Origin of the sequence: Streptomyces misionensis (assembly GCF_900104815.1) — a bacterium.
In the GTDB taxonomy this organism is placed as follows: domain Bacteria; phylum Actinomycetota; class Actinomycetes; order Streptomycetales; family Streptomycetaceae; genus Streptomyces; species Streptomyces misionensis.
The window spans coordinates 4,905,671-4,961,347 of sequence record NZ_FNTD01000004.1 but is presented as its reverse complement, the minus strand read 5'-3'; the positions used below and the strand labels follow the sequence as shown (position 1 = coordinate 4,961,347).

Annotated in this window: 53 protein-coding genes and 2 pseudogenes (2 of these 55 only partly in view); 30 read left to right on the top strand and 25 right to left on the bottom strand. The window is 72.6% G+C overall.

Features of this window, described 5'->3' with window-relative positions:
• A protein-coding gene (locus BLW85_RS24320) for an enoyl-CoA hydratase/isomerase family protein (protein WP_074993100.1) crosses the window boundary here: on the bottom strand, window positions 1-656 show its 5' portion. It extends 139 nt beyond the left edge of the window; only the first 656 of its 795 coding nucleotides appear in the window; its start codon is at window positions 654-656; the stop codon falls past the left edge of the window.
• Window positions 657-836: 180 nt separating this feature from the next.
• Between BLW85_RS24320 and BLW85_RS24315 the strand changes: the two genes are divergently transcribed.
• A complete protein-coding gene (locus BLW85_RS24315; RefSeq protein WP_244174908.1) occupies window positions 837-1,463 on the top strand; it encodes a hypothetical protein in 627 nt (208 codons plus the stop codon).
• 3 nt (window positions 1,464-1,466) lie between these two features.
• On the opposite strand, the gene BLW85_RS24310 is transcribed toward BLW85_RS24315, so the two are convergent.
• Both BLW85_RS24310 and BLW85_RS24305 read right to left on the bottom strand, forming a co-directional pair.
• Window positions 1,467-2,588 carry an adenylate/guanylate cyclase domain-containing protein gene (locus BLW85_RS24310; protein WP_070026148.1) on the bottom strand — a complete coding sequence of 374 codons (1,122 nt, stop codon included), beginning with the start codon at window positions 2,586-2,588 and terminating at the stop codon, window positions 1,467-1,469.
• A 285-nt stretch (window positions 2,589-2,873) separates the two neighbouring features.
• Window positions 2,874-3,740, bottom strand: coding sequence for a biotin--[acetyl-CoA-carboxylase] ligase (locus BLW85_RS24305; RefSeq protein WP_070026149.1), 867 nt, complete (start codon window positions 3,738-3,740; stop codon window positions 2,874-2,876).
• Window positions 3,741-3,850: 110 nt separating this feature from the next.
• Between BLW85_RS24305 and BLW85_RS24300 the strand changes: the two genes are divergently transcribed.
• The 4 genes from BLW85_RS24300 (at window position 3,851) to BLW85_RS24290 (ending at window position 6,663) form a co-directional block, all read left to right on the top strand.
• Window positions 3,851-5,464, top strand: a complete 1,614-nt coding sequence (locus BLW85_RS24300) for an acyl-CoA carboxylase subunit beta (protein WP_070026150.1) — start codon at window positions 3,851-3,853, stop codon at window positions 5,462-5,464.
• A gap of 24 nt (window positions 5,465-5,488) precedes the next feature.
• Entirely contained in the window at window positions 5,489-5,698 is a 210-nt protein-coding gene (locus BLW85_RS24295; RefSeq protein ID WP_070026151.1) for an acyl-CoA carboxylase epsilon subunit, read from the top strand.
• Between the two features lie 150 nt (window positions 5,699-5,848).
• Window positions 5,849-5,977 (top strand): morphogenic membrane protein MmpB, encoded by a 129-nt coding sequence (mmpB, locus tag BLW85_RS40625; protein WP_257585489.1) that lies wholly within the window; start codon window positions 5,849-5,851, stop codon window positions 5,975-5,977.
• Between the two features lie 68 nt (window positions 5,978-6,045).
• Window positions 6,046-6,663: a Maf family protein gene (locus tag BLW85_RS24290; protein WP_107409171.1), complete on the top strand. Its 618-nt coding sequence runs from the start codon at window positions 6,046-6,048 to the stop codon at window positions 6,661-6,663.
• Here BLW85_RS24290 and BLW85_RS24285 read toward each other — a convergent pair.
• Window positions 6,635-7,222, bottom strand: a complete 588-nt coding sequence (locus tag BLW85_RS24285) for a hypothetical protein (RefSeq protein ID WP_239697779.1) — start codon at window positions 7,220-7,222, stop codon at window positions 6,635-6,637. The two genes, BLW85_RS24290 and BLW85_RS24285, sit on opposite strands and share 29 nt — an antisense overlap.
• A 362-nt stretch (window positions 7,223-7,584) precedes the next feature.
• On the opposite strand from BLW85_RS24285, the gene BLW85_RS24280 reads away from it, so the two are divergent.
• On the top strand, window positions 7,585-9,357 hold the full coding sequence (locus tag BLW85_RS24280; protein WP_070026153.1) for an acetyl/propionyl/methylcrotonyl-CoA carboxylase subunit alpha: 1,773 nt from the start codon (window positions 7,585-7,587) through the stop codon (window positions 9,355-9,357).
• Window positions 9,358-9,626: 269 nt separating this feature from the next.
• On the opposite strand, the gene BLW85_RS24275 is transcribed toward BLW85_RS24280, so the two are convergent.
• Window positions 9,627-10,571, bottom strand: a complete 945-nt coding sequence (locus tag BLW85_RS24275) for a DeoR/GlpR family DNA-binding transcription regulator (RefSeq protein ID WP_071828695.1) — start codon at window positions 10,569-10,571, stop codon at window positions 9,627-9,629.
• Between the two features lie 165 nt (window positions 10,572-10,736).
• A complete protein-coding gene (locus BLW85_RS24270) occupies window positions 10,737-12,185 on the bottom strand; it encodes an NAD(P)H-quinone dehydrogenase (protein ID WP_071828694.1) in 1,449 nt (482 codons plus the stop codon).
• Between the two features lie 133 nt (window positions 12,186-12,318).
• Between BLW85_RS24270 and BLW85_RS24265 the strand changes: the two genes are divergently transcribed.
• From BLW85_RS24265 to BLW85_RS24245, 5 genes are all read left to right on the top strand, one after another.
• Window positions 12,319-12,756, top strand: a complete 438-nt coding sequence (locus BLW85_RS24265; protein WP_070026156.1) for a gamma-glutamylcyclotransferase family protein — start codon at window positions 12,319-12,321, stop codon at window positions 12,754-12,756.
• Window positions 12,757-12,882: 126 nt separating this feature from the next.
• Window positions 12,883-13,707 (top strand): purine-nucleoside phosphorylase, encoded by an 825-nt coding sequence (locus tag BLW85_RS24260; protein ID WP_070026157.1) that lies wholly within the window; start codon window positions 12,883-12,885, stop codon window positions 13,705-13,707.
• Between the two features lie 327 nt (window positions 13,708-14,034).
• Complete coding sequence (locus BLW85_RS24255) at window positions 14,035-15,681, top strand: phospho-sugar mutase (RefSeq protein ID WP_070026158.1); 1,647 nt, start codon at window positions 14,035-14,037, stop codon at window positions 15,679-15,681.
• Between the two features lie 175 nt (window positions 15,682-15,856).
• Window positions 15,857-17,446, top strand: a complete 1,590-nt coding sequence (locus tag BLW85_RS24250; RefSeq protein WP_208624890.1) for a zinc ribbon domain-containing protein — start codon at window positions 15,857-15,859, stop codon at window positions 17,444-17,446.
• Window positions 17,447-17,492: 46 nt separating this feature from the next.
• Window positions 17,493-17,864, top strand: coding sequence for a hypothetical protein (locus BLW85_RS24245; protein WP_070026159.1), 372 nt, complete (start codon window positions 17,493-17,495; stop codon window positions 17,862-17,864).
• A 56-nt stretch (window positions 17,865-17,920) separates the two neighbouring features.
• On the opposite strand, the gene BLW85_RS24240 is transcribed toward BLW85_RS24245, so the two are convergent.
• The 3 genes from BLW85_RS24240 to BLW85_RS24230 are packed head-to-tail and all read right to left on the bottom strand — an operon-like array spanning window position 17,921 to window position 21,332.
• Entirely contained in the window at window positions 17,921-19,708 is a 1,788-nt protein-coding gene (locus tag BLW85_RS24240) for a serine/threonine-protein kinase (protein WP_143060460.1), read from the bottom strand.
• Complete coding sequence (locus tag BLW85_RS24235) at window positions 19,705-20,652, bottom strand: protein phosphatase 2C domain-containing protein (RefSeq protein ID WP_079172407.1); 948 nt, start codon at window positions 20,650-20,652, stop codon at window positions 19,705-19,707. The genes BLW85_RS24240 and BLW85_RS24235 overlap by 4 nt, the downstream gene beginning before the upstream one ends.
• On the bottom strand, window positions 20,649-21,332 hold the full coding sequence (locus BLW85_RS24230; RefSeq protein WP_070026162.1) for a vWA domain-containing protein: 684 nt from the start codon (window positions 21,330-21,332) through the stop codon (window positions 20,649-20,651). Before BLW85_RS24230 ends, BLW85_RS24235 begins: the two co-directional genes overlap by 4 nt.
• A gap of 533 nt (window positions 21,333-21,865) precedes the next feature.
• Between BLW85_RS24230 and BLW85_RS40620 the strand changes: the two genes are divergently transcribed.
• Window positions 21,866-23,704, top strand: coding sequence for a DNA/RNA non-specific endonuclease (locus tag BLW85_RS40620; RefSeq protein WP_279628614.1), 1,839 nt, complete (start codon window positions 21,866-21,868; stop codon window positions 23,702-23,704).
• A 282-nt stretch (window positions 23,705-23,986) separates the two neighbouring features.
• On the opposite strand, the gene BLW85_RS24220 is transcribed toward BLW85_RS40620, so the two are convergent.
• A complete protein-coding gene (locus BLW85_RS24220) occupies window positions 23,987-24,673 on the bottom strand; it encodes a PH domain-containing protein (protein ID WP_074996189.1) in 687 nt (228 codons plus the stop codon).
• 168 nt (window positions 24,674-24,841) lie between these two features.
• On the opposite strand from BLW85_RS24220, the gene deoC reads away from it, so the two are divergent.
• The 3 genes from deoC to BLW85_RS24205 are packed head-to-tail and all read left to right on the top strand — an operon-like array spanning window position 24,842 to window position 28,139.
• Window positions 24,842-25,801 carry a deoxyribose-phosphate aldolase gene (deoC, locus tag BLW85_RS24215; protein WP_074993096.1) on the top strand — a complete coding sequence of 320 codons (960 nt, stop codon included), beginning with the start codon at window positions 24,842-24,844 and terminating at the stop codon, window positions 25,799-25,801.
• A gap of 21 nt (window positions 25,802-25,822) precedes the next feature.
• Complete coding sequence (locus BLW85_RS24210) at window positions 25,823-27,259, top strand: aldehyde dehydrogenase family protein (RefSeq protein WP_074996188.1); 1,437 nt, start codon at window positions 25,823-25,825, stop codon at window positions 27,257-27,259.
• Window positions 27,252-28,139 carry an aldehyde dehydrogenase family protein gene (locus BLW85_RS24205; RefSeq protein WP_074993095.1) on the top strand — a complete coding sequence of 296 codons (888 nt, stop codon included), beginning with the start codon at window positions 27,252-27,254 and terminating at the stop codon, window positions 28,137-28,139. Before BLW85_RS24210 ends, BLW85_RS24205 begins: the two co-directional genes overlap by 8 nt.
• A gap of 53 nt (window positions 28,140-28,192) precedes the next feature.
• Here the strand turns inward: BLW85_RS24205 and BLW85_RS24200 are convergent, their stop codons facing one another.
• Both BLW85_RS24200 and BLW85_RS24195 read right to left on the bottom strand, forming a co-directional pair.
• On the bottom strand, window positions 28,193-28,804 hold the full coding sequence (locus BLW85_RS24200; RefSeq protein ID WP_074993094.1) for a DUF6879 family protein: 612 nt from the start codon (window positions 28,802-28,804) through the stop codon (window positions 28,193-28,195).
• Entirely contained in the window at window positions 28,797-29,069 is a 273-nt protein-coding gene (locus tag BLW85_RS24195) for a hypothetical protein (protein ID WP_074993093.1), read from the bottom strand. The genes BLW85_RS24200 and BLW85_RS24195 overlap by 8 nt, the downstream gene beginning before the upstream one ends.
• Window positions 29,070-29,185: 116 nt before the next feature.
• Here BLW85_RS24195 and BLW85_RS24190 point away from each other — a divergent pair, with 116 nt between their 5' ends.
• The gene (locus tag BLW85_RS24190) at window positions 29,186-31,318 is read left to right on the top strand and encodes a tetratricopeptide repeat protein (protein WP_074993092.1); all 2,133 of its coding nucleotides are present in this window, start codon (window positions 29,186-29,188) and stop codon (window positions 31,316-31,318) included.
• A 29-nt stretch (window positions 31,319-31,347) separates the two neighbouring features.
• Here the strand turns inward: BLW85_RS24190 and BLW85_RS24185 are convergent, their stop codons facing one another.
• Window positions 31,348-31,761, bottom strand: a complete 414-nt coding sequence (locus tag BLW85_RS24185; protein WP_074993091.1) for a hypothetical protein — start codon at window positions 31,759-31,761, stop codon at window positions 31,348-31,350.
• A 160-nt stretch (window positions 31,762-31,921) separates the two neighbouring features.
• On the opposite strand from BLW85_RS24185, the gene BLW85_RS24180 reads away from it, so the two are divergent.
• The gene (locus BLW85_RS24180; RefSeq protein WP_070026166.1) at window positions 31,922-32,524 is read left to right on the top strand and encodes a uridine kinase family protein; all 603 of its coding nucleotides are present in this window, start codon (window positions 31,922-31,924) and stop codon (window positions 32,522-32,524) included.
• A gap of 219 nt (window positions 32,525-32,743) precedes the next feature.
• On the opposite strand, the gene BLW85_RS24175 is transcribed toward BLW85_RS24180, so the two are convergent.
• Window positions 32,744-33,529, bottom strand: a complete 786-nt coding sequence (locus BLW85_RS24175) for a SigE family RNA polymerase sigma factor (protein WP_070026167.1) — start codon at window positions 33,527-33,529, stop codon at window positions 32,744-32,746.
• Window positions 33,530-33,834: 305 nt separating this feature from the next.
• Here BLW85_RS24175 and afsQ1 point away from each other — a divergent pair, with 305 nt between their 5' ends.
• The 8 genes and pseudogenes from afsQ1 (at window position 33,835) to BLW85_RS24140 (ending at window position 38,633) form a co-directional block, all read left to right on the top strand.
• Window positions 33,835-34,512: a two-component system response regulator AfsQ1 gene (gene afsQ1 / locus BLW85_RS24170; RefSeq protein ID WP_106980762.1), complete on the top strand. Its 678-nt coding sequence runs from the start codon at window positions 33,835-33,837 to the stop codon at window positions 34,510-34,512.
• Window positions 34,509-36,092, top strand: coding sequence for a sensor histidine kinase (locus tag BLW85_RS24165; protein WP_074993090.1), 1,584 nt, complete (start codon window positions 34,509-34,511; stop codon window positions 36,090-36,092). The genes afsQ1 and BLW85_RS24165 overlap by 4 nt, the downstream gene beginning before the upstream one ends.
• The gene (locus BLW85_RS24160; RefSeq protein WP_074993089.1) at window positions 36,089-36,703 is read left to right on the top strand and encodes a hypothetical protein; all 615 of its coding nucleotides are present in this window, start codon (window positions 36,089-36,091) and stop codon (window positions 36,701-36,703) included. The genes BLW85_RS24165 and BLW85_RS24160 overlap by 4 nt, the downstream gene beginning before the upstream one ends.
• An 83-nt stretch (window positions 36,704-36,786) precedes the next feature.
• A pseudogene (locus BLW85_RS40260) lies at window positions 36,787-37,316 on the top strand (DUF5753 domain-containing protein); the annotation flags it as partial.
• Window positions 37,298-37,378, top strand: a pseudogene (locus BLW85_RS40935) (DUF397 domain-containing protein); the annotation flags it as partial. The pseudogenes BLW85_RS40260 and BLW85_RS40935, both read left to right, overlap by 19 nt.
• Complete coding sequence (locus tag BLW85_RS24150; protein ID WP_425275369.1) at window positions 37,370-37,657, top strand: DUF397 domain-containing protein; 288 nt, start codon at window positions 37,370-37,372, stop codon at window positions 37,655-37,657. The pseudogene BLW85_RS40935 and the gene BLW85_RS24150, both read left to right, overlap by 9 nt.
• A gap of 129 nt (window positions 37,658-37,786) precedes the next feature.
• Window positions 37,787-38,350, top strand: a complete 564-nt coding sequence (locus BLW85_RS24145) for a VanZ family protein (RefSeq protein ID WP_070026172.1) — start codon at window positions 37,787-37,789, stop codon at window positions 38,348-38,350.
• A 79-nt stretch (window positions 38,351-38,429) separates the two neighbouring features.
• A complete protein-coding gene (locus tag BLW85_RS24140) occupies window positions 38,430-38,633 on the top strand; it encodes a PspC domain-containing protein (protein ID WP_074993087.1) in 204 nt (67 codons plus the stop codon).
• Between the two features lie 77 nt (window positions 38,634-38,710).
• Here the strand turns inward: BLW85_RS24140 and BLW85_RS24135 are convergent, their stop codons facing one another.
• Both BLW85_RS24135 and BLW85_RS24130 read right to left on the bottom strand, forming a co-directional pair.
• Window positions 38,711-39,061, bottom strand: a complete 351-nt coding sequence (locus BLW85_RS24135) for an ATP-binding protein (protein ID WP_070026174.1) — start codon at window positions 39,059-39,061, stop codon at window positions 38,711-38,713.
• A gap of 155 nt (window positions 39,062-39,216) precedes the next feature.
• On the bottom strand, window positions 39,217-40,404 hold the full coding sequence (locus BLW85_RS24130) for an adenosine deaminase (protein WP_074993086.1): 1,188 nt from the start codon (window positions 40,402-40,404) through the stop codon (window positions 39,217-39,219).
• A gap of 145 nt (window positions 40,405-40,549) precedes the next feature.
• On the opposite strand from BLW85_RS24130, the gene BLW85_RS24125 reads away from it, so the two are divergent.
• Window positions 40,550-41,311: an alpha/beta fold hydrolase gene (locus BLW85_RS24125; RefSeq protein WP_074993085.1), complete on the top strand. Its 762-nt coding sequence runs from the start codon at window positions 40,550-40,552 to the stop codon at window positions 41,309-41,311.
• Between the two features lie 14 nt (window positions 41,312-41,325).
• Here the strand turns inward: BLW85_RS24125 and BLW85_RS24120 are convergent, their stop codons facing one another.
• The gene (locus BLW85_RS24120; protein WP_070026177.1) at window positions 41,326-42,276 is read right to left on the bottom strand and encodes a LysR family transcriptional regulator; all 951 of its coding nucleotides are present in this window, start codon (window positions 42,274-42,276) and stop codon (window positions 41,326-41,328) included.
• Between the two features lie 62 nt (window positions 42,277-42,338).
• Between BLW85_RS24120 and BLW85_RS24115 the strand changes: the two genes are divergently transcribed.
• The 3 genes from BLW85_RS24115 (at window position 42,339) to BLW85_RS24105 (ending at window position 45,970) form a co-directional block, all read left to right on the top strand.
• Entirely contained in the window at window positions 42,339-43,628 is a 1,290-nt protein-coding gene (locus BLW85_RS24115) for an MFS transporter (RefSeq protein WP_107409169.1), read from the top strand.
• A gap of 99 nt (window positions 43,629-43,727) precedes the next feature.
• A complete protein-coding gene (gene dnaN, locus BLW85_RS24110; RefSeq protein WP_074993084.1) occupies window positions 43,728-44,852 on the top strand; it encodes a DNA polymerase III subunit beta in 1,125 nt (374 codons plus the stop codon).
• 104 nt (window positions 44,853-44,956) lie between these two features.
• Window positions 44,957-45,970, top strand: a complete 1,014-nt coding sequence (locus BLW85_RS24105; RefSeq protein WP_074993083.1) for a sigma-70 family RNA polymerase sigma factor — start codon at window positions 44,957-44,959, stop codon at window positions 45,968-45,970.
• Here the strand turns inward: BLW85_RS24105 and BLW85_RS24100 are convergent.
• Complete coding sequence (locus BLW85_RS24100; RefSeq protein ID WP_074993082.1) at window positions 45,854-46,207, bottom strand: STAS domain-containing protein; 354 nt, start codon at window positions 46,205-46,207, stop codon at window positions 45,854-45,856. The genes BLW85_RS24105 and BLW85_RS24100 overlap by 117 nt on opposite strands.
• A 99-nt stretch (window positions 46,208-46,306) precedes the next feature.
• Between BLW85_RS24100 and BLW85_RS24095 the strand changes: the two genes are divergently transcribed.
• Window positions 46,307-47,227: an AEC family transporter gene (locus BLW85_RS24095; RefSeq protein ID WP_070026180.1), complete on the top strand. Its 921-nt coding sequence runs from the start codon at window positions 46,307-46,309 to the stop codon at window positions 47,225-47,227.
• A 103-nt stretch (window positions 47,228-47,330) separates the two neighbouring features.
• Here the strand turns inward: BLW85_RS24095 and BLW85_RS24090 are convergent, their stop codons facing one another.
• The 7 genes from BLW85_RS24090 to BLW85_RS24060 form a co-directional block, all read right to left on the bottom strand.
• Window positions 47,331-48,608, bottom strand: coding sequence for a thymidine phosphorylase (locus BLW85_RS24090; RefSeq protein WP_208624977.1), 1,278 nt, complete (start codon window positions 48,606-48,608; stop codon window positions 47,331-47,333).
• A gap of 79 nt (window positions 48,609-48,687) precedes the next feature.
• A complete protein-coding gene (locus BLW85_RS40255; protein ID WP_275657248.1) occupies window positions 48,688-49,092 on the bottom strand; it encodes a cytidine deaminase in 405 nt (134 codons plus the stop codon).
• Window positions 49,089-50,378, bottom strand: a complete 1,290-nt coding sequence (locus tag BLW85_RS40250; protein WP_074993079.1) for an ABC transporter permease — start codon at window positions 50,376-50,378, stop codon at window positions 49,089-49,091. The genes BLW85_RS40255 and BLW85_RS40250 overlap by 4 nt, the downstream gene beginning before the upstream one ends.
• On the bottom strand, window positions 50,378-51,508 hold the full coding sequence (locus tag BLW85_RS24075) for an ABC transporter permease (protein WP_070026183.1): 1,131 nt from the start codon (window positions 51,506-51,508) through the stop codon (window positions 50,378-50,380). The genes BLW85_RS40250 and BLW85_RS24075 overlap by 1 nt, the downstream gene beginning before the upstream one ends.
• Complete coding sequence (locus BLW85_RS24070; protein WP_107409168.1) at window positions 51,505-53,031, bottom strand: ABC transporter ATP-binding protein; 1,527 nt, start codon at window positions 53,029-53,031, stop codon at window positions 51,505-51,507. Before BLW85_RS24070 ends, BLW85_RS24075 begins: the two co-directional genes overlap by 4 nt.
• Before the next feature lie 263 nt (window positions 53,032-53,294).
• Window positions 53,295-54,350 carry a BMP family lipoprotein gene (locus tag BLW85_RS24065; protein WP_074993077.1) on the bottom strand — a complete coding sequence of 352 codons (1,056 nt, stop codon included), beginning with the start codon at window positions 54,348-54,350 and terminating at the stop codon, window positions 53,295-53,297.
• A gap of 276 nt (window positions 54,351-54,626) precedes the next feature.
• Window positions 54,627-55,677, bottom strand: the 3' portion of a protein-coding gene (locus tag BLW85_RS24060) for an amidohydrolase (protein WP_177330032.1). The gene runs 188 nt beyond the window's last position; only the last 1,051 of its 1,239 coding nucleotides appear in the window; its start codon lies off the right edge, out of view; the stop codon is at window positions 54,627-54,629.

Here is a 55,677-nt window from a genome sequence, read left to right as displayed (position 1 = left end):
CGCAGCGCCCGCTTCGCCGCCCGCAGCCCCACCGGGGAGTTCGCCGCGATCCGCGCGCCGAGCGCCAGCGCCTCGTCCCGGTCCCGTCCCTCCTCGACGACCTGGTCCACCAGTCCCAGCTCACCGGCCTCCGCGGCCTCCAGCCGCCGCGCCGAGAAGATCAGCTCGGCCGCCCTGGCCGCCCCGACCCGCCGCGGCAGCAGCTGCGTACCCCCACCGCCGGGGATCACGCCCACGGACACCTCCGGCAGCCCGACCACGGCCGTGCGGTCGGCCACGATCAGGTCGCAGGAGAGCGCCAGCTCGAACCCGCCGCCCAGCGCGAACCCGTGCACCGCCGCGATCGTCGGCATCGGCAGCTCCAGCACCCCGGTGTACGCGCCCCGCGCCACCGGCCGCTGCCGCATCAGGTCGGCGTCGGTGAAGGAGTTCCGTTCCTTGAGGTCCGCGCCGACGCAGAAGGCCCGCTCGTGCGACGAGGTCAGGACGACCACGCGCGCGTCCCGGTCCGCCCCCAGCGCCGTGCACGCGGCCGCGATCGAGCGGGCCATCTCCGTGGAGACGGCGTTCATCGCCTTGGGCCGGTCCAGCACCAGCTCCGCGACGTACCCGTGCCGCCGTACCAGCACGAACTCCCCGAACCGCGCCTCGCTCATCGCATCCTCCGGTACACCTGTTAACGCGGGTTAACCCACTGTCGGCCCGATCATCGCAGCCGCACCCGATCACAGGAAACCCCACACCGCTACGCCCGTTCGAGTGACATCACGGCCGTCTCCCCCCACATCACCCACAGGAGCGCATAGCGTGCGCTGCGCGGTGGGGGGAGAGAGCACATGCGAGCGACGCGTACTCCGATACGGACGACGACGGCACCGGCGGAGCCGGGCGGCCGGTTCAGCGGCTTCCGGCGCGGCCGGCACCGCAGGCCGCGCCGCCGCAAGGCCCTGCTCGCCGTCGGCGGCCTCGTCCTCGCGGCGGCGGTCCTGAGCCTGGTCCGCATGTCCCCGGAGTCCGGCGTCGGCGCCCCGGGCACCGCGGCGGCCGAACCCCGGCTCGGCCCGGGCGTCACCCCCGGCACCACTGCGGGCCCCACCCTCAGGGGTGGTTCCACCGCCACCACCGCGACCCGCACCGCAGGCCCCGACGCACTCGCCCCTGCGGCCTCCGTCCCGCGCGGACCGGGCACCGCACCGGCCCCCGCCGGCTCCACGCGGGCGCCCGCCGCGCCGGGCCGTTCGGCGGCGCCGCCCCGGACGGTCACCACCGCGCCGAGCGCCCCGGCCCGGCCGACGGCCCCGGCCTCCACCGCCTCCGCCCCGCCCGCCTCGCACCCCGCTCCGCCGCCGAAGCCCACGCCCACGCCCGACCCCGGGCAGAGCGCACCGGCGCCGGGCCCCGGCGGGCTGTGCCTGCCGGTGATCGGCCTCTGCGTGGACGTGACGGGGCCCCACTGGGGCTGACGGCTACGGCTGCCGGCCGTCCCGGCGGGCGAGCAGCCACGGCTCGACCACGCCGAGCCCGCGCACGGGCCGCTGCCACATCGGCTGGAGCGCGAAGCGGTACGACGGCGGTTCCTCGCCCTCCTTCTCGGCGGCCGCCGCGGCCTCGGCCGCCTCCGCCTCCGAGGCGGGTGCCTCGCGGGTGCGGATCAGCTCCTCGGCGAACGCGCTGTCCACCAGCACGGCGTCCCGCGGGGCGATCGAGGTCAGCCGGGAGGCGAGGTTCACCGTCGTGCCGAAGACATCGCCCATCCGGGTGGTCACGGTGCCGAAGGCCATGCCGACGCGCAGCTCGGGCATGGTCTCGTCGTTGGCCAGCGTCTCCACCAGACGCAGCGCGATGTCCGCGGCCGTGCCCGCGTCGTCCGCCGCGTAGAGCACCTCGTCGCCGAGGGTCTTGATGAGCCGGCCGCCGCGCGCGGCCACCAGGTCGGCGGCGGTGGTCTCGAAGGCCTCGACGAGTTCGCCGAGTTCCTCCTCCTCCATGCGCCGGGTCAGCCGGGTGAACCCGACGAGGTCGGCGAAGCCGACGGCCAGGCGCCGGTCGACCATCTCCTCGTCGTCGGCGGCCTGGACGACCCGGCCGGTGGCGGCGGCGAGCTGCCGACGCCAGACGTAGACCAGGAACTCCTCCAGCTCCGGCAGCAGCAGCTCGACCAGGGGGTACGTCACCTCGGTGCGGGTCATGCCGGGCTCGGGGGGCTCGGTCAGGCCCTCCAGGAAGGAATCGATCTGCCACTCCGCCAACCGGGCGGTGGTCTGGCCGGTCGAGCGGGCCACCTGCACCGCCATGGCCTCGCTGAGCAGGCCCGCCTCCACCAGACCGGCGAGCCGGCGCAGGGCGAGCACGTCCGCCTCGGTGAGGGCCTTGGCCTGGCCTATGTCCGCGAAGCCCATCGCCCGCCAGAACCGGGACGCCAGCTCCATGGAGACGCCTGCGCTGCGGGCGGCCTGGAAAGGGGTGTAGCGGCGCTCGGCGCCCAGGATGAGCTGTTCGAGACGGAGCGCGAGCGGATCCTCGCCGGAGTCGGCGGCGCTGGGGTCCGTCCGGCCTTGCTCGCCGGGGCCCGTGTCGTCGACGGTCACGCCTGCTGCCCTTCCGATCTGCCGCGGTCAGGTATCGACCGGCCTCAACTCTACGGCAGGTGTGCGCCAGCTCACTCCGTTGGGTTCGGCCGACGTCCACTCGCCCCGCACCGGCAGGTCCCCGCGCCCGAGTCCCCCGGAGGCCCGCCCTCAGCTTGCGGCCCCCGGCCGCCGCACGCACCCGCGGGCCGCGCCCGCCCGGCCCGGCCACGTGCCTCCGCGCCCCTTACGGGACGCCGGGGCCCGTGGTCCCGGCGAGGTGCGGTGGCCGTCCCCCGCCAGTGGTCACGCCGGGCGCAGATGGACGATGTCTCCCGCGCCCACCGGTTCCTGGACGCCCTCCGCCGTGGCGATGACCAGGCGGCCGTCGCCGTCCACGGCCACCGCCTCGCCGACGAGGTCGCGGTCGCCCGGCAGCTGTGCCCGCACGGTGCGGCCCAGCGTCGCGCAGCCCGCCGCGTAGGCCTCCTGGAGGCCGCACGCGGCGGGGTCGCCGTCCGCCGCGCGCCAGCGGCCGTACCAGGTCTCCAGGGAGCGCAGCACGGCCCGCAGCAGCGGGTCGCGGTCCGTGTTCACGGCGCCCGCCAGCAGCAGCGAACCCGCGGCCGGGACCGGCAGTTCGTCCGCCCGCAGCGAGACGTTGAGGCCGAAGCCGATCACCACGCCGTCGTCGCCGGCCCGTTCGAGGAGGATGCCCCCGGCCTTGCGCTCCTCGCCGTCCACGGTCACCAGCAGGTCGTTCGGCCACTTCAGCGCCGTGTCCACGCCCGCCGCCCGCGCCAGCCCCGTGGCCACCGCGACCCCGGTGAGCAGCGGCAGCCAGCCCCAGCGCGCGACCGGCACCCCGGCGGGCCGCAGCAGCACGGAGACGAAGAGGCCGGAGCGCGGCGGCGCCGACCACCGGCGGTCCAGGCGGCCCTTGCCGGTCGTCTGCTCCTCCGCCACCAGCACCGCGCCCTCCGGCACCGGTCCGGCCGCGACCCGGGCCACCAGGTCGTCGTTGGTGGAACCGGTGCGCTGCACCACGTCGAGCCCGGACCACAGGCCGCCCTCGCGCACCAGGGCCCGGCGCAGGGCGGTCGCGTTCAGCGGGGGGCGGTCCAGATCGGACCAGCGGCCGCGGTTGTCGTCTGCTGCATCTCGGGGCGTCATGCAAGCCACCCTAGGTGTGGCAAACGACGCAGTGCTGATCGGTAGGCCCAGCACTACTCTACGAACGAGTAACCGTCCCCCCTTTTGAGCAGGCAGGGAGCCGCATCCCGATGTCCGAGCCGGAAGAGCGTCAAGAGATCCAAGGGATCGACATTCACACGACCGCGGGCAAGCTCGCGGATCTCCAGCGGCGCATCCACGAGGCGACGCACGCCGGTTCGGAGCGCGCCGTCGAGAAGCAGCACGCCAAGGGCAAGCTGACGGCCCGTGAGCGCATCGAACTGCTCCTGGACGAGGGGTCCTTCGTCGAGCTGGACGAGTTCGCCCAGCACCGCTCCACCAACTTCGGGCTGGAGCGGAACCGGCCGTACGGAGACGGCGTCGTCACCGGCTACGGCACCGTCGACGGCCGTCCGGTCGCCGTCTTCTCCCAGGACTTCACCGTCTTCGGCGGTGCCCTCGGCGAGGTCTACGGCCAGAAGATCGCCAAGGTGATGGACTTCGCCCTGAAGACCGGCTGCCCGGTCATCGGGATCAACGACTCCGGCGGCGCCCGGATCCAGGAGGGCGTCGCCTCGCTCGGCGCGTACGGCGAGATCTTCCGCCGCAACACCCACGCCTCCGGCGTCATCCCGCAGATCAGCCTGGTCGTCGGCCCGTGCGCGGGCGGCGCGGTGTACTCGCCTGCCATCACCGACTTCACGGTGATGGTCGACCAGACCTCGCACATGTTCATCACCGGCCCGGACGTCATCAAGACCGTCACCGGCGAGGACGTCGGCTTCGAGGAGCTGGGCGGCGCCCGCACCCACAACGCCGTCTCCGGCGTGGCCCACCACATGGCCGGGGACGAGAAGGACGCCGTCGAGTACATCAAGCAGCTGCTGTCCTACCTGCCGTCCAACAACCTCTCCGAGCCCCCGGTGTTCCCGGAGGAGGCGGACCTCTCCCTCAGCGACGAGGACCGCGAGCTGGACACCCTCGTCCCGGACAGCGCCAACCAGCCGTACGACATCCGCACGGTGGTCGAACACGTCGTGGACGACGGCGAGTTCTTCGAGACGCAGGCCCTGTTCGCGCCGAACATCGTCACCGGCTTCGGCCGGGTCGAGGGCCACCCGGTGGGCGTCGTCGCCAACCAGCCGATGCAGTTCGCGGGCTGCCTCGACATCGACGCCTCCGAGAAGGCCGCCCGCTTCGTGCGCACCTGCGACGCCTTCAACGTCCCCGTGCTGACCTTCGTGGACGTGCCCGGCTTCCTGCCCGGCGTCGGCCAGGAGCACGAGGGCATCATCCGGCGCGGCGCCAAGCTGATCTACGCCTACGCCGAGGCCACCGTCCCGCTGATCACCGTGATCACCCGCAAGGCCTTCGGCGGCGCCTACGACGTCATGGGCTCCAAGCACCTGGGCGCCGACCTCAACCTGGCCTGGCCGACCGCCCAGATCGCCGTCATGGGCGCCCAGGGCGCGGTCAACATCCTGCACCGGCGCACCCTCGCCGAGGCGGCCGCGAGCGGCGAGGACGTGGAGGCCGTACGGGCCCGGCTGATCCAGGAGTACGAGGACACCCTCCTCAACCCCTACGTGGCGGCCGAGCGCGGTTACGTCGACGCGGTGATCATGCCGTCCGACACCCGCGCCCACATCGTCAGGGGCCTGCGTCAGCTGCGCACCAAGCGGGAATCACTGCCCCCGAAGAAGCACGGCAACATCCCCCTCTAGGCCCGCCGACCGACAGGAGCCGACATGACGATCAAGGTCGTACGAGGCAATCCGACCCCCGAGGAGCTGGCCGCCGCCCTGGCGGTGGTCCGGGCCCGCGCCGCGGCGGCAGCGGTGGCGCCGTCCGGCGCGCCGGGGCCGCGGGACGCGTGGGCGGACCCGTCGCGGATCGCCGCCGCGCGGGTGCCCCGGCCGGGCCCGGCGTCCTGGACCCGCACCTACTGGCCCGGCTAGGGAGATCCCCCAGGGGGTCCACCCAGGGGATTCACCAGGGGGACCCCCAAGGGGCGCGCGTACGGGACCGCGCGCCGGGGCGCGACGGCGGGGCCGACTTGAGTACCGGTACTCAGGCGGCCCCCGCCGGCCGGGCCGCACGCTAGGGACATGTTGTGGTCAGACCCGGACGACGAGCCTCCGAAAGAGCTGCGCGACGCGCAGGACATGCTGCGGCGGCTCGGAGTCCTGATGGCCGTCGTCGTCATCCTGGCGATGGCCGTGGCCGGTCTGCGTTAGTCGTGGGCGGCCCGCGCCGTCTCGTCGCCGGGTGAGCCCCGGCGCAACCGGGTGACTAACCTGGCCGCATGACCGCAACGCGCCGCAGGCGACTCGTGCTCGCCTCCCAGTCCCCCGCCCGCCTCGGCCTGCTCCGGCAGGCGGGCTTCGCTCCCGAGGTCGTGGTCAGCGGGGTCGACGAGGACGCCGTCACCGCTCCCACCCCGGCCGAACTGGCCCTCGCCCTGGCCGAGGCGAAGGCCTCCGTCGTGGCGGCGCTGCCCGAGGTGCAGGGCGCCCTCGTGATCGGCTGCGACTCGGTGCTGGAGCTGGACGGGCACGCGCTCGGCAAGCCCGCCGACGCCGAAGAGGCCACCGCCCGCTGGAAGTCGATGCGCGGCCGGGCCGGTGTGCTCCAGACGGGTCACTGCGTCTGGGACACGGAGGCCAAGCGGTACGTGTCGGCGACCGCCTCCACCGTCGTGCGGTTCGGCGAGCCCAGCGACGAGGAGGTCGCCGCGTACGTGGCCACCGGCGAGCCCCTCCACGTCGCCGGGGCGTTCACCCTGGACGGCCGCTCCGCCCCGTTCATCGAGGGCATCGACGGCGACCACGGCAATGTGATCGGCCTCAGCCTGCCCCTGGTGCGCAAGCTCCTCGCCGAACTGGGCGTCGGCATCACGGAGTTGTGGGAACCGGCGAGCTGAACCGGGCGGGGACGGAGTCCTGCGGCTCCTCCCCGTCCCCGTCCTGGGGCTCCTCCGTACGGCCCGCGACGGGTTCCCACGCGGGGGCGGCGGCCGGCCCGTGCCCGGCCCTCGGCTCGCCGCCCGTCCCGCCGTCCCCGCCGGGCACGGACCGCGGCCCGGGGCCGCCGTCGCGGTCGTAGGACACCAGCAGCAGCACGAGGAGCGCGAGCACCACCACCATGACCAGGAAGGCCGTCCAGCCGACCAGGCCCCAGGCGAAGGCGCCCAGCAGACCGTGCACGACGGCCGCGCTGACCAGCACGACCCGGCCGAACCCGGCGGGGGCGCGGTCGCGGACCGCCACCAGCAGGGCGACCAGCGCGCACAGCGCGAAGTAGAGGCCGAAGACGACGCCGCCGATCTTCGAGGACGTCGACATCAGATGCGGGTCCAGGCCGGCCATGGACATCTTCTGCCGCTCCACGACCACGCCGAGGAACCAGTTCAGCGCCGCGACACCGAGCGCCTCCACCAGGAGGACGACGGTCACCACCCACGCCACCGGCCTGCGCACCACCGATCCCCACCCACTCTCGAACCGTTCGGCGTTACCCGCAGTAGTGCGGGACGTCGTGAACGCTACTAACGGGTAAACCAGGGGACAAGGGTTCGCGCGGCAGCAAAGAATCGTTGGGCCATTCGTAGGGACTCGACAAAGAAACCGAGTGGGGCGCGGCACGCCCTTACAGAGACCTTGGCCACATGGGCGGGCTAGGGTTTTCCGAAGGAGTCCTGCGTAGCAAGGTGCGACCGGGACTTTCGCGGGTCGGGCGAGCCCCGCATCACGCTCCGTGTGGGCAAGCTCACCATTGGGGACGGGTCGAAGTGCCGTGTCGGCAGTCCCTAAACTCGGCTTGTTTCAAGGAGGGAGCCTCAATCGTGCGCAAGGTGCTCATCGCCAACCGTGGCGAAATCGCTGTCCGCGTGGCCCGGGCCTGCCGGGACGCCGGGATCGCGAGCGTGGCCGTCTACGCGGACCCGGACCGGGACGCTCTGCATGTCCGCGCCGCGGATGAGGCGTTCGCCCTGGGCGGTGACACTCCGGCGACCAGTTACCTGGACATCGACAAGGTCCTGAACGCCGCCCGCGAATCCGGCGCGGACGCCATCCATCCGGGTTACGGCTTCCTCTCGGAGAACGCCGAGTTCGCGCAGGCCGTGATCGACGCCGGCCTGAACTGGATCGGCCCGCCGCCGCAGGCCATCCGCGACCTGGGCGACAAGGTGGCGGCCCGGCACATCGCCCAGCGCGCCGGCGCCCCGCTGGTGGCCGGCACGCCCGACCCGGTCAGCGGCGCCGACGAGGTCGTGGCCTTCGCCGAGGAGCACGGCCTGCCGATCGCCATCAAGGCCGCCTTCGGTGGCGGTGGCCGCGGTCTGAAGGTCGCCCGCACCCTCGAAGAGGTGCCCGAGCTGTACGACTCGGCGGTGCGCGAGGCGGTCGCCGCCTTCGGCCGCGGCGAGTGCTTCGTGGAGCGCTACCTGGACCGTCCGCGGCACGTGGAGACCCAGTGCCTGGCCGACAAGCACGGCAACGTGGTCGTCGTCTCCACCCGTGACTGCTCCCTCCAGCGCCGCCACCAGAAGCTCGTGGAGGAGGCCCCGGCGCCGTTCCTGTCCGACGAGCAGCTCGCCGAGCTGTACCGCGCCTCCAAGGCCATCCTCAAGGAGGCCCGCTACGAGGGCGCGGGCACCTGTGAGTTCCTGGTCGGCCAGGACGGCACGATCTCCTTCCTGGAGGTCAACACCCGGCTCCAGGTCGAGCACCCGGTGACCGAGGAGGTCGCCGGCATCGACCTGGTCCGCGAGATGTTCCGCATCGCCGACGGCGAGGAACTGGGCTACGGCGACCCGGAGCTGCGCGGCCACTCCTTCGAGTTCCGCATCAACGGCGAGGACCCGGGCCGCAACTTCCTGCCCGCCCCCGGTACGGTCACCACGTTCGCCCCGCCGTCCGGTCCCGGTGTCCGCCTGGACGCCGGTGTCGAGTCCGGCTCGGTCATCGGCCCGGCGTGGGACTCGCTGCTGGCCAAGCTGGTCGTCACCGGCCGCACCCGCAAGGAGGCCCTGGAGCGGGCCGCGCGGGCGCTGGACGAGTTCCAGGTCGAGGGCATGGCGACCGCGATCCCCTTCCACCGCGTCGTGGTCAGGGACCCGGCCTTCGCCCCCGAACTGACCGGTTCCACCGAGCCGTTCAAGGTCCACACCCGCTGGATCGAGACCGAGTTCGTCAACGAGATCAAGCCCTTCGCCGCGCCGGCCGACGCCGAGGCGGAGGAGGACGCGGGCCGCGAGACCGTCGTCGTCGAGGTCGGCGGCAAGCGCCTGGAGGTCTCCCTCCCGTCGTCGCTGGGCATGTCCCTGGCCCGCACCGGCCTCGCCGCCGGTGCCAAGCCGAAGCGCCGCGCCGCCAAGAAGTCCGGCCCCGTGGCCTCCGGTGACACCCTCGCCTCCCCGATGCAGGGCACCATCGTCAAGATCGCCGTGGAGGAGGGCCAGGAGGTCAAGGAGGGCGACCTGGTCGTCGTCCTGGAGGCCATGAAGATGGAGCAGCCGCTCAACGCCCACAAGGCCGGCACCATCAAGGGCCTCACCGCGGAGGTGGGCGCGTCCATCACCTCGGGCGCGGCGATCTGCGAGATCAAGGACTGATCCCGGCTTCCGTCGCAACGCACCGGCCCCCGGCTCTTCGCCGGGGGCCGGTGGTGTTTTGGGGGCGCGTCGCGGGGGCTGGGTGGGTGCGGGGGGCTGGGCGCGATTCCGAGGGCCTTGGGCGGGTGGCACGGCGCTGGGAAGCACCGGGGCGTGCCGACGCCGTGCCGGCGCACCATGGGCCGCCGGCACGGCGTCGGCGGTACCGGTCCCCGGGGCCCGCGCCCCCAGCCACCCCGGCCAGAACCTCCGTCAGGGCCCCGCGGCGTTCAGCGGCGGCGCAGGTCCGCGACCCTCGGCCGGTCCGCGGGGGACGGCTGGTCGTTCAGGGGTGGGGCGGAGCGGAGGGTGCCGCCGGGGAGCTGGCCCCTGCGTGGCCCCGGCAGCTGGGCGCGGCGGGTTGCCGGGACCTGGTCACCCCCCGGGTTCCCGCTCGCCCCGGCCACGGCGATCTGCACCCCCTGATCGGCGAGGGCCTGCAGTTCGGTGGCGGCACGGTCGTCGTGGGCGGGCGGTTCGTCGGTGACCAGACGGGTGATGAGATCGGTCGGCACGGTCTGAAACATCGTGTCCGTGCCCAGCTTGGTGTGGTCCGCGAGGACCACGACCTCGGCCGCGGCCTGCACCAGCGCCCGGTCGACGGAGGCGGACAGCATGTTGGAGGTGGACAGGCCCCGCTCGGCGGTCAGACCGCTCCCCGAGAGGAAGGCCTTCGACACCCGCAGCCCCTGGAGCGACTGCTCGGCCCCGGAGCCGACGAGGGCGTAGTTGGACCCGCGCAGGGTGCCCCCGGTCATCACCACCTCCACCCGGTTCGCGTGGGCCAGTGCCTGTGCGACCAGGAGGGAGTTGGTGACCACCGTGAGACCGGGCACGCGGGCGAGCCGGCGGGCCAGCTCCTGCGTGGTCGTACCGGCTCCGACCACGATCGCCTCGCCCTCTTCGACGAGGCCGGCGGCGAGATCGGCGATCGCCGTCTTCTCGGCGGTCGCGAGATGGGACTTCTGCGGGAAGCCGGACTCCCGCGTGAAGCCACCCGGCAGTACGGCACCGCCGTGCCGGCGGTCGAGGAGTCCTTCTGCCTCCAGTGCCCGCACGTCCCGCCGTACGGTCACTTCGGAGGTCTGGACGACGCGGGCGAGTTCACGGAGCGACACCGCACCGTTCGCTCGCACCATTTCGAGGATCAATTGGCGACGTTCAGCAGCGAACACGAAACTGACAGTAACCCCAGCGACCGTCTGCTTTCAGCAGTTTGCGCCGAATAACAGAAGTTGTTCGCATGGCGGTAGGCGAAGTGGTATAGGACCTACCCACCACGACTATGCCGGACGCATACCCGGCAACTCCCCGTGACCAGCGGGGAGTTGCCGAGGCCGTCAGCCTTCCGCGCTCGCCTTGCGGGTGTGCAGCTGCCGGGCGACCTCCGCGATCGACCCCGAAAGGGAGGGGTAGACCGTGAACGCGTTCGCGATCTGTTCGACCGTCAGGTTGTTGTCCACGGCGATCGAGATGGGGTGGATGAGTTCCGAGGCGCGCGGAGCGACGACCACACCGCCCACGACGATCCCCGTGCCCGGCCGGCAGAAGATCTTGACGAAGCCGTCCCGGATGCCCTGCATCTTGGCGCGCGGGTTGCGCAGCAGCGGCAGTTTGACGACCCGGGCGTCGATCTTGCCCGCGTCCACGTCCGCCTGCGTGTAGCCGACGGTGGCGATCTCGGGGTCGGTGAAGACGTTGGAGGAGACCGTCTTGAGGTTCAGCGGGGCCACCGCGTCGCCCAGGAAGTGGTACATGGCGATCCGGCCCTGCATGGCGGCGACGGACGCGAGCGCGAAGACACCGGTCACGTCACCGGCGGCGTAGACGCCCGGCGCGGTGGTGCGGGAGACCTTGTCGGTCCAGATGTGCCCGGAGTCGCGCAGCTTGACGCCGGCCTCCTCCAGGCCGAGGTTCGCGCTGTTCGGGATGGCGCCGACGGCCATGAGGCAGTGGCTGCCGGTGATGACCCGGCCGTCGGCGAGGGTGACCTCGACGCGGTCGCCGACGCGCTTGGCGGACTGCGCGCGCGACCGGGCCATGACGTTCATGCCGCGGCGGCGGAAGACGTCCTCCAGGACGGCGGCGGCGTCCGGGTCCTCGCCGGGCAGCACCCGGTCGCGGGACGACACGAGGGTGACCTTGGAGCCGAGGGCCTGGTAGGCGCCCGCGAACTCGGCACCGGTGACACCGGAGCCGACCACGATCAGCTCTTCCGGCAGCTCGGTGAGGTCGTAGACCTGGGTCCAGTTGAGGATGCGCTCGCCGTCGGGCTGGGCGTCGGGCAGCTCGCGGGGGTGGCCGCCGGTGGCGATGAGCACGGCGTCGGCGGTGAGGGTCTCCTCGGTGCCGTCGGCGACGGTGACGACGACCTTCCTCGACCCGTCGAGCGCCTGCATCCCCTCCAGGCGTCCGCGACCGCGCATGACCCGGGCGCCGGCGCGCGTCACGGAGGCGGTGATGTCGTGCGACTGCGCCAGCGCGAGCCGCTTGACCCGTCGGTTGACCTTGCCCAGGTCCACGCCGACGACGCGGGCCGCCTGCTCCAGCGGCGGGGTGTCGTCGGCGACGATGATGCCGAGTTCCTCGTACGACGAGTCGAAGGTCGTCATGACCTCGGCCGTAGCGATAAGGGTCTTCGACGGCACGCAGTCGGTCAGCACCGACGCTCCGCCCAGACCGTCGCAGTCGACGACGGTCACCTCCGCCCCGAGCTGCGCGGCCACCAGCGCCGCTTCATATCCGCCGGGTCCGCCACCGATGATCACGATCCGAGTCACGTACTCCATTGTCCCGCACCCTTCAAGGTGCTACTGCCTGGGGGCGGCGGTGACCCTGTTCACGGGACAAACCGCTCCACCCCGCAGGGGCACCACCGGCTCCCCCACGGGGCGCGTTCCGGCGCTGCCGTACCCTCTCCCCATGTCGCTCTATGCCGCGTACGCCGGCAACCTCGACGCCCGGCTGATGGCCCGCCGCGCCCCCCACTCCCCGCTGCGCGCCACCGGCTGGCTGAACGACTGGCGGCTGACCTTCGGCGGCGAGCAGCTCGGCTGGGAGGGCGCGCTGGCCACGATCGTCGAGGCGCCGCCTGCCCAGGTCTTCGTCGGCCTGTACGACATCGCCCCCATGGACGAGGAGTCCCTCGACCGCTGGGAGGGCGTCGGCCTCGGCATCTACCGGCGCGTCCGGGTCCGCGTCCACACCCTGGACGGCGAGCGGCCGGCCTGGACCTACGTCCTCAACGACTACGAGGGCGGACTCCCCTCGGCCCGGTATCTCGGCGAGGTCGCCGACGCGGCCGAATCCGCCGGCGCACCCCACGACTACGTGATGGAGCTGCGCAAGCGCCCCTGCTGAGCCGCACCGGCGGCCATCTCGCGGTTACTTCGGGTAACAGTTCGTCGGAAACGACAAGACAACGATCGCGATCCGGTGAGGTCTGTCATCTACGCGCGTAGGCGAAGAGCGGCTACCCTCGTGCACGTGAACGCATCTCTTCTTCCGGACGACATCCAGGGCGATCCCTACGCCGCCGCCGACGCCGCCGCCGCGCGCCTGCGCGAACTGACCGGCGCCGAGACCCACGACGTCGCCCTCGTGATGGGCTCCGGCTGGGCTCCGGCCGTCGACGCCCTGGGCGCCCCCGACGCGGAGTTCCAGGTCACCGAGCTGCCGGGCTTCCCGCCGCCGGCCGTCGAGGGACACGGCGGCAAGATCCGCTCGTACTCCTCCGGTGACAAGCGCGCCCTGGTCTTCCTGGGCCGCACCCACTACTACGAGGGCCGCGGCGTCGCCGCCGTCGCGCACGGCGTCCGCACGGCCGTCGCCGCCGGCTGCAAGACCGTGGTGCTCACCAACGGCTGCGGCGGCCTGCGCGAGGGCATGCGCCCCGGCCAGCCCGTCCTGATCAGCGACCACATCAACCTCACGGCCACCTCGCCGATCGTGGGCGCCAACTTCGTCGACCTGACCGACCTGTACTCGCCCCGCCTGCGCGCCCTGTGCAAGGAGATCGACCCCTCCCTCGAAGAGGGCGTCTACGCGCAGTTCCCCGGCCCGCACTACGAGACCCCGGCCGAGATCCGCATGGCCCGCGTCATCGGCGCGGACCTGGTCGGCATGTCCACGGTCCTGGAGGCCATCGCCGCGCGCGAGGCCGGCGCCGAGGTCCTGGGCATCTCCCTGGTCACCAACCTGGCCGCCGGCATGACGGGCGAACCCCTCAACCACGAGGAGGTCCTCCAGGCGGGCCGCGACTCGGCCGCCCGCATGGGGGCGCTGCTCGCCCAGGTCCTGGGCAAGCTGTAGGACCGGGCGCCGCGGGACCGCGGCGCTCACCGCGGGGCGGGGCGGCGTAGGGGCCGCCCGGCCCCGGCGACCGCCCGGCGCACGGGCCGCCGCGGTGCCCGTACCGCCGCCGCACCGCCCGCCACGCCGCGACACACCCGCGAGGCCGCGCCCCGGGACCGAGTGCCGCACGGGCCGTACCGCCGTCCGATCCCCCGTCGGCCGGTGGCGGCCCCGGCTCGTTCACTCCTCGGCCGGGGGACCGGCGGGGCGGGCGGGCAGAAGGAGCGGGGGCTGGGGGCGGAGCCTCCAGGGGACCAGGCAGACACACGAGAGGTTGATCCCAAGGTGCACGACGATCTCATCGCCCGGGCCAAGGCGTGGCTCGCCGAGGACCCCGACACGGACACCCGTGCCGAACTCGCCGCGCTGATCGACGCCGGTGACGTCGAGGAACTGGCGGCCCGCTTCGGCGGCACCCTCCAGTTCGGCACCGCGGGGCTGCGCGGCGAACTCGGGGCCGGCCCGATGCGCATGAACCGCAGCGTCGTCATCCGCGCCGCCGCCGGTCTCGCGGCCTACCTGAAGAAGAACGGCACCCCGCACGGGGGCGACGACGCCGGCCTCGTGGTCATCGGCTACGACGCCCGCCACAAGTCCGCCGACTTCGCCCGCGACACCGCCGCCGTGATGACCGGCGCCGGCCTGCGCGCCGCCGTGCTCCCCCGCCCGCTGCCCACCCCCGTGCTGGCCTTCGCGATCCGGCACCTGGGCGCGGTCGCGGGCGTGGAGGTCACCGCCAGCCACAACCCGCCCCGGGACAACGGCTACAAGGTGTACCTGGGCGACGGCTCCCAGATCGTGCCGCCCGCCGACGCGGGGATCGCCGCCGAGATCGACGCGATCGCCTCGCTGAACGACGTACCGCGCCCGGAGTCCGGCTGGCGGATCCTGGACGAGTCGGTCCTGGAGGCGTACCTGGCCCGCACGGACGCCGTGCTGGCCGCCGGTTCCCCCCGCACCGCCCGCACCGTCTACACGGCGATGCACGGCGTCGGCAAGGACGTGCTGCTCGCCGCGTTCGCCCGGGCAGGCTTCCCGGAACCGGAGCTGGTCGCCGAACAGGCCGAACCCGACCCGGACTTCCCGACGGTCGCCTTCCCCAACCCGGAGGAGCCGGGCGCGATGGACCTGGCCTTCGCCCGGGCCCGCGCGACCGGCCCCGACCTGGTCATCGCCAACGACCCGGACGCCGACCGCTGCGCCGCGGCCGTGCGCGACGGCGGCGACTGGCGCATGCTGCGCGGCGACGAGGTCGGCGCGCTGCTCGCCGCCCACCTGGTGCGCCGCGGCGTGAGCGGCACCTTCGCGGAGTCGATCGTCTCCTCCTCCCTGCTCGGCCGGATCGCCGGGAAGGCGGGGCTGCCGTACGAGGAGACGCTCACCGGCTTCAAGTGGATCGCCCGCGTCGACGGGCTGCGCTACGGCTACGAGGAGGCCCTCGGCTACTGCGTGGACCCCGAGGGCGTGCGCGACAAGGACGGCATCACCGCGGCCCTGCTGATCACGGAGCTGGCTTCGGAGCTGAAGGAGGAGGGCCGTACCCTCCTCGACCTGCTGGACGACCTCGCCGTCGAGCACGGCCTGCACGCCACCGACCAGCTGTCCGTCCGCGTCCAGGACCTCTCCCTGATCGCCGACGCGATGCGCCGCCTGCGCGAGCAGCCGCCGACCGAGCTGGCCGGCCTGGCCGTCACCCGCGCCGAGGACCTGACCAAGGGCACGGACCGGCTGCCGCCGACCGACGGCCTGCGCTACACCCTCGACGGCGCCCGCGTCATCGTCCGGCCCAGCGGCACCGAGCCCAAGCTGAAGTGCTACCTGGAGGTCGTCGTCCCGGTCGCGGACCACGCCGGCCTGCCCGCCGCCCGCACCCGCGCGACGGCCCTCCTGGACGCCCTCAAGCGCGACCTCTCGGCAGCCGCGGGCATCTGACCCCACGGCCCCCACGGCCCCCACCGAGCAAGGGGCACCCCCGGACCCCCGACCGTCCCGGGGGTGCCCCTCACCCGTGTAACAGTCTGGCGTCAGGTGCCGGCACCGGCATCCCCCTCGGCAGCCGTTCGGTGCACCGTAATCGTGACGAGTCCGCCTCAGGGACGGGGGAACCATGGCGCATTCGACGGCGTGCCCCGGGTGCGGCCGGGCCACGGCCACGTGGTCCACGCGGTGCGGTGCCTGCGGTACACCCCTGAACGGCCCGAAGCCGGCCGCCACGCGGTCCGGCGCGCTCGGCACCACGCCGCAGACGGCCAGGGGGCCCACCACCTGGGGCGGCGGGCAGGCGCCCCCCGCCACGATCCGGTGGGGCGGTGGCCTGGACGTCACCAGGTACCTGTGCGCGGCCACCTACCTGGACCGCGCCTACGCCGAGTTGCTCATCCGGCAGATCGCCGCGGAACCCCACCTGGGTGTGGGGGCGGCCCCGGCGTGCGACGTGCCCGTGGTGCTCCGGCACGCCTACGTGGCCAATGCCCGCCGCCACCAACGCGACCTGCTGCTCAGCCTGCTGCTGGTGCTGACCCTGTTCTCCCCGGCCTGGTTCCGCGGCTTCGCGAGCACCCCGCTCCTGCTGTTCCTGTCCTGGATGACCGTGCTGGTCTTCGAACTCTCGACCCGATACGGCCGCCACTTGCAGAACCTGCGCCCGAACCGGTTCGACCCGGCGGCCGCGCCTCCTCCGCCCAACGGCGACGTCGCCGCACGCCTCGGCGAGATCAGCGCGTACGCCCACGGCAACGTCACCGCGTACAGCGGGTACTCCCCCTTCGTCGGATACGGGGTCCCGCTCGACTCGTGGTCCCTGACCTTCGACGTCACCGCCCCGGGCCCGCTGGGGGGCACCCCGCAGGACTTCGACGTGACGGAGCTGTACGAGCACGTCGCCCAACGCCTCGGCACCCTGTCGCTGCCCTGCCTGGAGATCGAGGAGCGGCTCTTCGTCGAGGGGACGACCGTCCTCGGGGACACGCGCTTCCTCGCCGACCCGCTCGGCAGGCCCGTCCCGCGGATCGCGCAGAGCCAGATGGACGAGTTGAAGCGCGCGCCGGAGGAAGGCGCCCGCCCCTATCTGGCGGTGCACTCCACGGGCTGGGGCGGCGACCTGGTCACATCGCTCTTCCTGCGCTTCGTCCGCTCCGACTCCAACCTGTGCGTGGAGGCCGTCCAGACGGTGCTGTTCCCCCTCGACGACCGTTACCGGATGATCGACACGCTCATGCCCCGGCCGTCCCTGCGCGGGACGGCCGAGCTCATGACGGCGACGCTGTTCAGCACCCCGTTCGTCATGCTGGCGGCGCCCGTGCGCGCGGTCACGGGCTTCTCCCCCGACTACTGGATCACCTGGCGGGTGCGGCGGCAGAACAAGCGCATCACGTCGCTCCGCCGGTTCGACTACGGGGCGCGCTGGGGCGTACGGCAGCAGGCCGCCGGCGACCGGCACCAGCGCCATTTCCAGAAGGCCGACAGCGGCCTCGCCCTGAAGATGATCGAGAGGCGTGCCCTCGACGCGCTGATCGAGTTCGCCGAGGCGCGGGGCATCGACGTGAGCGAGCTAGTCCAGCGTCAGCAGCTGATCGTCAACAACGGCATCATCGCGACCGGCGGGGCCCAGGTGACATCCAGCTCGATCGCCTCCGGCAGCCAGTCCCGCATCTCCATGCGCCTGCTCAACAAGATCCCCCTGGTGAACACGGATTGACGCCCGCTCGGCCACGGAATCTCCTCAAGGGAAGGCAGCTGCACTCATGGTGAGGAATCACGGGATCATCGCCACCGGCGGTTCACAGGTCGCCGGGAACGCGGTCGCCAGCGGCAGCAACGCGAAGGCCGAGGTCCAGGGCGGCGGCCCGGTCCAGTCGGCCGGGGACCGGCAGTACACGCCCGAGGAGATCGGCGGCCTGCTCACCCGGCTGATCGAGGAACTGGGCCGGTCCGCGCATCCCGAGCGCGCGGACCTGATCGAGGCCGCGCAGGACGCGCGGGACGAACTCGGCTCGGCCGCGCCACGGGTGGGCAAGCTGAAACTGATCTCGCGGGCGCTCGTGGACGCCGTGCCTGGCGTCACCGCGCTGGCCTCGCTGGCCGCGACGATCGAAGAGGCGATCCGCGCGCTCTAGCACCGGACCGGCGGCAGCGCCCGAGCCGAGCATCGGGCACTGCCGCCGGGACCTGACTACAGGTCGGGAAGCCCGTGCCGCTTCCAGATGCCCCTTCCGCACAGCACCGCCCCGCTGTCGGTCTTCCAGAGTTTGTCGTACCCGCACGCGTCGTTGGGGGCGCCGCCCGGGTACACCCTCGTGAGCCGGACGGTGTACTGGTACTTCTGCGGGATGGAGGCGTCGCACGGGGTGACCGCGTTGAAGTACATCGAGAGCGACTTGCCGTCGGCCTCGGCGAACATGCACTGTCCGGCCGCGTAGTTGCGGTCCAGGCAGAGATTGGTCTCGGTGTAGTCGCTGTTGTGGTGGTACCAGGTCAGGTCGCTGGAGCCGCAGCTCCCGTCCTCGACGGACGCCACCCGGAAATAGGCGTCGGTGGCGGAGCAACTGACCGTGGTGGGCGTGGAGGAGGACCACTCGGTGTTCTCGTACTCGTAGTAGTCACTGATGCAGTCGTCGGCGGAGACGGCACCGAACGCCTGGTCCTCGGCGCTGGGCGCGGTGGTGGCGGGGTCGGTGTCCGTCGCGCCGCCGCTGTCGCTGCCGCCGCTGTCGCCGTATCCGCCGTCCGTGCCGCTGCCGCTGCCGTACGTGGCGCCGCCGCTGTCGCCGTATCCGCCGCTCGTGCCGCCGTAGGTCCCGGTGGTGGTGCCGGCCTGGGTGCCCGCGGGCAGGCCCGTGCCGCTCGTCGCGGAGCTGGAACCGTCGTGGGAGTGGGTGCTCACGAAGGCGATGACGATCACGATCAGGGCGGCGGCGACGGCGGCGGCCCCCTTGTAGGCGGACCAGTTGACGGTGGGCGGGTTTCCTCCCGGACCGGACGTGGTCCCCGTCCGCCGCCCGCCACCGGGCCGCTGAGGTGTCGAGGCGGTGGACCGTGGCGGCCCCTTCCGGGCCTTGGGCGGCGCGGCGGGGGTGGTGGACGCGGTGGCGCCCGCGGCTTTGAGCTGCTCGGCCCACGTGGCCGGGGTCGGCCTGCGGGCCGCGTCGGGGGCGAGGCCGGCGCGGGCGAGGTCGCCGAGGCCCGGGCTGAGCGCGGCCAGGGCGGCGGGATCGGTGGCGGTCTGGTCCCGGGCGAACAGCCGGACGGCGAGCAGCGCGAGCTTGTAGACGTCACTCGCGCGGGTGGCCTTCTCCTCGCCCGGCAGGACCTGCCAGTCGGGTGTCTCGGCCTGGGGCAGCACGGTGGCGCCCCGTACCCGCATGGCGTCGCAGTCGATGAGGAAGCACTCGGGCCGCGGGTCCGTGGTGAAGAGCAGGTTCTTGGGCGAGAGGTCGCCGACCGTGATGCCGATGCGGTGCAGCCGGGCGAGGGTGGCCGCCAGGTCGGCCAGGATCTCGAACCGGTCGCGTTCGCTGATGGTCAGGCCGATCCCCGCGACGTACGCGTCGTCGTTGAGCAGGTATTCCAGGTTCGCCAGCCGCCTCGTTCCCGTGGAGGTGCCGGACAGGCTCCGGAAGGAGAAGCGGAACCGGTCGGGGACGGCGCGCATGAGGAACCCACAGGCGCTGCCCTGGCGTTCGACGACGGCCGCGGGCCAGGCGCACTTCTCGCACAGCCACTGGCCCTCCTCCGCGCTCAGCTCGCCGAGCAGTCCCACCTGCGCGGCCAGCGCGGCCGCGTCGAGATCGGGCAGCACACCGGCGGCGTACTCCTTGTACGCCACGTCCCAGCCGCCGCCGTCGGCCTCGTTGATCCTCTTGTTGGTGACCTGGTGGACCGTGCCCTGGCCGCCCTGCCCGAACTGGCGTCCCAAGGCGAGCGTGCTGTGCTCGACCACCGGTAACGGCCGGGGACTCATCGTGGCTCCGCCGGGGGGTCCGGCCAGACGACCAGCAGGGTGCGGTCGTCGTCGAAGGTCTCCCGGGAGAAGTCCAGCAGGTGCGCCAGCCAGAGCGCGGGCGGCGGGCCGGCGAGGTGGCGGGCGAACAGGGCGCCGACCTGGCCGTCCCCGTCGCCCAGCGGATCCTCGAACCCGTCGGTCCCGACCAGCAGCACGTGGCCGGGGTCCAGCCGGACGCGGACCGTTTCCAGCGGGTCGGGGACATGGGGCAGCGGTGTCACCTCGTTCGACACCACCAGGGCGTCCGAGGAGGTCTTCGAGCCGAACAGCGGCTGGTACCGCCCGCTGGACGGGTTCAGCAGCCAGGCGCCCGAGTCCCCGACACGGCAGATCTCGGCCACGGGTCCCGCCGGGCCGGGGCGCACCGCACCCGCGGTGAGCGTCGTCGCGTAGAGGTCCGCCACTTCACCCGGTCCGGGGTCGGCACCGTCCAGCCGCCACCGGGCGAGCTCCCGCAGCCGCTCGGCGGCATGCCGGGCCACCTCCGGGAAGTCCATGTCTCCGCTGTCCTGCGACAGTTGGTCGAGCATGCGCTCCACGGCCGCCCGGCACGCCTCGATCGCCCCCTGCTCGGAGTTCGCGGCGCTGGAGACGCCGTCGGCCACCGCGAAGACGATGCCGCCGGTGGGTTCGTGCACCGCGGCGCGCGCGGCGTCCTGGCGCGGCCGGCGGTAGTAGCGGTGCTTGGCCCCGCGCACCGAGGCGAAGCGCAGCGTCAGCGAGGACGTCGACCACCCGTCGCACTCGGTGTCCGGGAAGTCGTAGGCGTACCGGCCGGGCGGCCGCGCCTCGAACTCGGGGCCGGGCACCCCTACCGCGACCCTCCGCCAGGGCTCGGGCCCGGGCCCGGCCACGGGTCCGGCCGGTGGTGCGGCGGGGTGGTCGCCTCCCGGGAATCTCACTGGCCGACCTCGTCGATCGCCATGGTGAACTGGTCCGGGCGGTTCACCACCAGCTGTGGGCTGCCCGAGTTCAGCGCCCGGCCCGAGGCGACGAGGCTCGCGGTGAGCGCGTGGAAGAACTCGGCGACCGCCCGGCCGATGTCGGTCCCCGGCTTGGCGACGAAGGCGAACTCGTCGCGCGTCGCGACCTCGACCATCGTGTGCGCCTGGGCGTCGCCGATCCCGCAGGCCACGATGTTCGGGGCGGTCGGTGTCGTCGCCTTGTCGGTCAGCAGGGCGTGGGGCCGCCGCCAGGCCCCGCCGTCAGTGGGCTGCCCGTCGCTGAGGAAGAACACCACCGGGCGGTGGACCTTGTACCCCTCGCCCCGCAGCCACTGCACGTCGGAGGGGATACGGTCCAGGAGGTCGTCGAAGACCGCCTCGTAGTTGGTCAGGCCCCGGATGACGACCTGCGGCAGGCTGGTCTCGGTGCGCATGTCGGCCACCGCGAGACGCACCTGCACGTCATCGGAGAATCCCAGCACCGCCAGCCGCAGCTTGGCCGCGATCATCGGCTCGGCCCGGAGCCCCTCGCACAACGACACGAGGCCGTTCGACAAGTCCTGCCGGTACGGCCCCATCGACTGCGACTCGTCCGCCAGCACATAGGCCGGCAGCAGTACGCCCTTGGTCTCCGCCATTCAGTCCGTCTCCCGTTGTCTGGTCCGGTCCGTCGTGTCGGAACTGTGCAGGGATGACTGAACTCCTATATGTATCCCCGTAGTTGAAGTATGTTCCGGCTTGGGCGCGGAGGCTAGCGATACGGGGTGGAGCTTCGGTGGTGAATCGCTCATCGCACGACGGATCCGGCGAACCGAAGCTGCCGACCTGGCGGCAGACCCCCCGTGCCGTGCCACCGCCCCTGGGGCGACCGGCGCCGCTCCCCTCCCCCCGCTCCGGCGCGGCCGGGACCGCCGCCCAGGGCGGACCGCCCCGAGCGGCGACGGACGCGAGGAAGCCCGGTGGCCCGGGCGGACCACCGCCCGCCGGTCCGGGGAGGTCGACCTGGACCGGGCCGACGGCACCGCGGCCCGCACCGCTGCCGCCTGCGGGCCCCTTGCCCCCGAACCCGGCCGGGCCGCCCCAGCCGTCCCACCTGTCCGGGCCACCACACCAGTACGGCACCGCCGCGGGCCCGGCGTCCGGGCACCGCACCGGCCGCCGGAGGGCGCTCGTGACGTCGGGCCTGGCCGTCGCCCTCGTCGCCGCGCTCGTCGCCGTCCTGCTGACCCGGCACGGCTCCGGGACACCGGCGGCCGACCGCCGGGCGCCGTTCGCCGCCGCCCTCGTGGACCTGGCCCTGCGACCGGGTGTGCGGTACCGCGCGCCGGCGGGCGATGCCGGCTGGTCCGAGTCACGGGTCACCGCCGGCGGGGAGGCGCTCGGCGAGATGCCGTACGCCGGTACCCGCGTCACGGCCCTGACCGTGGACGGCACCACCTACCTCAAGATGCCGGACACCCCGGGCGCCGGCCTCGGCGACCCGGGCGGCGGTACGGATCTGGCGGGCAAGTGGGTCGCCGGGGTCCCGTCGGCCGACACCGCGGGCGGCGCGGCGCCGCGGGCGGGAATGAGCCCCACGGCCCTGGCGAACGCACTGCTCGACGCGGTCGACAGCGAGGGTACGACCCTGTCGGACGCCGCTGCGACGGCCCCGCTCCCGAAGGGCGTGCCCGCGCTGCGGGCGAGCACCGCCCGGGGCGACCTGTACGTGACGAAGGCACGCCCGTACCGGGTCCTGGCATTCGTGCCGCGCGGCGCCGCGGCGGACGGGCACGGCCGGGCGGACGCCGCCGCCTGGCGGGCGGGGACGCGCGAGCCCGCCGCCGGGGACCGGCTCGCCGCCTTCGCCGCCGGGGCGAGCGCACCCGCCGGCGCCTTCGCGGTCTCCGCGCTGTCCACGGCGGAGGCGAAGGCCCTGTTGGGCGAGGTCCAGGAGGACACCGCGCAGCTGTCCGGCGCGCTGGACGCCGGCGTCACGGCCCGCCTCGAAGAGAAGCCGCAGGTGAGCTGCTCCGCCACCGGATGCGAGGTGAGCAGTCACATCACCGGCATCGTCCCCGGACGCGAGGCCCGCAAGCGGATCACCGGCGGCCGGGTGACCGTGGAACTGACGGCGACCCTGACGATCGAGGGCCGTCCTGCCGGGAGCTGCACGGCCACCGAGGAAATGCCCCTGGCGGGCGCGGGCGACATCGCGTGCAGTGACCCGGACGCGGGTCCGGTCTTCGCCGAGCAGGAGGACGAGAAGAGACGGGAGGCGGAGTCCGGCTCCGCGAGCCAGGGCGGGACGCCGGTTCCGTACGACGTCCGTTCCGTCGCCGACGTCACCGTCCGTGTCCTGGCAGAGGTGGACGTGTCGGCCCTGCGGCAGGCGCAGCAGCAGGAGCAGGCGGTCCTGGAAGCACCCGCCCCGGCCACTGTGCTGGAACGGGCCGCGCCCTCCGGGGGTGACGGGGCCGACGACTGCGCCCGGACCCACCCGGCCGGGGCGGACCCCAACGGCGCGGGCTGGATACTCAACACCCACGGCGCCAACGGCCGCGCAGAAACCGGTCAGGCATGCCTGAGGAAGCCGCCGAACAACAGCAGCGACGAGACCAAGGCCGATCCGGTCGGCTACCCGGAGGCCCGCGCCAAGGTGCGCGCGCTCGGCCGTGACCCCCGGGACGACCTGGCGCGCTGCCACATCGTCGCGGCGCGCTTCGGCGGCTCCAACACGCGGGCGGACAATCTCAGCCCGTGCGGTCAGCGCATCACGAACAACGGCCCGCTGGGCATGTCGGCGTTCGAGAGCGAGGTGGCCGGGGAACTCGCGCGCGAACCGTCCGGCAGCGTCCGCTACCTGGTCCAGCCGTTCTTCGCGTCGCCCCGGAGCGTCGTCCCCGAGGGCTTCGTGATGATCGCCATCGGCTACACACCGGCCGGGATCCCCGCCCACGTCCTGTCCCGGTCGGTCCTGAACGTGGTGGAGCCGGCGGGCGGCGGGAGCCTGGTGAACCTCGGCAAGTGAGCCCGGCCACGGCGGGACGGGGAGTACCGCACGGACGAGCACGCGAACGGCCGGGCACCGCGGCGGATACGGCCGGGTACCTCAGGACGCGAGACCCGCCACGGCAGAACGCGGAGCGCCGCACGGACGAGCACGCAAAACGAATGCGCTCGGCCCGGGCACCGCGGCCGGCTCCCGTGGCGGCGACGGCACCCATCGCCCGGTCCCGTCCCCCGGCCTCGCCGGGCGCCGCGGACTCCGGGCCGGGCGGACCTTCCCGGCCGGCCCGTCACGGCCCGGGCGTCACCCCTTCGTCGCCAGCAGGATCACCAGCAGCACGGCCCCCGCCACGGCCGGCGCCGCCAGCTCGTAGGCCCAGCGGACCGTCGTCTCCCCCTGGGCGGACTCTTCCTTCCCGCGCCGGTCCAGGGTCTCGCGGAGGTCGTCCATGACCTTGTCGGACGACGCCCGGGTCGGCCCGCCGTCGGCGCCGCGCGCGGTGAGCGCGCCGAAGCCGAAGGCCCCGGCGCCGGTCGCGGAGCTTCCCGAGGCCGAACGCCGCGCCGCGTTCGCCGCCCGCTGCTCGGCCTTCTTGCGGGCGCGCAGCGAGACCGGGACGGCCCACAGCTGGTACTTCGCGCCGGACTTGGCCAGCGCCTCGTTCGTGTAGCCGGAGCGCAGGGTCTCCACCTCGCCCCAGGGCAGGGTGATCACCCGGAACGGGTTGCGGATCCGCAGCCGGTCGTCGTTGGCGAAGACGGCGGGGCGCAGGGTGAAGGCGATCACCAGCGGAAAGAGCATGATCATCGCGGCGAGGGCCAGCCACGGCGTGCGGCCGTGACCGCGGAACAGCGCGTCGAAGCCCAGCCAGGCGACGACCGCGAGCAGCAGCACGCCACCCACGAGCCCCATGGGCGAGCGGTAGATCCGGTCCTTCACGGTGGGCACCGGAGGCTGCGACGCGGGTGACTTGTGGTCCGGGGTCGTCATGGCCCGATTGTGCACGACCGGCGCACGGCCGCCGCCACGCGCCCCGGTACCCGTACCCATCCGTGATGTGCCGCGCTCCCGGGCCCCCGGGACGACCCGTCCCGCGACCGAGCGAGGGACGCGGGGGTGTACAGCCGCTACGCGCGTAGATATGCTCGTCTGGTGACCATGCCCACCACTGCACCCCCCGCACATGCGCTCGCCGACGTCACCGCGTCCGACAGCACGCTGCGCCGCTTCCTGCACGGGCTGCCCGGCGTCGACGCGGTCGGCCTGGAGGCGCGCGCCGCGTCCCTCGGCACCCGTTCCATCAAGACCACCGCGAAGGCGTACGCCATCGACCTCGCCATCTCGATGGTCGACCTGACGACGCTGGAAGGCGCGGACACCCCGGGCAAGGTCCGGGCGCTCGGCGCCAAGGCCGTCCACCCCGACCCGACGGACCGCACGACCCCGACCACGGCCGCGGTCTGCGTCTACCCCGACATGGTGGCCGTCGCCAAGGAGGCCGTCGCCGGCTCCGGCGTGAAGGTCGCCTCGGTCGCCACCGCCTTCCCGGCCGGCCGCGCGGCCCTCGACGTGAAGCTGGCCGACGTCCGCGAGGCCGTCGCCGCGGGCGCCGACGAGATCGACATGGTCATCGACCGCGGCGCGTTCCTCGCGGGCAGGTACCTCAAGGTGTACGACGAGATCGTGGCCGTGAAGGAGGCCTGCGGGACGAGCGCCCGGCTGAAGGTCATCTTCGAGACCGGCGAGCTGTCGACGTACGACAACATCCGCCGCGCCTCCTGGCTCGGCATGCTCGCGGGCGCCGACTTCATCAAGACCTCGACGGGCAAGGTCGCCGTCAACGCGACGCCCGCCAACACGCTGCTGATGCTGGAGGCGGTGCGCGACTTCCGCGCGCAGACCGGCGTCCAGGTCGGCGTGAAGCCGGCCGGCGGCATCCGCACCAGCAAGGACGCCGTCAAGTTCCTCGTCCTGGTCAACGAGACGGCCGGCGCGGACTGGCTGGACAACCACTGGTTCCGCTTCGGCGCCTCCTCGCTGCTGAACGACCTGCTGATGCAGCGTCAGAAGCTGGCCACCGGCCGCTACTCCGGCCCCGACTACGTGACGGTGGACTGAGACCTCATGGACATGGAAATGCTGTCATCCGCATTCGAGTACGCACCGGCGCCCGAGTCCCGCTCGGTCGTCGACATCGCGCCGTCCTACGGCCTCTTCATCGACGGCGAGTTCGTCGAGGCGACCGGCGGCAAGGTCTTCAAGACGGTCTCGCCGTCCACCGAGGAGGTCCTGTCGGAGGTCGCCGAGGCCACCGAGGAGGACGTCGACCGCGCGGTGAGGGCCGCCCGCAAGGCCTTCGAGAAGTGGTCGGCGCTGCCCGGTGCCGAGCGCGCCAAGTACCTGTTCCGCATCGCCCGGATCATCCAGGAGCGCAGCCGCGAACTGGCCGTCCTGGAGACGCTGGACAACGGCAAGCCGATCAAGGAGACGCGGGACGCCGACCTTCCGCTGGTCGCGGCCCACTTCTTCTACTACGCGGGCTGGGCCGACAAGCTCGACCACGCCGGCTTCGGCGCGGACCCGCGCCCGCTGGGCGTGGCGGGCCAGGTCATCCCGTGGAACTTCCCGCTGCTGATGCTGGCGTGGAAGATCGCCCCGGCCCTGGCGACCGGCAACACGGTCGTCCTGAAGCCCGCCGAGACGACCCCGCTGTCCGCGCTGTTCTTCGCGGACGTCTGCCGCCAGGCGGGCCTGCCCAAGGGCGTCGTCAACATCGTGACCGGTGCCGGCCGTACCGGCGCGGCGCTGGTCGCGCACCCGGACGTCAACAAGGTCGCGTTCACGGGCTCGACGGCGGTCGGCAAGGAGATCGCGCGGACCGTGGCCGGCACGCGCAAGAAGCTCACCCTCGAACTGGGCGGCAAGGGCGCGAACATCGTCTTCGACGACGCCCCGATCGACCAGGCCGTCGAGGGCATCGTGAGCGGCATCTTCTTCAACCAGGGCCAGGTCTGCTGCGCCGGCTCGCGCCTCCTCGTCCAGGAGTCGGTCCAGGACGAGCTGCTGGACGCGCTCAAGCGCCGCCTGTCCACGCTGCGCCTGGGCGACCCGCTGGACAAGAACACCGACATCGGCGCGATCAACTCCGCCGAGCAGCTGGCCCGGATCACCGCACTGGCCGAGAAGGGCGAGGCGGAGGGCGCCGAGCGCTGGTCCCCGGCCTGCGAACTGCCGTCCTCCGGCTACTGGTTCGCGCCGACGCTGTTCACGAACGTCACGCAGGCCCACACCATCGCCCGCGAGGAGATCTTCGGCCCGGTGCTGTCGGTGCTGACCTTCCGCACCCCGGACGAGGCGGTCGCCAAGGCGAACAACACGCAGTACGGGCTGTCGGCGGGCATCTGGTCCGAGAAGGGCTCGCGGATCCTGGCGGTGGCGGGCAAGCTGCGCGCGGGCGTGATCTGGTCCAACACGTTCAACAAGTTCGACCCGACCTCGCCGTTCGGCGGTTACAAGGAGTCGGGCTTCGGCCGCGAGGGCGGCCGCCACGGCCTGGAGGCGTACCTCGATGTCTGACGCACGACTTTCCGTCTTCAAGACCTACAAGCTGTACGTGGGCGGCAAGTTCCCGCGTTCCGAGAGCGGCCGGGTGTACGAGGTGACGGACGCGAAGAACAACTGGCTGGCCAACGCTCCCCTGTCGTCCCGCAAGGACGCCCGGGACGCGGTGGTCGCCGCGCGCAAGGCGTTCGGCGGCTGGTCGGGGGCGACCGCGTACAACCGCGGCCAGGTCCTGTACCGCGTCGCGGAGATGCTGGAGGGCCGCCGCGAGCAGTTCGTGCGCGAGGTCGCCGACGCGGAGGGCCTGTCGAAGTCGAAGGCCGGCGCGGTGGTGGACGCGGCGATCGACCGCTGGGTCTGGTACGCGGGCTGGACCGACAAGATCGCCCAGGTGGTCGGCGGCGCGAACCCGGTGGCGGGGCCGTTCTTCAACCTGTCCTCGCCGGAGCCGACGGGCGTGGTGGCCGTGCTGGCCCCTCAGGACTCCTCGTTCCTGGGCCTGGTCTCCGTGCTCGCCCCGGTGATCGCCACCGGCAACACGGCGGTCGTGGTGGCGAGCGAGAAGTCCCCGCTCCCCGCCCTCTCCCTGGCCGAGGTCCTGGCCACCTCCGACGTCCCCGGTGGCGTGGTGAACATCCTCTCCGGCCGCACGGCGGAGATCGCCGCCCCGCTCGCCGCCCACCAGGACGTCAACGCGATCGACCTCGCGGGCGCCGACGAGGACCTGGCGAGGGAACTGGAGATCGCGGCGGCCGACAATCTGAAGCGCGTCCTGCGTCCCCAGGCTGTGGATTACTCCGAGACCCCGGGCACCGACCGCCTGACGGCCTTCCTGGAGACGAAGACGGTCTGGCACACCACCGGCTCCCTGGGCGCCGGCGGCTCCTCCTACTGACCCGTCAACGCCGCGCCCCTCCACCGGGGGCGCGGCACTCGCCGTGGCGTTCCTCAAGGAGCGGCCACGGGCGGGGGCAGCGGCGCGATCTCCCTGTCGAAGAACGCGTGGAAGTCCTCCCCGCGCTCGTACAGCGCCTCGAACCCGGCCGAGGTCTCCCGGATGAGCTCCGGGTCGGTGAACCGGTTGGCACCCGCGGCGTTCCCGTCGTCGTCGTAGAGCACCTCGTACATGGCGACGTCCCCGAGGATCACGACTTCCGGTACGGGGCGTTCCCGCTCGATGTCCGAGATCTTGCGTGCGTCGAGCACTCTGATCTCGTCCCCGAGCTCCACCCGCAGGCGCAGCACGAACAGCTCCCACTGCACGTAGGGGGTCACCGGGAACTCCACCACGCGGAGCCGGCGTTCCCGGATGCCCAGCCGCGCCGCCTCACGGAACTGCTCCGCGTAGATCTCGCGCTTCTCCTCGACGAGGGACAGTGCCCGGTCCCATTCACCGGCGGCGAAGGCCTCCCAGCTGGCGAATCCGCGCTCTTTGAAGTGCTGGCCGCGTTCGAGCTTGTTCATGTGGGGAATCCCGCTCGCGCGGACGCGCCGGAAGTCCGCGTGATACGCGGGGCGGTCCATGTGCTCGAAAACGCCCTGCGGGAAGGAGTCAAACATTCGGGATATCCGGTTTCGCCGCGATCAACATGTTCCTCGGAATGACGACGAGCCGTTCGTCCGCCCCGATGGAGACCCCGGTCGGCAGCCTGCCGCCCAGGGACTCCGTGAGGTCCCGGCCCACGACGGCTATGTCCCCGTTCTCCAGCTCCCAGATGTCGGGGCAGTCGGGGTTGTCGGTCGTGTTGCCCAACTCCCGCGGTGATTTCCCGAGCCGCCGCTTGAACGTCGTGGTCGGATCGGCTTCCCACGGCCTGTTCGCCATACCGTCGTCCCCCTACGCTTGACCGAGAGCAGCACACCGTAGTACTCAGCGTAACGACCGGTTCGCGATCGAGAGCCGCCAATTCTGGTCAAGGGGGAGCTGTGGGGTCAGGCGCCATGGACGGCCGCGCCGAGGACCGTGGCCGTGTCTACCAGGCGTCCGGCGACCAGCACATCACCGAGCATCACCATTACGGGGGACAGCCTGCCGCACCCCGCGGCCCTGACTCGGTGCGACGTCCGGCGGTCGGCCGGCCCCCGGTCGTACTGCGGGACCGTGCCGAGGTGCTGGAACGGCTTCGGGCGAGTGCGCGTACGCGCCGTGGCGGAGAGGTCTACGTACTCCACGGCATGGGCGGCTGCGGCAAGACCGCGGTCGCCTACACGTTCTTCCAGCAGGCGACCGGCGAGTTCGGCAGGGCGGGCCTGTGGGTCGGCGCCGCCGACCGCGCGAGCCTGCGTGCCGGCATGCTCGCCGTCGCGGCCGACCGCGGCGCGGACGACGGCGAGCTGCTGGCCGCGCGCAACGGACTGCGGCCCGCCGCCGATCTCGTATGGCAGTACCTCGACCGGTCGCCCGAACCCTGGCTGCTGGTCCTGGACAACGCCGACCAGCCCGAGATCCTGCGGGACGGCCATTGGCTGAGGAGCAGTCCGGGCGGCATCGTCGTGGTGACCACGCGCCGGTCGGCACCTCACTGGTGGCCCGGTGCGCGGTTGCAGCACATCGGCGTGCTGCCCCGGGAGGACGCCGCGCGGGTGCTGTGCGACCTCGCCCCGCACAGCGGCACACGCGAACAGGCGGCGCAGGTGGCGGAACGGCTCGGCCGGCTGCCGCTCGCGCTCACGCTGGCGGGCGGTTTCCTCTCCCAGCAGGTGCTCGATCCCTGGACGATGGAGACCTACGGGCACCGCCTCGACGAGGGGGAACGGGTCGAACTCATCGATCAGGGGGCTGACGCCTTGTCGGAACAGGATCCACGGCACACGGTAGGGCTGACGTGGCAGCTCACGCTCGACGCGTTCGAGGCCCGAGGACTGAGTGAAGCGACCGCCCTGCTGAGGCTGCTGTCCCGCTTCGCCCCCGAGCCGCTGCCGCTCTCGGTGCTCGACCGCGCCGAGATCGACGGTGTCGTCCCCCGGTCCCGTTGCGAGAGCGCGCTGCGAGCGCTGCTCGACCAGTCCCTCACCGAACTGGTCGACGTGGGGGTGCGGTGCGCGCAGAGCCACGGGGTGCTGCTCGACAGTGTCGCGGCGGCCGCACCGGAGCAGCAGGTGCCCGTTCTCGACACCACGGCCGTCCGCCTGCTCGACGCGGCCGTCCCCGCCGTCCCGGACGCGGGACCGCACGACCCGTTGCTCCGGCTGCTGGTGCCCCACGCGCTCGCCCTGCTGCGGCGCGTCCAGGACCCGCGGGCATCGGCCGACGCGCTGGCCGTCGTGACCCGGCTGACCGTCGCCCTGCACCGCACCGGGGAGTACCTGTCCGCCTGGGAGACCGCCCGGGCCGCGGCGGACCTCGGCGAGTCGCGGCTCGGCGCGGAACACCGGCTCGTGCTGGCCGCCCGCTCCCGGGCCGGACGGGCCCTCTTCCGGCTGGGCCGGTACGAGGAGGCCGAGTCGCTGCTCGCGCACGTTCGGGCCGTACAGGAGCGTCAGTTCGGGCCGCGCGATCCCGACACCCTGGACAGCTGCCACGGCCTCCAGCTCGTGCTGGGCAATCTCGGACGGCGGGACGAAGCCATCGCCCTTCTCCGGGCCACCATCGCCGGCCGGCGCAGGGCGCTGGGACCCGCCCACCCCCTGACCCTGCGCTCCCGCGCGAGCCTGCTGGTCCTGCTGCCGGCCGCTCGGGTCGTCGCCGAGGACGGTGGCGCGCTGCTGTCCTTGCCCGCGGAATGCGCCCGGCTCCTCGGCCCCGACCACACCGTGACCCTGGGCGCGCACCACAACCACGCCTGGGCGCTGTACCTGTTGGGCCGCTTCGACGAGGCCGACCAGGAACTGCGGCTGGTCACCGAGGCCTACCTGCAACGTTTCGGACCCGACTACCCGATCGCGCTCTCGGCCCAGCAACTGCTGTCCCGGACCCGTGCCGCCCGCGGGCACATGGACGAGGCGATCGCGCTCATGTCGGACGTCGTGGCCAGGAGGGAGCGCGCCATGGGCGCCGACCACCCGTTCACGGTCGCCGGCCGGCAGCTGCTGGACGAGTTCGCGTCGGGGCGGCGGCAGCCGCCCCCGGCCTGACCCCGGCCCGGCCGTACCGGAGTCGCGAGTCAGCCCCGACCCCCGCCCAGCAGCCCCATCACCTGCCCCACCACCGGCACCGCCCCGAGCGACTCCGCCTCCGCGATCGGGGCGGTCAGCATCTGGGAGCCCACCGGCTTGAAGTCGGCGACCTGGGTGCCCACTCCGTTGTCGAGGGGGTCGACGCCGGTGCCGGCCAGGGGGTTGGGCTTGAGGCCGGCGATCGGGCCGGTGACGTAGCCGACCGTGCCGGTGAGGACCGTGAGGCCGGCCTGGGGGTCGACCTTGCCGAGGGAGGTGGGCCGCCACGGCACGTCCACGAGCGGGGTGCCGGCGTCCGCGTGGGCCGTCGCCGTGCCCGCGCCCAGTGCCGCGCCCGTGGTCAGCAGGGCGAACAGGGCGCGCCGCGCGGTGGGGTGCTGGGTCTTGCTGTGTCGGGCCATCGCTGGTGCCACCTTCTGGTGCGCAGGGTAATGATGTCGCGACACAGGGTAGTTGAGAGGTGACCCGCGCTTCAAAAGCGAACCGCGGGGTCGGCAGGCGGCGCGCCATGCGTCAAACTGGTGTTCCGTGAGCATTCATCCCCCGTCCCCCGCCCGTGTCGTGCTGCTGTGCGGCCCCTCGGGTTCGGGCAAGTCCCTGGTCGCGGCCCGTTCCGGGCTGCCCGTCCTGCGCCTGGACGACTTCTACAAGGAGGCCGACGACCCGACGCTGCCGCTGGTGGAGGGGAGTTCGGACATCGACTGGGACCATCCGCGGTCCTGGGACGCGGACGTCGCCGTCGACGCCATCACCCGGCTGTGCGCCACGGGGTCGACCCCGGTGCCGGTGTACGACATCTCGCTCAGCGCCCGTACCGGCGAGGAGACGCTGCGGCTGGGCCGTACGCCGCTGTTCATCGCGGAGGGGATCTTCGCCGCGGAGATCGTCGAGCGCTGCCGGGAACTCGGGGTGCTGGCGGACGCGTTGTGCCTGCGCCGCGGTGCGGTCACCACCTTCCGGCGGCGTTTCCTGCGCGATCTGAAGGAGGGCCGCAAGTCGGTGCCCTTCCTGCTGCGCCGCGGCTGGCGGCTGATGCGCGCGGAGCGCACGATCATCGCGCGCCAGGTGTCCCTCGGTGCCCACCCGTGCGACCGGGACGAGGCCCTCGGCCGGCTCGCTGCCGCGGCGGCGGGACGGGGGGCACGGCAGCAGACGGCCGCCTGACCGCCGTACGGGAGAGGGCGCGGAAGAGGCGGAGAAGACGGAGAAGAGGGACTGGTCGGGCCCCCCGGTCCGACCAGTCCCTCTCCGTTTCCTCCCCCGTGCTCCCCCGTGTCCCCCCTGTTCCTCCCCGTGGGTCCACCACCCCCCGGTGGTTCCCCCGTGGTCCCCCGTGTTTCCCCCGTTCTTCCGGGCAGCCCCCCAGCCGCCCGGCCCCCGCCCTCAGGCGACCAGTTCGCCGAAGGCGTCCTCCTCGTCACGGCCGAAGCTGAGGACCTCGTCCTCGCGCAGCCGGCGCAGCGAGCGCCAGATGCTGGACTTCACCGTGCCGACACTGATGTTGAGTATGTCCGCGATCTCCGGGTCCGTACGGCCCTCGTAGTAGCGCAGGACCAGCATGGTGCGCTGCAGCTCGGGCAGCCGGGCCAGCGCCTGCCACAGGACCGCGCGCAGCTCGGTGCCGCGCATCGCGTCCGTCTCGCCGGGCGTCTCCGGCAGTTCCTCGGTCGGGTACTCGTTGAGCTTGCGCCGTCGCCAGGCGCTGATGTGCAGGTTCGTCATCGTGCGCCGGAGGTAGCCGCCGACGGCCGCCTTGTCGCTGATCCGGTCCCACGCCCGGTAGGTCGAGAACAGCGCGCTCTGCAGCAGGTCCTCGGCCTCGAAACGGTCGCCGGTCAGGTGGTAGGCGGTGGCGTACAGGGAGGCGCGGCGCTCCTGGACGTAGGCGGTGAACTCCGCCTCCGTCAGCGAGCGACGCTCCCCCGAGTCCTCCCGGTACGCGCTCGACCCCTGCGTCTCCGCCGTACGCGCGTCGACCACCGTCATGTACGGCTGCTGCGCGTACCCGGTGTGCTGACGCCCGGTGCCGCGGCACCCCCGCCCTCCCCCACGCTCGAACGTGCTCGTGCGGGAGGGACCCCCCTCGGCACCGGACTTCTCGGAACCCCGGTGCACGTCGTGCAGACGCGTGACCACTGCGCTGGTGCTGATGCTGTGCAGCGTGTTCATCTCGCGCTCCCCGTCGTGGACTTCCGGTGATTCGGTCGTGCTCCCGGCCTCGCCCGGTCGTACTCCGGGCTCCGCCTGGTCGTGCTCCGGGCTGTTCCGGCCGGTGCGGCCGGATCCGGCTCCCCGCCGTGCCCGTGACCAAAAGCCTGCCGCGATCACTTCATCGCCGTGTCCGCCGACTGTCACAGACCTGTCACAGGACCCGGGACACCGGCCGCGTCACAGGAAGTGCACAGCCGGTGGTGATGGTGCGGCCTGATACGGACAGGTCGTACGACACCCCGGCCATGGGCCAGAATGGGCGGGTGCCTTCCCTGTTGCTGATCGAGGACGACGACGCCATCCGTACGGCCCTGGAGCTCTCACTGACGCGCCAGGGACACCGTGTGGCCACCGCTGCGAGCGGCGAGGACGGTCTGAAGCTGCTGCGCGAGCAGCGGCCGGACCTGATCGTGCTGGACGTGATGCTGCCCGGCATCGACGGGTTCGAGGTGTGCCGGCGCATCCGGCGCACCGACCAGCTGCCGATCATCCTGCTGACCGCGCGCAGCGACGACATCGACGTGGTCGTCGGACTCGAGTCCGGCGCCGACGACTATGTGGTCAAGCCGGTCCAGGGGCGGGTGCTGGACGCCCGGATCCGGGCCGTGCTGCGGCGCGGGGAGCGGGAGTCCAGCGACTCGGCGACCTTCGGCAACCTGGTCATCGACCGCTCGGCGATGACCGTGACGAAGAACGGCGAGGACCTCCAGCTCACCCCGACCGAGCTGCGGCTGCTGCTGGAGCTGAGCCGGCGGCCCGGTCAGGCGCTGTCGCGGCAGCAGTTGCTGCGGCTGGTGTGGGAGCACGACTACCTGGGCGACTCCCGCCTGGTGGACGCGTGTGTGCAGCGGCTGCGCGCCAAGGTGGAGGACGTGCCCTCGTCCCCGACCCTGATCCGTACCGTCCGTGGTGTCGGCTACCGCCTGGACGCTCCTCAGTGACCGATACGCAAGGGGGGCTGCGCGGCTGGGCCGCGGGCCGTAGGGGAAGTCTGACGCGGCTCAGGTTCACGAGTCTCAGGCTGCGGCTGGTCGTCGTCTTCGGGCTCGTCGCCCTCACCGCCGCGGTGTCCGCGTCGGGCATCGCGTACTGGCTGAACCGCGAGGCCGTGCTGACCCGCGCCCAGGACGCGGTGCTGCGCGACTTCCGGCAGGAGATGCAGAACCGCGCGGGCGCCCTGCCGGCCCACCCCACCCAGGACGAACTCCAGCGCACGGCGGGCCAGATGGCCTCCAGCAGCCAGAGCTTCAGCGTGCTCCTGGTCGGCCAGGACGCGCACGGCAAGACGGTGTACGGCAACTCGGGCGGCATCAACGGATTTTCGCTGGAGGACGTGCCCAAGTCGCTGCGGACCGCGGTGAACCGGCAGCAGAAGGTCTCCGACGTCAACAAGCAGCCGTACCACCTGTACTGGCAGCGGGTCGTGGACCACGGCACGCCCTACCTGGTCGCCGGCACGCGGGTGATCGGCGGCGGCCCGACCGGCTACATGGCGAAGACCCTGGAGCCGGAGGCGAAGGATCTCGACTCGCTGGCCTGGTCGCTGGGCATCGCCACCGGGCTCGCGCTGATCGGCGCCGCGCTGCTCGCGCAGGCCGCCGCCACGACCGTGCTCAAGCCGGTGCACCGCCTCGGCGTCGCCGCGCGGCGGCTCGGCGAGGGCAAGCTGGACACCCGGCTGCGGGTCTCCGGGACGGACGAACTCGCCGATCTCTCCCGGACGTTCAACAACGCGGCGGCGGCCCTGGAGAAGCGGGTCGCGGACATGGCCGCGCGGGACGAGGCGTCCCGGCGCTTCGTCGCCGACATGAGCCATGAGCTGCGTACGCCGCTCACCGCCATCACCGCCGTCACCGAGGTGCTGGAGGAGGAGCTGGACTCGGAGGCGGGCGGCATCGACCCGATGATCGAGCCCGCGGTCCGGCTGGTGGTCAGCGAGACCCGTCGCCTGAATATTCTGGTCGAGAACCTGATGGAGGTCACCCGCTTCGACGCGGGCACCGCCCGGCTGGTCCTGGACGACGTCGACGTCGCCGACCAGATCACCGCCTGCATCGACGCCCGCGCCTGGCTGGACGCGGTGGAACTGGACGCCGATCGCGGCATCCACGCCCGCCTCGACCCGCGCCGCCTGGACGTGATCCTCGCCAACCTGATCGGCAACGCGCTCAAGCACGGCGGCTCGCCGGTACGGGTCTCGGTGCGCGAGGCCTCCGACTCGGTGGTCATCCAGGTCCGCGACCACGGCCCCGGCATCCCCGAAGAGGTGCTCCCCCACGTCTTCGACCGCTTCTACAAGGCCAGTGCCTCCCGCCCCCGCTCCGAGGGCAGTGGTCTCGGCCTGTCCATCGCGATGGAGAACGCCCACATCCACGGCGGCGAGATCACGGCGGCCAACTCCCCCGAGGGCGGCGCGGTGTTCACCCTCCGCCTGCCCCGGGACGCCTCGCTGCTGACGGAGGAACAGACGCAGGACGACGGCGGGAACGGTGACGACGCCCCGGGGAAGGAGGGGTCATGACGCCGGTACGACGCCGGGGCCTGCTGGCCCTCCCCCTCCTGGCCGTCCTGCTCACCGGCTGCGGCATCCGGGCCACCGAGGTGCCGACCGACTTCGGCCCGGCGCCCTCGCGCGTCCCGTGCTCGCTGGCGGGCCCCGACCTGGCGACCCAGACGTCACAGGGCGTCCCGGTGCAGGTCTTCCTCCTGTGCCGGGAGTCCCTGGTCACGGTGGACCGCACGGTGCGGGTCCCCGAGGGCACCCCGGACGCCCGCCGCCGGGTGATGGTGGCCCAGGGCCTGCTGGACGAGCTGGCGGCGGCCCCCTCCCCGGCGGAGCGGTCGGCGGGCTACACCACCCGCGTCCCCGGCGGCCTCACGGTCTCCGGCCCCGCCCCGCACGACCCCGAGGACACCCTCCGCCTCGGCACGCCCCCGTCCCGCCTCCCCGCCTCCGCCCTCGCCCAACTGGTCTGCACCCTTTCCGACTCGGCCGCCACCGAAGCCGACGGCTCGGTCGTCCTCGGCGGTCCCGCGCCCTCCCCCCTCCGCCGCTACGCGTGCACGGAGGAGGTCCGCAACAGGCCGACCGGCACGCCGCCGCAGAGCGAGGTGACGGAGGGCGCGGGGTAGCGCTCCGCGAGGGCCCTGGCATCTTCGAGCGCCTGCGCCGAAAGCTGATCAACGACTCGCGGTGGGCCTTCTCCAGACACCCGAATTACGCCCGCGCGGTGACACTCGCGGCCAACCCGTTCGTCACGGACGAGTATGTGGAGGACATCGTCGCCACTCGCCTGGAACGAGCGCACATCCTCAAGGACGCCACCCGACCGGAATACTGGGTCATCCTGCACGAGAACGTACTACGGCATTCCGGTCGGTGGCGACGAGGTGATGGCGCGCCAGCTGGATCACGTCGCGAGCCTGATGAGAGAACGAGTGGGGTGGGTGACGGTGCCCCCGTACGCGGCGGCAGCGCATGCATCGATGAGCGGCATGCTCCAGCTCATGGACTTCGAGGACGCACCTCCGGTCGCCTATACGGAGACGTCGTTCTCGGGCACGTTGATGGACGATCCGGCTGTGGTGAAGCGGGCACAGCCGCAGCAGCCGCCAGCGGCCCGCGCTCCCGCCGCTCCCGCGCGCATACGATCTGCTGAGGGTCGCCGCGCTGTCACCGGAGGCGTCCCTGGCCCTGATCGAGTCGATGGCTGAGGACTACAGACGATGCGCGAGTACGACCTGATCAACGCCAACTGGTTCAAGAGCAGTTACAGCAACGGCGAGGGCGGCGAATGCGTGGAGGTCACATACGACTTCCTGCGCGACGCCAGCTGGTTCAAGAGCAGCTACAGCAACGGCGAGGGCGGCGACTGCGTCGAGGTCTCCCACGACTTCATCGGCTCCACCCGCTGGCGGAAGAGCACGTACAGCAACGGCGAGGGCGGCAGTTGCGTCGAGGTCGCCGACGGCTTCCCCGGTGTCGTGCCCGTCCGTGACAGCAAGGTGGCGGACGGTCCCGCGCTGGTGATCGGGGCGGCGGCGTGGACGGAGTTCGTCGGCGCCGTGGGGTCCGCCCGCTTCTAGCCGGCGGCGCCGCCCGCTGTCCGTGCCCGGCCGGGCAGCGGCACCACGCCGGTGCCCCGAATCCCTCTCACACCGACCCCAAAGCACCTATGCGGAACCGATCGTGCAGACCCACGCGTCTACGGGGGCGTGCAGCGTCAAGGGGACTTCGGCGGCAGCGCCGCCATCCGCATCCGTGCGGCAGGCGGCATCCTCCTCCTCGCCCACCTCGCCTACGTCGCCTGGCTGATGCTGCGGCCGCTGGACGTGCCGTGGGTGACGCCGCCCAATCTGCACCCGCTCGCCGGCATCCGGGCCGACCTGGCCCTCGGGTGGCCGGCCGCGGTGAAGCCGCTGGGTGAGGGGATCGCCCTGCTCGCGCCGCTCGGCGTGCTGCTGCCGATGGCCAACGGCCGGCTCACCGTCTCGCCGCTCGCCTCCCTGCTCCGCACCGCCGCCGCGGCCGCCCTCGTCTCCCTCGGGATAGCCCTGTTGCAGACCGGGGTCCCCGGCCGGGTCGTGGACGTCGACTCGCTGCTGCTGAACACGACCGGCGTGATCCTGGCCCATCTGCTCGTCGTACCCGCGGCGCGGGCGCGTCTGCGCAGGTGGGAACGGTTGCGCGAGCAGTCGGACAGCGAGCCGGCCATCGTCCCGGAGGAGTTTTCTCAGGGGCGGACCCCGAGGATTCCCAGGGTCGGAATAGCTCCTTAGAGTGACGCTTCGTCCGCTTCGCACCCGTATCGTCGAAGACAGTTGGAACGAGCGATCGACGACCACGGAGGACAGCGACATGACCGCCCTTGCCCGCCCCACCCACGGCCGCATGATCGGCGGAGTGTGCGCGGCCCTCGCCCGCCGCTTCGGCACCTCCGCCAATACGATGCGGGTGATCTTCCTGCTGTCCTGCCTGCTGCCGGGCCCGCAGTTCCTGCTCTACATAGCCCTGTGGATCCTGCTGCCGTCCGAGGACAAGGCCCACGCCGCCAGTTGGTGACACACGCGTCGCTGGGGCGCCCCGGTCGGTCCCGGGGCGCCCCAGCGCCGTTGTACGGGCTGTGCCGTGCGGTGGCGTCAGCCGAGCGGAAGACCGTTCAGGCCCATGCCGTGCGTGGGCAGACCGGTCTTGCCCACCGGCAGACCGCCGAGCAGGCCCGCCACGGGCGCGGTCGGCCCCTGCGCGAGCACCTTCTGCACGGCGGGCTGCGCGGCGGCCACTCCGGTGCCCAGGGCGTTCTGCCCCTGGGCGACCGCCTCGACGGTTCCCGGCAGCGCCTTGGTGACGTTCTCGGCCGGCAGCGACGTGGCCACGCTGTCCAGGGCCTGCGAGGTGGCGGGGGCGGCCTGGGCGGCGCCCGCGCCGACGGCGGCGATGGCGGCACCGAGGGCGGCGACACCGAGGGTCTTGGCGGCAGACTGCTTCATGAAATGCGTCCTTGAATGCGGAGACGGGAGAGGGCAGATCGCAAACGATCCGAGCGGTCCACGACCGTAAACACGGTATGCCGCACCCCGCAAACACCGAAATGCGGACACGCTGCGAAAACGTGTCCGCATGTCGAATCCGAAAAGGCGGTGCGCTACCCCTCGAACCCGGCAGAACCGCTGGTCGGAGCGGTCTGCTGAAACAGCCATTCGGATTTCAGCTCGGCGTATCCGGGCTTGATGACGTCATTGATCATCGCAAGCCGTTCATCGAAAGGAATGAACGCTGATTTCATCGCATTGACGGAGAACCATTGGATGTCGTCGAGCGTGTAACCGAACGCGTCGACAAGGTGCTCGAACTCCTGGCTCATGGTGGTGTGCGACATCAGACGGTTGTCGGTGTTCACCGTGGCCCGGAAGAACAGCCGGCGCAGCAGCCCGATCGGATGCTCGGCGTACGACGGCGCGGCCCCCGTCTGGAGGTTGGAGCTGGGGCACAGCTCCAGCGGGATCCGCTTGTCCCGGACGTACGACGCGAGCCGGCCGAGCCGCACCGACCCGTCCGGGCGGACCTCGATGTCGTCGATGATCCGCACCCCGTGCCCGAGCCGGTCGGCGCCGCACCACTGGAGCGCCTGCCAGATGGACGGCAGCCCGAACGCCTCTCCGGCGTGGATGGTGAAGTGGTTGTTCTCGCGCTTGAGGTACTCGAAGGCGTCCAGGTGCCGGGTGGGCGGGTGACCGGCCTCGGCACCGGCGATGTCGAAGCCGACGACGCCGGAGTCCCGGTAGCGGTTGGCGAGTTCGGCGATCTCCAGCGAGCGGGCCGCGTGCCGCATGGCGGTCAGCAGGGCGCCGACCCGGATCCGGTGCCCGTTCTCGCGGGCCAGCCGCTCCCCCTCGCGGAAGCCCTCGTTGACGGCCTCCACGACCTCTTCCAGGGTCAGCCCCCGCTCCAGGTGCTGCTCGGGCGCGTACCGCACCTCGGCGTAGACGACACCGTCCTCGGCGAGATCCTCGGCGCACTCCCGGGCGACCCGGACCAGGGCGTCCCGGGTCTGCATCACGCCGACGGTGTGCCGGAAGGTCTCCAGATACCGCTCCAGCGAGCCGGAGTCGGCCGCCTCGCGGAACCAGATGCCCAGCTTGTCGGGGTCGGTCTCGGGCAGCTCCGCGTACCCGGACTCGTGGGCGAGTGCGACGACGGTGCCCGGCCGGAGCCCGCCGTCGAGGTGATCGTGCAGCAGAACCTTGGGCGCCCGGCGGATCTGGTCCGGCGTCGGAACCGGCGCCGGGAGGTTCGCCGGGACGGTCCCCTTCGGTGCAGTCTGGCTCGTCATTTCCGCACTGTAACGCCTACGCGCGTAGAAGGCGCCGGGTCCACACCCGGACGAGGCCGGACGTTTTCCGTCTCCTTTACGCCGATACGCAAAGGTGACCGCACGTACGGGTTTTGTACACCGCGCCTTCTGACACTGTTCTGTCATGGGACAGCAAGCGACTCGGGTCCGAACGGCCGGGCTGGGCAGGGTGGTCGGGGCGGAGCCGGCCTCGGTGTGCGGGGCGGTGCTGCTGCTGCCCGGTGGGGAGGAGGTCTCCACGCGCAGGCGGTCCCCGATGTGGGCGGCGGCGTTCGTCCGGTCGTTGGGGCGCCGGTTCGCCCGGGAGGGGCGGGCCGAGGGGGTGGCCGTGCACGCCGTCCGCTACCGCTGCCGGGGCTGGAACGGCAGCGAGGCCCGGCCGGCCGCCGACGCGGAGTGGGCGGCGGACGAGATCGTACGGCGGTACGGGGACGTTCCCGTGTGCCTGGTCGGCGTCGACATGGGTGGCCGGGCGGCCCTGCGGGCGGGGGGCCACGAGGCGGTCAACTCCGTGGTGGCGCTGGCGCCCTGGCTGCCCGAGGAGGACGTGGCCGCGCCCGCCGAGCCGGTGAAGCAACTGGTGGGGCGGCGGGTGCTGATCGTGCACGGCACCAACGACCGGTGTACCGAACCGGAGTTGTCGTTCCGGCTGGCGGCGCGGGCGAAGAAGGTGAACCGGGAGGTGTGCCGGTTCGAGGTGCACTCGGACGGGCACCGGTTGCTCGGCCACCGGGACGAAGTCGTGTCGCTGGCGGCCGACTTCGTGCGCGGCGCGCTGTTCGGGCATCCGGTCTCCCGGCCGGTCGAGGACGCGCTGGCCGCGCCGCCGCCGATCGGGCTGCGGATGCCGCTGGCCGCCGGGTTCGGCAGGTCGCTCAGGCGCTGAGCCCCGGGGCCGGGTCAGGGCAGCAGGTTGCCCCGTCTCGACAGCAGGAACTTCTTGAAGGCGGCCACCGGCGGGGTGTCCGGGCGGCCGGCCGGCCAGGCGACGCCGATCTCGCGGACGGCCCGGGGCGCGGTGACCGTCAGCTCCACCACGCCCGGCCTCGGCACCGTGGGCGGCGGCAGCAGGGCGACCCCGAGACCGGCCGCGACCAGGCCCCGCAGTGTCTCCGCCTCCTCCCCCTCGAAGGCGATCCGGGGCGCGAACCCGGCCTCGCGGCACAGGGCGTCGGTGATGCGGCGCAGGCCGTAACCGGGTTCCAGGGTGACGAAGTTCTCCTCGGCCGCCTCGGCCAGCCGGATCCGGCGGCGGCCCGCCAGCGGGTGGTCGGCGGGCACGACCAGGCGGAGCTTCTGCTCGTCCAGGCGGCGGGCGGCCAGGTCGGGGGCGTCCGGGACGGGGGAGGTCAGGCACAGGTCGAGCCGGCCGGCGCGCAGTCCCTCCAGCATGGCCTCGCCGTGGTTCTGGACCAGGCTGAAGCGGATGCGGGGGTGCTCGGCGCGGAAGGCGTGCAGCAGTCCGGGCACGGTCTCGGCGCCCATGGTGTGCAGGAAGCCGAAGGCGACCTTGCCGGTGGCCGGGTGGGCGTCCGCGCGGACCTCCTCGGCGGCGCGTTCCACCTCGGCGAGGGCGCGTTCGACGGAGGCGAGGAAGGCGCGGCCCGCGGTGGTGAGGACGAGGGTGCGGCCGCGGCGGGCGAACAGGTCGACACCCAGGTCCTCCTCCAGCCGGGCGATGGCGCGCGAGAGGGTGGACTGGGGGACGTCCATCTCCTGGGCGGCGCGGGTGACGTGCTCGGTGCGGGCCACGCCGGCGAAGTAGGCGAGCCGGGGCGCGAGCAACAGCGCCATGTCTTCTGTGTCACCGGACGGTGACAGGCGGGGCTGTGACCTCTGCTGATGCTCCATGGGATCGATTATGGCGATTCCATGCATTGGACGGATGTAAGGAGTGTCCCTACGGTCGAGGCATGTCTCCTGCCAGTACCGGGGCGTCCACGGCCGTGGACGCCGACGCGCCCGTCACCGCCACCGAGTCCCGCACCGCCGCCGGGACGCCCGACACCCGGATGACGCCGGGCGGCCCCGGCTACCGCCGGATGAGCCTCGCCCTCTTCCTCGCCGGGGTCGCGACCTTCGCCCTGCTGTACTCCACCCAGGCCCTGCTGCCGCTGATCTCCGACGACCTCGGGGTCGCGGCGGGCGAGGCGAGCTGGACCGTGGCGGCCGCGACCGGCGGTCTCGCGCTGTTCGTGCTGCCGATGAGCGCGCTGTCGGAACGTTTCGGCCGCCGTACGGTGATGACGGCGTCGCTGTCGGTCGCGGTGGCCGTCGGGCTGCTGGTCCCCTTCGCGCCGTCGATCGGCGCGCTGGTGGCGCTGCGCGCGGTGCAGGGCGCGGCGCTGGCCGGGCTGCCCGCGTCGGCGCAGGCGTACCTGGCCGAGGAGGTGCGGCCGCGGGCGCTGGTCACGGCGATCGGTCTGTTCGTGGCCGGCAACAGCGTCGGTGGCATGAGCGGCCGGGTGATCACCGGCTGGGTGGCGCAGCTGTGGGGCTGGCGGGTCTCGGTCGGCGTGATCGGACTGGTCGCGGTCGGGTGCGCGGTGGCGTTCCGGCTGCTGCTGCCCGCGCCGCGGCACTTCACGGCGGGCTCGCTGCGCCCCCGCGTCCTGCTCGGCACGGTCCGCGACCACCTGTGCGACCCGCTGCTGCGCCGTCTGTACGCGATCGGCGCGCTGTTCATGACGGTGTTCGGCGGCGTGTACACGGTGATCGGCTACCGGCTGACGGGCGCGCCGTTCGGGCTGCCGCAGGGCATCATCGGTTCGATCTTCCTGGTCTATCTGGTGGGCACGGTCTCGGCGTCCACCGCGGGCCGGCTGGTGGGCCGGGTCGGCCGCCGGGGCGCGCTCTACCTGGCGGGCGGCACGACCGCGGCGGGGCTGCTCCTGTCGCTGGCCGGGTCGCTCCCCCTGGTGCTGCTCGGGCTGGTGCTGATCACGGCGGGCTTCTTCGCCGGGCACGCGGTCGCCTCCTCGGCGGTGAGCAAGACCGCCACCCACGGCCGCGCCCAGGCCTCCGCGCTCTACCAGTCGGCCTACTACATCGGGTCCAGCGTCGGCAGCACGGTCGGTGCCGTGGCCTTCCACTCCGACGGCTGGTCCGGCACGGTGGGCGTGGGCCTGTTCGCGATCGTCGGGGTCGTCGCCATCACGGTCCTCGGCTCGCGGGCGGCACGGCGGGAGCCGGCTCCGGCGTGACCCGCGAGGTCTCGTCTTCCCCCTGGTCGGGGCCGGTTGTCAGTGGGCGCGGATAGCGTCCGCGGGGCAACTGGGCCATCGACGCAGGGGGTTTGCCGTATGGAGTTCCGGATCGCGCGCGGGGAGCTGGCGGAGGCGGTGGCCAGGGCGGCGCGGGCGCTGCCGGCGCGGACGCCGGTGCCCGTGCTGGGCGGACTGCTGCTGACCGCCGAGGCGGGGCGGCTGACGGTGTCCGGGTCCGACTTCGAGACCTCGGCCCGGGTGGAGACCGGGGCGGAGGTGGGCGCGGCGGGCCGGGTGCTGGTGCTCGGGCGGCGGCTGCTGGACATCTGCCGGGTGGTGCCGGAGGGGCCGGTGAGCTGCGCGCTGGAGGGGACGCGGTTCACCGTGGAGGCGGGCGGCACCCGGTTCGGGCTGTCGACGCTGCCGTACGAGGAGTATCCGGCGCTGCCGGCGGCGCCGGCGGAGTACGGGGAGGTGGACGCGGAGGCGTTCGCGACGGCCGTCGGTCAGGTGGCGGTGGCCGCGGGGCGGGACGACACGCTGCCGGTGCTCACCGGGGTCCAGCTCCGGCTGGAGGGCGCGGAGCTGACGTTGTCGGCGTCCGACCGGTACCGCTATGCGGTACGGCGGCTCGAGTGGCGGCCGGGGGTGGCGGCCGGGGAGCCGGTGGAGGTGCTGCTGCCCGCGCGAAGGCTGCTGGAGACCGCGCGGGGGCTGGCGCGGTGCGGGTCCGCGCGGGTGCTGCTGGCGCCGGGGGACGGGACGGCCGGGGTCGTGGGGTTCGAGGGCGGGGGCGCGCGGACGCTGCTGCGGCGTCTCGACGGCCGGCTGCCGGGGTACGGCACGCTGTTCGAGCTGGCCGGTGCCTCGGTCGCCGAGGTGGACACCGAGGCGCTGGCGGAGGCGGTGCGGCGGGTGGCGGTGGTGGCCGAGGCGAACAGCCCGGTGCGGCTGGACTTCGCCGCGGACGGGGGCACGCTGCTGGTGCGGGCGGGTTACGGGGACGACGTGGCGGCGCAGCGGCTGCCGGCCGTGCTGCGCGGCGCGGAGGAGGCGACGGTGGCGTTCAATCCGGCGTACCTGCTGGACGCGCTGAACTCCTTCGCGTGCCCGGGGCTGCGGATCGAGCTGCTCGGGGCGGGTCAGCGGGCGCTGCTCGGCGGCACCGGGGCGGCGGACGACCATCGGCATCTGCTCATGTCCGTAAAGCAGTTGGTCTGATTCGGTCGCTTTACGACTCCGGCGGTCATTGTCAGTGGGCTGCGGTAGCTTCGCGAGTGGTGGGGCGCGAAGACGCGTACGAACGGTGACGGGACGGGTGGGCGATGGGTGACGGTACGGCGGCGGCGGGGATCGACGTCGCCCTGGAGAGGCACCGGACCGAGCTGACCGGTTACTGCTACCGGATGCTCGGGTCCTCCTTCGAGGCGGAGGACGCGGTGCAGGACACGCTGGTGCGCGCCTGGCGCAGCCACGACCGGTTCGAGGGCCGGTCGTCGCTGCGCTCGTGGCTGTACCGGATCGCGACGAACGTGTGCCTGGACATGCTGTCGGCGGGCAACAGACGGGCGCGGCCGATGGATCTGACCGACGCGACGCCGCTGGCGCAGGCGGCGCTGTCCCCGCGCCCCGACCACACCTGGCTGGAGCCGGTGCCGGACGCGCGGGTGCTGCCGGCGGTGGGCGATCCGGCGGAGGCCGCGGTGGCCAAGGAGTCGGTCCGGCTGGCGTTCATGGCGGCGTTGCAGCAGCTGCCGCCCAAGCAGCGGGCGGTGCTGATCCTGCGCGAGGTGCTGGCGTGGAAGGCGAGCGAGGTCGCCGAGCTGCTGGACACCTCGGTCGCCTCGGTCAACAGCGCGTTGCAGCGGGCGCGGGCCACGCTCGCCGAGCGGTCGCAGGTCGGTGCCGAGGGCGAGGTGTCCGACCCGCTGGACGAGGAGCAGCAGAAGCTGCTGGAGCGCTATGTGAAGGCGTTCGAGGGGTACGACATGGCGGCGCTGACGGCGCTGCTGCACGAGGACGCGGTCATGACGATGCCGCCGTTCGACCTGTGGCTGCGCGGTCCGGCGGACATCACCGGTTTCATGTCCACCATCGGCGCCTCCTGTGCCGGCTCGCGGCTGGTGCCGGTGCGGGCCAACGGGCTGCCGGGGTTCGCGCACTACAAGCCGGACCCGGACAACGGCGGCTTCAGCCCGTGGGCGGTGCAGGTGCTGGAGCTGTCAGGGGGCCGGATCACCGGTTTCCACTGCTTCCTCGACACCGGGCGCTGGTTCCCGCTCTTCGGTCTGCCCCTCCATCTGGAAGCGGAGGCCGGCGAGGGCGAGGAGGGCGCGTAGCGCGGGGGCGGGGGCGCGCAGCCGGATCCGCCCGCCGGCCCGGCGCGCGGCCAGCTCCAGCCGGGCCAGCAGGTCCACCTCGGCGAGGCCCGGCGGCCCGAGCGCGCCCACGTCGCACACGACGGTCCGGGCGCCGGTGCGCTCCAGCGCGGCCCGTACGGCCGCACAGAGCACCGGCACCTCGTCGCGCCCCGCGGTTCCGGGCAGCACGAGCACGGGGAGTTCCTCGGCGTCCACGGGGAGATAGACGGCCGGGCGGGGCGTAACTCATCGCGGCGCCGGGGCCGATCGGAATCACATTGACCGACCGCACGTGCCCGCTGGAGGGTTGGGGCCGTGACGGGGGTACTCAGCGGTTTCGCGGTGATCGCGATCGTGATCGGGGCGGGCTATGTGCTCGGGCGGCGCGGGACGCTCGGGGCGCAGGGCGTGGAGGTGCTGACGCGGCTGGCGTTCACGGTGGCCGGTCCCGCGCTGCTGTTCACCACCCTGGCCAGGGCGGATCTGTCCGTGCTCTTCTCCGCCCGCCTGCTGGTGACGGCGCTGAGCACGGCGGCGGTCTGCGCGGTGTTCGTCGCGGTCGGGGCGGCGCGGCGGTGGGGGACGGGCCGTACGACGATCGGCGCGCTGTGCTCGGGGTACGTCAACTCGGGAAACCTCGGCATCCCCATCGCCGCGTACGTCCTCGGCGACGCGTCACTGGTGGCGCCGGTGCTGCTCTTCCAGGTCGTCCTCGTCACGCCGGTCGCGCTCACCGTGCTGGACCTGTCGGGCACGGGCGGCAAGGGCACGCTCGCGCAGCGCCTGCTGACGCCGCTGCGCAACCCGATCGCGGTGGGGTCGCTGTCGGGGGTCGTGGTGTCGGCCGCGGGCTGGAGGCTCCCCGGCCCGGTGATGGAGCCGCTCACCCTGATCGGCAACATGTCCGTCCCCGCGGCCCTGCTGGCCTTCGGCATGTCCCTGCACGGCAGCGCGGCACCCTGGCGCGGCCCGGACCGCCGACTGGTCTTCCTCTCCGTGACGTTGAAGTCCCTCGGCCAGCCACTGGCCGCCTGGGCCCTGGCCACGTCCCTCTTCCACCTCCACGGCGCCCCCCTGCTCGACGTGGTCGTCACCTCCGCCCTCCCGGCGGCCCAGAACCTCTTCACCTACGCCACCCGCTACCACGTCGCCCAGTCCCTGGCCCGCGACTCGATCCTCCTGTCGACGGTGGTCTCGGTACCGGTACTGGTGGGGGTGGCGACGGTTTTGGGGTGAGCGTGGCCGCGCCGGCGGGCGCCGAGTGCTCGTCATGCCGTTCAGACGAACGGGACCGGCGCAGGTCCACCGGTCCCGTTCATCCGTATGAGGAAGCCGCAGGTCAGCCGATACGTTCCAGCACCACCGGGGTGGGCGTGAAGTCCGTGCCGGGGGCGGCGATGTCGAAGGAACCCCGCACCGCCTGGAGGGCGTAGTCGAAGCGGTCCGGGGTGTCGGTGTGCAGGGTCAGCAGGGGCTGTCCCTCGGTCACCGTGTCGCCGGGCTTGGCGTGCAGCTCGACGCCCGCGGCGGCCTGCACCGGGTCCTCCTTGCGGGCGCGGCCGGCACCCAGGCGCCAGGCGGCGATGCCGATGTCGTAGGCGTCGAGGCGGGTGAGGACGCCGGAGGACGGGGCGGTCACCACGTGCTGCTCGCGGGAGGTGGGCAGCGGGGCGTCCGGGTCGCCGCCCTGGGCCGCGATCATGCGGCGCCAGACGTCCATCGCCGAGCCGTCGGCCAGCGCCTTGGCCGGATCGGCGTCCTTCAGGCCGGCCGCGTCCAGCATCTCGCGGGCCAGGGCGAGGGTCAGCTCGACCACGTCCGCCGGGCCGCCGCCCGCCAGGACCTCCACCGACTCGCGGACCTCCAGCGCGTTGCCCGCCGTCAGGCCGAGCGGGGTGGACATGTCCGTCAGCAGCGCGACCGTGCGCACGCCGTGGTCCGTGCCCAGGCCCACCATGGTGGAGGCCAGCTCACGGGCGTCCGCCAGGGTCTTCATGAAGGCGCCGGAGCCGACCTTCACGTCCAGCACCAGGGAGCCCGTGCCCTCGGCGATCTTCTTGGACATGATGGAGGAGGCGATCAGCGGGATCGCCTCGACGGTGCCGGTGACGTCGCGCAGCGCGTACAGCTTCTTGTCGGCGGGGGCCAGACCGTCGCCCGCCGCGCAGATCACCGCGCCGACCGAGTCCAGCACGTCCAGCATCTCCTCGTTGGAGAGCAGGGCGCGCCAGCCGGGGATGGACTCCAGCTTGTCGAGGGTGCCGCCGGTGTGGCCGAGGCCCCGGCCGGACAGCTGCGGTACGGCCGCGCCGCAGGCCGCGACCAGCGGGGCCAGCGGCAGGGTGATCTTGTCGCCGACGCCTCCGGTGGAGTGCTTGTCGGCGGTCGGCCGGGACAGCGTGGAGAAGTCCATGCGCTCGCCGGAGGCGATCATGGCCGCCGTCCAGCGGGCGATCTCACCCCGGTTCATGCCGTTGAGCAGGATCGCCATGGCGAGCGCGGACATCTGCTCGTCGGCGACCTCGCCGCGGGTGTACGCGTCGATGACCCAGTCGATCTGCTCGTCGGTCAGCTCGCCGCGGTCCCGCTTGGTGCGGATGACGGAGATGGCGTCCATGGCCATGGCTGGTGGCTTCCTTCCGGGAGGTGCGAAGGTGTACGGCCCCCCTGAGGTGGTCAGGGGGGCCGTACGGGAATTACTTGGTGAGATGGTCCGGGCCGAAGGCCTGCGGGAGCATCCCGGACAGCGGCAGGACGCCCTCGGGGGTGTCCAGGAGCAGCTCCGGGCCGCCGAACTCGTACAGCAGCTGGCGGCAGCGGCCGCACGGGACGAGCAGCTCGCCCTCACCGTTCACGCAGGTGAAGTGGGTGAGGCGGCCGCCGCCCGTGCGCTGCAGCTCGGAGACCAGGCCGCACTCGGCGCACAGGCCGAGGCCGTAGGAGGCGTTCTCGACGTTGCAGCCGGTGACGGTGCGGCCGTCGTCGACCAGGGCCGCCACCCCGACGGGGTAGCCCGAATAGGGGGCGTAGGCGTGCACCATCGCCTCCCGGGCCGCGGCGCGCAGCGCCTCCCAGTCGAACCCGCCGTCTTCCCGGCTCACTTGCCCTGACCCTTCCGGTACCGCATGCCGTCCGCCTTCGGCATCCGCAGGCGCTGCGCGGACAGCGACAGCACCAGCAGCGTGACGACGTACGGCGTGGCACCCACGAAGTCGCTCGGCACCTCGTCGGTGAACAGGTACCAGACCAGCACGGCCGCGGCCACGACCAGGCTGATCACGCCCTGCCACATCACCTTGCGGTACAGCTTCCACCCGGCGAGGGCCACGAGCAGCACGACCAGCAGGAGCAGCAGCGCGTGCACGGTCGTGCCGCCGTTGCGCAGCTGGAGGGCGTCGGAGTAGCCGAACAGGCCCGCGCCCATGGCCAGGCCGCCCGGCCGCCAGTTGCCGAAGATCATCGCGGCGAGACCGATGTAGCCGCGGCCGCCGGTCTGGCCCTCCAGGTAGGTGTGCGAGGTGACCAGCGCGAGGAAGGCGCCGCCGAGGCCGGCGAGGCCGCCGGAGACGGCGACGGCCGCGTACTTGTAGCTGTACACGTTGACGCCGAGGGACTCCGCGGCGACCGGGTTCTCACCGCAGGAGCGCAGCCGCAGCCCGAACGGGGTGCGCCACAGCAGCCACCAGCTGCCCACGAACAGCACCACGGCGAGGATGGTCACCACGGACAGGTGGGTGACCACGCCGCCGAGGATGCCGGCGAGGTCGGAGACCAGGAACCAGTGGTGGCCCTCGATCGACTGGAGGCCGTCGGACAGGCCGGGGACGGTGACGTCGGGCAGGGCGTCCACGGGCGGGGACTGCTTCGGGTTGCCGCCCGCGTTGGCCGCCGCGCCGTCGGTGAAGCAGAGCTTGGCGAGGTACTGGGTGGCGCCGAGCGCGAGCAGGTTGAGCGCGACACCGGAGACGATGTGGTCGACGCCGAAGGTGATGGTGGCGACCGCGTGCACCAGGCCGCCGAGGACGCCGAAGCCGATGCCGCACAGCAGGCCGAGCCAGGGGCTGGACTGCCAGCCGGCCCAGCCGGCGCCGAAGGTGCCGAGGATCATCATGCCTTCGAGGCCGATGTTGACCACGCCGGCCCGCTCCGACCACAGGCCGGCGAGACCGGCGAGGCCGATCGGCACGGCGAGCCCGAGGGCGGCGCCGACCTGGCCCGCGGAGTCGAGGTCCTGCGAGCCGGTGATCACCCGGACCGCGGCCAGGAGCAGCAGCGCGCCCGCGACGAGCACCAGGATCTGGCCGAGCGAGCGGCCCGAGCTGCGCGGCGCGGCGTCCGCGGCCTTGGGCGCCGCGGGCGGCGGCGCGTCGGTCATCGTGGCAGTCATCACGCCACCTCCTGCTTCTTCATCGGGGCGGCGGCGACCTGGGCGGCGAGTTCCGCGCCGACCCGCTGCTGCTGGCGCTTGAGGCCGTACCGGCGTACGACCTCGTAGGCGATCACGACGCACAGGACGATGACGCCCTGGATCACGCCGAGGATCTCCTTGTCGTAGCCCTGGAACTCCAGGTGGTTGGTGGTGCGCTCCAGGAAGCCCCACAGCAGGGCGCCGAGCGCGATGCCGATCGGGTTGTTGCGGCCGAGCAGCGCGATGGCGATGCCGGTGAAGCCGATGCCGGTCGGGAAGTCGCTGCTGAACTGGTAGCTGTCGTTGAGCAGGGTCGGCATGCCGATCAGACCGGCCACCGCACCCGAGATGATCATGCTGGTGGCGACCATCTTCTTCACCGACACACCGCTCGCCGCGGCCGCGCTCTCGGACTGGCCGACGGTGCGCAGGTCGTAGCCGAACCGGGTGCGGCCGAGGACGAACCAGTACGCGATGCCGACGAGGGCGGCGATCACGATGAAGCCCCACAGCTCGCCGGCCGGGCCGGTGTCGATGTTGAAGAAGTGCGACGACGACGGCAGCGGCTTGGTGGCGACGACGGTGCCGCCCTGCTGGAGCTGGGCGAGCTTCCCGGGCTGGAGCAGGTAGGCGATGACCGCGGTGGCGATCGAGTTCAGCATGATGGTCGAGATGACCTCGCTGACGCCCCGGGTCACCTTGAGGACACCGGCGATGGCCGCCCACACCGCGCCGGTTCCCATGGCGCAGATCAGGATGAGCAGCACGGAGAGCCAGCCGGGCAGGGTCAGCGCTCCGCCGAGCACGGCGGCGAAGAACGCGGCGAGCCGGTACTGGCCGTCGACACCGATGTTGAACAGGTTCATCCGGAAGCCGATGGCCACCGAGACACCCGCGAGGTAGTAGGTGGTCGCCTTGTTGAGGATGTAGACCTGGCTGTCGCTGGCGAAGCCGTAGGTCAGCATGTCGCTGAAGGCGGGGCCGGGGTTCTTGCCGGTCGCGAGGATCACCAGGGCGGTGATGACGAGCGCGGCGACGATCGCGAGCAGCGGTGCCGCGATCCCGAGGACCAGCCGCTCCTTGTCGATCCGTGAGGTCAGCTTGTTCATCGCGCGTCGTCCTCCGCGTGCTCCAGGTGGCCGGTGACCGCACCCGTCATGGCGGAGCCCAGCTCCTCGGGGGTGATGGTGGCGGGGTCGGCGTCGGCGACCAGGCGGCCGCGGTACATCACCCGCAGGGTGTCGGACAGGCCGATCAGTTCGTCCAGGTCGGCGGAGATCAGCAGCACGGCCAGGCCCTCGCGGCGGGCCTCGCGGATGTGGTCCCAGATGGCCGCCTGCGCGCCGACGTCCACACCGCGGGTGGGGTGGGCGGCGATGAGCAGCTTGGGGTTGTGGCTCATCTCGCGGCCGACGATCAGCTTCTGCTGGTTGCCGCCGGACAGCGAGGCGGCGGTGACGTCGATGCCGGGGGTGCGGACGTCGTACGACCGCACGATCCGCTCGGTGTCGGCGCGGGCGCCCTTGGTGTCGAGCAGCGCGCCGCGGGAGTTGGGCTTCTCGGTGACGTGGCCGAGGATGCGGTTCTCCCACAGCGGGGCTTCGAGGAGCAGGCCGTGGCGGTGGCGGTCCTCGGGGATGTAGCCGATGCCGGCCTCGCGGCGGTCGCGGGTGGCGCTCTGCGAGATGTCGGTGCCGTCGAGGGTGATGGTCCCGGCGTCCGGGTGGCGCATGCCCATGATCGCCTCGACCAGTTCGGACTGGCCGTTGCCCTCCACACCGGCGATGCCGAGGACCTCGCCCTTGTGGATGGTGAAGGAGATCCGGTCGAGGATGACGCGCTCGATGCCGTCCAGGTCGGTCTGGCCGAGGTGCAGGCCGTCGACCGTGAGCATCGGGATGTCGGTGACCGTGGACTCCTCGGTCTCCGGGGTGGGCAGTTCGCTGCCGACCATCATCTCGGCGAGCTGCCGGGGGGTGGTGGAGGCCGGCTCGGCGGTGCCGACGGTGGTGCCGCGCCGGATGACGGTGATCTCGTCGGCGACGGAGAGGACCTCGCCCAGCTTGTGCGAGATGAAGATGACGGTGAGGCCCTCGGCCTTGAGTTCGCGCAGGTTGTCGAAGAGCGCGTCGACCTCCTGCGGCACGAGGACGGCGGTGGGCTCGTCCAGGATGAGCGTCCGGGCGCCGCGGTAGAGGACCTTGAGGATCTCCACGCGCTGGCGGTCGGCGACGCCCAGCTCCTCGACGAGGACGTCGGGGCGCACGTTCAGGCCGTACGCGTCCGAGATCTCCTTGATCCGCGCGCGGGCCTTGCCACCGATGCCGTGCAGCTTCTCCGCGCCGAGGACGACGTTCTCCAGCACGGTGAGGTTGTCGGCGAGCATGAAGTGCTGGTGCACCATGCCGATGCCGCGGGCGATGGCGTCGGCCGGGTTGTGCAGGACGGCCTGTTCGCCGTCGATGGTGATGGTGCCCTCGTCCGGCTGCTGCATGCCGTAGAGGATCTTCATCAGGGTGGACTTGCCGGCGCCGTTCTCACCGCACAGGGCGTGGACGGTGCCCTTGGACACGGTGATGTCGATGTCGCGGTTGGCGACGACGCCGGGGAAACGCTTGGTGATGCCGCGCAGTTCGACGGCAGCGGGAGGGCTGGACGCGTTGATGGCGCACTCTCCTCGGGGAAAGGGGCTGCGTTGGGGAGGGAGGGCAGGCGTCGGCGACGCTAGCGCGGCAACTCCTAGCTACACGCGTAGAGTTGACACATTGTTATGGCTCGGCGAAGGGGCCGCGAACGACTCACCCGCGCCGAGCCGGGGTCCGGTGGACGGACCGGACCCTTGTGGGCCGACGGGTCCGGTGGACGGCCGGACCCCTACAGGTCGGTCGGGTCAGCTCAAGGGGTGGTCTTGACCTTGATCTTGCCGTCGACGATCTGCTGCTTGGCGGCGTCCAGCTTGGGCTGGATGTCCTTGATGAAGCCACCGCTGGTGGACAGGGAGACACCGCCCTTGGCCAGCGAGTAGACGTTGTTGCCGGCGAGCGGCTTGCCGTCCTTGACGGACTGGATGAAGTCGAAGACGCCGACGTCGACGTTCTTGACCACCGAGGTCAGGATGGAGTTCTTGTACTTCTCCATGCCCGGGACGCTGTACTGGTCGGAGTCCACGCCGATCGCCCAGGCGCCCTTGACGCCGTTGACGGCCTCGATGGCGCCGGTGCCGGAGGAGCCGGCCGCCGTGTAGATGACGTCCGCGCCGCTGTCGAGCATGCCCTGCGCGGCCTGCTGGCCCTTGTCGGGGCTGGAGAAGCCGGAGGTGTCCTGGCCGTGGGACAGGTACTGGACGTCGACCTTCACCTTGGGGTTGGTGTCGTGCACACCCTGCACGTAACCGGCCTCGAACTTCTTGATCAGCGGGTTGTCGACACCGCCGATGAAGCCGATGTGGCTCTTCTTGGTCTTCAGCGCGGCGGCGACACCGGCCAGGTAGGAGCCCTGCTCCTCGGTGAAGGTGATGCTGTTGACGTTCTTGCCGTCCACGACCGAGTCGACGATGCCGAAGCTGGTCTTGGGGTACTTCGCGGCGATCTTCTGCACCGACGGGGCGTAGGCGTAACCCACGGCGACGATCGGGTTGTAGCCGGCGTCCGCCAGGTCCTGGAGGCGCTGCTCGCGGTCGGCCTCGGTGTCCGAGGTCTTGGCCGTCAGCTCCTTGATGGAACCGCCGAACTGCTTCTCGGCCTTGTCGGCACCGCGCGCGGCGGAGTCGTTGAAGGACCGGTCGCCACGGCCGCCGACGTCGTAGGCGAGACCGATCTTGACGCCGCCCTTGCCACCGCCCGAAGGGGAGGAACTGGCGTCGTCGGAGGACGTCTTGCCACAGGCAGTGGCGGCAAGGGCGAGGGCTGCGGTGGTGAGACACGCAGCGGAAAGCTTGGCTACCCGGCGCACGGGAAGGCTCCTTCACCTGACCTGAGCGCCATGTCGGCGCTTGAGCCGAACACCCCGGCGGCGACGGCTTCGCGGCATCGTAACGCGCGTAGATGTCGCAAAAAACCCTCTCTCGAAGCCGTTATCGATTCGAGGCAAACAGCATCTGAACTCGAAGTCCGAGCCGTCTGGCGGGGGTGTTGCGCACGGCACACGATTGGCTTGCGGATGTGTTGCGCCGCGGCGGGGGATCCCTTCGGCGGCCGGATGCGGCGGCCCCCGGAGGGGCCGCCCGTCTCAGGCCTGCCGGCCGTCGCTGTCGTCCAGGAACGCGGCCGCGGTGAACATCTCCACGCCGACCGTGATGGCGTGCTCGTCGGCGTCGAAGTCGCCCTGGTGCAGATCGCGCACGGCGCGCTCGCCGGGGCGGCGCACTCCGAGCCGGGCCATGGCGCCGGGCACGTGCTCCAGGTACCAGGAGAAGTCCTCGCCGCCCAGGCTCTGCTCGGTGCTCTCGATGGAGTCCCGGCCCCGGCGGGCGGCCATCGCCCGGCGCAGCAGGTCGGCGGCGTCGCGGTCGTTGACGACGGGGGGCACCCCGCGCACGTAGTTGATCTCGGACTTGGCCCGGTGCAGGGTGGCGACCTCGTCGATGGCCGCGTGCACGATGTCGGGGGCCTGCCGCCACGCCTCCAGGTCCAGGCAGCGGACGGTGCCGGACAGCTCGGCGTGCTGCGGTACGACGTTCGGCGCGTGCCCCGACTCGATCCGGCCCCAGGTGAGGGCGAGCCCGACGCGGGTGTCCACGCGGCGGGCGATCAGCGCGGGCACGTCGACCGCGACCCGGGCGGCGGCGGTGACCAGGTCGGTGGTCAGGTGCGGGCGCGCGGTGTGTCCGCCGGGGCCGTCAAGGGCGATCTCCAGCCGGTCGCAGGCGCTGGTGATCGGACCGTGCCGCAGCCCGATCCGGCCGGCGTCGACGCGGGGGTCGCAGTGCACGGCGAGGATCCGCCCGACCCCGTTGAGCGCGCCGTCCTCGATGGCCGCGAGGGCGCCGCCGGGCAGCACCTCCTCGGCGGGCTGGAAGATCAGCCGTACGGGCCGGGTGAGCAGGCCCTTGGCGTGCAGGTCGGCGAGGACGAGACCGGTGCCCAGCACCACGGTCGTGTGCACGTCGTGCCCGCACGCGTGCGCCCGGTCGGGGACGGTGGAGCGGTACGGGCAGTCACTCTTCGTGTCCGGGATCGGCAGCGCGTCGATGTCGGCGCGCAGCGCGAGCAGCGGTACGGCGGGCCGCTCGCCCTCCTTCAAGCCGATGTCGCACACGAGTCCGGTTCCGGTGGCGAGG

What these genes read in the sequence shown, in the direction of transcription:
- BLW85_RS24270 (WP_071828694.1), bottom strand. Translation starts at nt 12,185, where the DNA reads ATGGAGTACGTGACTCGGATCGTGATCATCGGTGGCGGACCCGGCGGA.
- dnaN (WP_074993084.1), top strand. Translation starts at nt 43,728, where the DNA reads ATGGAGTTCCGGATCGCGCGCGGGGAGCTGGCGGAGGCGGTGGCCAGG.
- deoC (WP_074993096.1), top strand. Translation starts at nt 24,842, where the DNA reads ATGCCCACCACTGCACCCCCCGCACATGCGCTCGCCGACGTCACCGCG.
- BLW85_RS24250 (WP_208624890.1), top strand. Translation starts at nt 15,857, where the DNA reads ATGGCGCATTCGACGGCGTGCCCCGGGTGCGGCCGGGCCACGGCCACG.
- BLW85_RS24120 (WP_070026177.1), bottom strand. Translation starts at nt 42,276, where the DNA reads ATGGAGCATCAGCAGAGGTCACAGCCCCGCCTGTCACCGTCCGGTGAC.
- BLW85_RS24190 (WP_074993092.1), top strand. Translation starts at nt 29,186, where the DNA reads ATGGACGGCCGCGCCGAGGACCGTGGCCGTGTCTACCAGGCGTCCGGC.
- BLW85_RS24220 (WP_074996189.1), bottom strand. Translation starts at nt 24,673, where the DNA reads ATGACGACCCCGGACCACAAGTCACCCGCGTCGCAGCCTCCGGTGCCC.
- BLW85_RS24195 (WP_074993093.1), bottom strand. Translation starts at nt 29,069, where the DNA reads ATGGCGAACAGGCCGTGGGAAGCCGATCCGACCACGACGTTCAAGCGG.
- BLW85_RS24230 (WP_070026162.1), bottom strand. Translation starts at nt 21,332, where the DNA reads ATGGCGGAGACCAAGGGCGTACTGCTGCCGGCCTATGTGCTGGCGGAC.
- BLW85_RS24130 (WP_074993086.1), bottom strand. Translation starts at nt 40,404, where the DNA reads ATGACGAGCCAGACTGCACCGAAGGGGACCGTCCCGGCGAACCTCCCG.
- BLW85_RS40250 (WP_074993079.1), bottom strand. Translation starts at nt 50,378, where the DNA reads ATGACTGCCACGATGACCGACGCGCCGCCGCCCGCGGCGCCCAAGGCC.
- BLW85_RS24140 (WP_074993087.1), top strand. Translation starts at nt 38,430, where the DNA reads ATGACCGCCCTTGCCCGCCCCACCCACGGCCGCATGATCGGCGGAGTG.
- BLW85_RS24240 (WP_143060460.1), bottom strand. Translation starts at nt 19,708, where the DNA reads ATGAGTCCCCGGCCGTTACCGGTGGTCGAGCACAGCACGCTCGCCTTG.
- BLW85_RS24160 (WP_074993089.1), top strand. Translation starts at nt 36,089, where the DNA reads ATGACGCCGGTACGACGCCGGGGCCTGCTGGCCCTCCCCCTCCTGGCC.
- BLW85_RS24315 (WP_244174908.1), top strand. Translation starts at nt 837, where the DNA reads ATGCGAGCGACGCGTACTCCGATACGGACGACGACGGCACCGGCGGAG.
- BLW85_RS24200 (WP_074993094.1), bottom strand. Translation starts at nt 28,804, where the DNA reads ATGTTTGACTCCTTCCCGCAGGGCGTTTTCGAGCACATGGACCGCCCC.
- BLW85_RS24305 (WP_070026149.1), bottom strand. Translation starts at nt 3,740, where the DNA reads ATGACGCCCCGAGATGCAGCAGACGACAACCGCGGCCGCTGGTCCGAT.
- BLW85_RS24245 (WP_070026159.1), top strand. Translation starts at nt 17,493, where the DNA reads ATGGTGAGGAATCACGGGATCATCGCCACCGGCGGTTCACAGGTCGCC.
- BLW85_RS24300 (WP_070026150.1), top strand. Translation starts at nt 3,851, where the DNA reads ATGTCCGAGCCGGAAGAGCGTCAAGAGATCCAAGGGATCGACATTCAC.
- BLW85_RS24295 (WP_070026151.1), top strand. Translation starts at nt 5,489, where the DNA reads ATGACGATCAAGGTCGTACGAGGCAATCCGACCCCCGAGGAGCTGGCC.
- BLW85_RS24290 (WP_107409171.1), top strand. Translation starts at nt 6,046, where the DNA reads ATGACCGCAACGCGCCGCAGGCGACTCGTGCTCGCCTCCCAGTCCCCC.
- BLW85_RS24205 (WP_074993095.1), top strand. Translation starts at nt 27,252, where the DNA reads ATGTCTGACGCACGACTTTCCGTCTTCAAGACCTACAAGCTGTACGTG.
- BLW85_RS24090 (WP_208624977.1), bottom strand. Translation starts at nt 48,608, where the DNA reads ATGGACGCCATCTCCGTCATCCGCACCAAGCGGGACCGCGGCGAGCTG.
- BLW85_RS24265 (WP_070026156.1), top strand. Translation starts at nt 12,319, where the DNA reads ATGTCGCTCTATGCCGCGTACGCCGGCAACCTCGACGCCCGGCTGATG.
- BLW85_RS24115 (WP_107409169.1), top strand. Translation starts at nt 42,339, where the DNA reads ATGTCTCCTGCCAGTACCGGGGCGTCCACGGCCGTGGACGCCGACGCG.
- BLW85_RS24185 (WP_074993091.1), bottom strand. Translation starts at nt 31,761, where the DNA reads ATGGCCCGACACAGCAAGACCCAGCACCCCACCGCGCGGCGCGCCCTG.
- BLW85_RS24125 (WP_074993085.1), top strand. Translation starts at nt 40,550, where the DNA reads ATGGGACAGCAAGCGACTCGGGTCCGAACGGCCGGGCTGGGCAGGGTG.
- BLW85_RS24105 (WP_074993083.1), top strand. Translation starts at nt 44,957, where the DNA reads ATGGGTGACGGTACGGCGGCGGCGGGGATCGACGTCGCCCTGGAGAGG.
- BLW85_RS24075 (WP_070026183.1), bottom strand. Translation starts at nt 51,508, where the DNA reads ATGAACAAGCTGACCTCACGGATCGACAAGGAGCGGCTGGTCCTCGGG.
- BLW85_RS24135 (WP_070026174.1), bottom strand. Translation starts at nt 39,061, where the DNA reads ATGAAGCAGTCTGCCGCCAAGACCCTCGGTGTCGCCGCCCTCGGTGCC.
- BLW85_RS24175 (WP_070026167.1), bottom strand. Translation starts at nt 33,529, where the DNA reads ATGAACACGCTGCACAGCATCAGCACCAGCGCAGTGGTCACGCGTCTG.
- mmpB (WP_257585489.1), top strand. Translation starts at nt 5,849, where the DNA reads ATGTTGTGGTCAGACCCGGACGACGAGCCTCCGAAAGAGCTGCGCGAC.